Raw genomic sequence first — 56,453 nt, 5'->3', positions numbered from 1 at the left:
GCTCTCGTGCTCGGCGACTTCGACCTGACGAGGGCCGGTGAACTGGACGACGCGTTCCACGGAGGGCTCCGATGGTGCTGAGAGGGGTGTTGCTCGCTGACTTACGTCGAAGATATCTCAGAGTTATGTCTTGTCAACAAGCAAAAGTGATGCTGAGATGCACCTTGAAAGTGCATAAGTGGCGTGAGGAAACAGCATGGTGATGAAGACCCGACGGTCGAGGGCGACCGTGTTCGGGCTCGCCGCGACCCTTGCCGCAGGCCTGCTAGCAGGCTGCTCAGGCGTCTCAGGTGCCGATCAGGAAGCCGACAACCGGATCACGGTGTGGTCGCAGGAGAACCTGCCGCCGCGGATGGCCGCGACGCAGAAGGTGGTCAGCCGGTTCGAGAAGGAGACGGGCGTAAAGGTCGATCTCGTCGGCGTGGACGAGGCCCAGCTGCCGCAGCTGATCATGTCCGCAGCCGCCGCCGGAAAGCTTCCGGATGTGATCGGCGCCGTGCCGATGGGCCAGGTCTGGCAGATGTACGGCAACGGACTGCTCAACACCGAAGTTGCGGACAAGATCGTCAAGGACCTGCACCCGGATACGTTCAACAGCAACGCGCTGTCGCTCACCGAGGACCACGGCACCCGCCTCGGCGTCCCCTCCGACGCCTGGCTCCAGCTCGTCGTCTACCGCAAGGACCTGTTCGCCAAGGCCGGACTCAAGGCGCCCGACAGCTACGCAAGCGCGCTGAAAGCAGCAGCCGCCCTCGACCGCAACGGCCGGTACGGCGTCTCCCTCGCCACCGATCCGTCGGACGTCTTCACCCAGCAGAGCTTCGAGGACCTGGCGCTGGCGAACGACTGCCAGCTCGTGGACGGACAGGGCGAACCGGCCCTCGACTCACCGGCGTGCCGAGCGGCCTTCACCGCCTACGACGACCTGGCACGCAAACATGGAGCGCCAGGAACCCAGAGCGTCGACACCACCCGCGCCACCTATTTCTCCGGCCAGTCCACCATGATGGTCTGGTCCTCCTTCCTCCTGGACGAGCTGGCAGGCCTGCGCTCCGACGCACTCCCGAGCTGCCCGGAATGCAAGAAGGACCCGAAGTTCCTCGCCCGCAACACCGGCGTCGTCACATCCCTGCAGGGCCCCGACGGTGAGGCACCCGCCCAGTTCGGTGAGATCACCTCATGGGCCGTCACCAAGACCGCCGAGACCGGACCCTCCGAGAAGTTCATCGAATACATGATGGGCAAGGGGTACACGGACTGGTTCGGCATGGCCCCCGAAGGCAAGATCCCGGTTCGCACCGGCACCCCCGACGCACCCGGCTCCTTCCAGCGCGCGTGGCGCTCCAGTGTCATGGGCGTCGACCGCCACGAATCCATGCAGAAGGCCTACCCGTCGGCGCTCCTCGACCAGCTCGTCACCGGTGTGAGCGACATGAAGCGATGGGGCCTCACCCAGGGGCAGGGCACCCTTGTCGGCGCCACCAACGGCGAACTGCCCGTTGCCAAAGCCATCGGTGCGATGACCGGCGGACAGCTCTCGCCCGCCGAGGCCGCCAAGGAGGCCAACGACGAAGTGGCCGCCCTCCAGAAATCCCTCCAGTAGCCGCAAGGCCGCTCCGTCATCGAGGTAGTCGACCCATGAGCACAATCCAGAGCGCCGCGAAGAAGCGCCGCTACCGGCCACAGACCTCCAGCAGGCGGGAGAACCGCGCGGGCCTCGCCTTCGTCACCCCCACCTTCCTGGTCGTCCTGGTCGTCGTGATCCTGCCGATCCTGTGGACCGTCCTGCTCGCCTTCCAGAACTCCAAGCTCGTCAACATTCAGGAGAACGGTCTCTTCGGCCGCTGGACCCTGGACAACTTCGAGCAGGTCTTCGGCTCGCCCGGCTTCTGGAGCAGCCTCGGCACCACACTGCTCTACACGATCGGAGCCACCGCAGGCTCCGTGATCCTCGGCCTCGTCGCGGCCCTCGCACTGCGGCGGCCGTTCCGCGGCCGCGGCGCCCTGCGAGCCGCGATGCTCCTCCCGTACGTCGCGCCGGTCGTCGCCGTCTCCTTCGTCTGGGAGGTCGCGCTCAGCCCGCAGTACGGAATCGTCAACGAATGGGGCCGTCGGCTCTTCGGCTGGGACGACCCGATCGCCTTCCTCTCCACCCGGTCGTACGAAGTCGGCCTGCTCGGCGTCCACTTCGACATCCCGCTGGCGCTGCTCACCGTCATCGCCTTCGAGACCTGGCGGTACTTCCCCTTCGCCTTCCTCTTCATGCTCGCCCGCCTCCAAGCGGTCCCCAGCAGTCTGGAGGAGGCCGCCGAGGTCGACGGAGCCACCATCTCGCAGCGTTTCCGGCACATTCTGCTGCCGCAGCTGATGCCCGTCATCGCCCTGCTGTCCGTCCTGCGCTTCATCATGACGTTCAACAAGTTCGATGACATCTATCTCCTCACCGGTGGCGGTTCTGGTACAGATGTCGTCGCTGTCCGCGTCTACGACTTCCTCACCTCCCGCTACGACGTCGGAGCCGCGTCGGCCCAGGCCCTCGTCCTCGCCGTCGTGCTCATGGCCCTGCTCGGCATCTACTTCAAGTTCTTCGGCAAGAAGGTTCAGGAGGAGTCGGCATGAGCAGCGCCCCGCCCACGACCCCCGTGGCACCCACCCGGCCCACCCTGGCCGCCCGCCCCACCGCGCCGCCGCAGCGCCGCCGGACCCTGAGTCGCGCCCAGTTCGAGGAGCGGTTCTTCGGGATACTGCGCTGGGTCGTGATCGCGTTCCTGGCTGCGATCACGATCGTGCCCTTCTACTACATGCTGATGCTGTCGGTGAAGCCCATCGACGCACTGCTGCTGAATCCCGGCAACCTCTGGGTCACGGCCAAGGACTTCACCCTCGCCACATACGAGAGTGTTCTCAAACCCACCTCCGAGGGTGGTCAGGGCTTCCTCGACATGCTGCTCAACTCGGCACTCGTCGCCATTGCCACGGTGCTGCTCACCCTGGCAGCCGCGGTGCCCGGCGCCTACGCCGTCAGCCGCCTGAAATTCTTCGGCAGCCGGCATGTCAGCGCGCTCTTCCTGGCCGTCTACCTCTTCCCGGCCACTCTGCTCGCCGTCCCGCTCTTCGTGATGTTCGCGAAGATGGGTCTCTCGGGCAGCCTCGTCGGCCTGGCCATCGTCTACATCGCGCAGACCGTGCCGGTGTCGATCTACATGCTGAAAAACTACTTCGCGACCATCCCCTTCACCATCGAGGAGGCCGCCGCGATCGACGGCGCCTCCCGGCTGCAGACCGTGCGCAGGATCATCCTGCCCCTCGCGCTGCCGACGCTGATGGCCACCGGACTTTACGTCTTCATGATCGCCTGGAACGAATTCCTCTTCGCCCTCCTCTTCCTGGCAGCCGACCCGGGCAAGTGGACGGTCTCGCTCGGACTTCAGCAGCTGGCCAACGGCATCGAGGTGTCGAAGACCGTTCTGATGGCCGGGTCCGTGATCCTCACCATCCCCGTGGTACTGCTGTTCTTCGCAGCTGAACGCCTTCTCACCGAGGGGCTGACCAGCGGCGCGGACAAGGGCTGACACCCGATCAGGAGCGACGAGGTCGCCGGCGCGGCTGCACAAGCGGCTTCCCGGCACGGACGAACAGGACGAGGACAGCAGGAATGGCAGGAAACCAGGCGAGTGCGGGACACCTGCTGCAGCTCATCCGCAGCGGCGAGGCCACCACACGCGGGGAGTTGCAGCAAGCGACGGGACTGTCCCGGTCGACCGTCGGGCACCGCCTCGATCAGCTCTTCGGAGCCGGCTGGCTGCGCGGTGCCGCCGGCGCCTCCACCGGTGGACGCCCCTCCGCACGGCTGGAGTTCGACCCGACCCATGCCGTGGTGCTCGTAGCCGACCTGGAGACCCGGCACGGTCGCGCCGCCGTGCTCGACCTCGCCGGGACGATCCTTGCCGAACGCACCGGTGACCTGGTGATCGCAGACGGCCCCGATGTGGTCCTGGACCGGCTCGCGCGCTGGTTCGGCCCGCTCCTCGACGAGGCGTGCGTCGGGCCTGACCGGGTCTGCGGGGTCGGCCTCTCCGTACCGGGGCCGGTCGACTGGGAGTCGGCGCAGATCGTTCAGCCGCCGATAATGCCCGGCTGGGACCGGTTCCCGGTACGGGAACGGGTGCGCGACGCCTTCGCGGAACACGTCGGCCGACCGTCCACCCCAGGACCCCTGCCAGTCTTCGTCGACAACGACGCCAACCTGATGGCACTGGCCGAGCAGCGCGAGAACCACCCCGACTGCGGAGCTTTCCTCCTGGTCAAGGCATCGACCGGAATCGGCGCCGGAGTCGTTGTCGGCGGTGAGGTCTACCGCGGAATCGACGGGGGAGCGGGCGACATCGGCCACATCCGGCTCCACGACCGTCCCGACGCACTCTGCATGTGCGGCTCCTACGGCTGCCTGGCAGCTGTCGCCAGCGGCCGTTCCATCGCCGAACAACTGACAGCGGCCGGGTTTCCCACCACCTCGGGTTCCGATGTGCGCGACCATCTCGCCGCTGGACAGCCCGATGCCGTGCGGCTCGCCCGGGAGGCCGGGCAGCGCATCGGCGAGGTCCTTGTCACGGTGGTGACACTGCTCAACCCCGGCGTCCTGATGCTCGGCGGAGACCTCGCGGGCACCCCCTTTCTCACCGGCGTACGGGAACTCCTCTACCAGCGGGCGCTGCCTCGAACCACCGCCCATCTCTCCGTGACCATCTCCACCCTCGGCGACCGCGCGGCTCTGGTCGGGGCTGCGGCCATGGTCATCGACCACCTCTACGCCCCCGACAGGGCAGACGCCCGGCTCGCTGCACTCGCCCGCGGCGACAGTGTCCGCTGACCCCTGTCCGCACACCTATGGAGAGTCCATGTCCCGAATAACGGGCCTGCCCCAAGGCCCCTGGACCTACCCTCCGGTCCGCGTCGGCCTCGTCGGCGCAGGACCGTGGGCGCGCGCGATGCACGCCCGGATGCTGGCCGCCGGCCCGGAAACCACTTTGACCGCCGTATGGGCACGGCGCCCGGAAGCGGCAGCCGAGGTGGCGAATGCCTACGGGGCCCACGCCGCCGGTTCCTTCGAGGAGCTGCTCGATCAATGCGAGGCGATCGCCTTCGCCGTGCCGCCCACCGTTCAGGCCGGCCTCGCCGTTCAGGCGGCAGCCGCCGGACGGGCACTACTCCTGGAAAAACCACTGGGAGCGGACCTCGCCGCCGCACGCGCCGTTGCCGACGCGGTGGCCGAGCACGGCGTCATTTCGCAACTCGTCCTCACCAAGCGGTACCACCCGACCACCCGGGAGTTCCTTGCCGAGGCTGCAACCCGTGAGGTCATCGGCGCTCGGTCCTGCTATCTGCACGGCGCCTTCCTCGGCGGGGAGTTCGCGACATCCTGGCGGCTGGAGCACGGCGCGCTGCTCGACCTCGGCCCGCACCTGCTTGACCTGCTGGACAGCGCTGTCGCGCCGATCGTCTCCGTACGCGGCACGGGCGACCCGCGCCGTTGGATCGAGCTGACCTGCGAACACAGCAACGGCGCTGTCAGCCAGGCCTCACTGTCCGGTAGCGTCAACCTGCCCCGTGCCAGGACGCGCGTCGAGCTCTTCGGCCCGTCCGATGAACTCGTCTACGACACGGCAGGCATCGACCACGAGGAATGTTGGCCCGTTCTCAGAAGCGAGTTCGCCACTGCCGTACGCACCGGTATCGGCACCGGGATCGACGCGGCCCGCGGCCTTCAACTGCAGGAGCTGATGCAGCAGGTCATCGTCGATCGTTGAGCCTGTCTTCGGAAGTGCGGGTATCAGCAGCGGGACGGCAACCTCCGCCCGGCCCCGAAGCGGGTTCGGACCTACCACCTGCGTGAGATGAAGGAGCGCGGGGTAGGCGGGCGATGCCGGCGGCGTACGGTCCGGGCGGAACGTAGGCAGGCGAGCGGCGGGAAGACGTTCGCCCACACACGTTCCGCCGCGAGTCAGCGCGGCTCCGAAACAGGCCATGCGCGCGGGTACGGCACGCGCAACGACTCGGCCGCCACAGGGGTGTGGTCGGCGGCGGCGTGGAGGCGTCCGTCGCGGAGGACGACGGCGCGGCTGGCGAGCATGGTGGTGACCAGGTCGGTGGCGAGCGCCTCGGGCGTCAGGTCCAGGAGCCGGGCGGCGTCGATCAGCCAGGCTCGAGCGTGGAGGTAGGGCTCGACCTCGTCGGCCGGGAGGCCCCCGCGGATCATCAGGGCGAATGCGAAGATCCGCCGAGCGCCGTACCAGACCGTCCCGTCCGGGTCGTCCACGAGCCGTTGCGCACGGCGCAGGGCTGCGGCGAATGCGGCACCCGGGTCGGCGGGGATCGGGCCGTGGGAGGGGAGGATCACGCGTGGGGCGAGGTCGGCCATCCGTTTGAGGGAGGTGAGCGCGGCGGTGGCCGCGTCGAGTCCGTCGAGGGCGAGGTTCACCCAGCCGACGTCGTAGTCCGACAGCGCGTCCCCGACCACGAGCAGCCGCTTCTCCGGCTCCCACAGCGCCAGATGCCCAGGCGTGTGCCCGGGGGTCCGGACGACCTCCCACTCGGCGTCACCGAGCCGGAGGACCTGTCCGTCGTCGAGCGATACGTCGACCGTGTACGGGGCGACCGGCTGATCCAGGTACTCGGCCGCGCAGCAGCCCGGGTCCCGGCGCTCGATGGCCTCGGCCTCCGGTGCCCCGGCCGCGACGGCGGCGCCATGCGCCTGGAGGAGGGCGTTGCCGCCGACGTGGTCGGAGTGCCAGTGCGTGTTCACCACCAGGCCGACCTCCCCGGCGCGTGCGCGGGCCCAGGCGGCCGTCTCCTCGGCATGACCCACGAACCCGGTGTCGACCAGGGCCGGTTGCCGCCCCTGGAGCAACAGTGTGTTGGCGTCCGGGAACGGCCGTTGCCACCACGTCGCCCAGGACGGCAACGACGGATGCGGGCTCACCGCTCGGGCCGCTTCACGCGGATCAGCGTCTGCTGCCCGTTCGCGACCAGCTTCCGCTCGCCGCAGTCCGGGACGCCGAACACCTCCAACTGGCAGACGGTCAGCGTGCGTCCGGCCTTCAGGACCGTCCCGACGGCCTCGATGTGGTCACCGACCGCGGGCGCCAGGAGATTGATCTTGTACTCGACGGTGAGTACCTCGGTGTCCTCGGGGAACAGTGTGTAGGCCGCATAGCCGCCGGCGGTGTCCGCGATGGCGCTGGTGGCACCGGCATGGAAATAGCCGTGCTGCTGGGTCACTTCGGGCCGACTTGGTAGCACGATGTGCACGCGTCCCGGTCCGATGTGGGTTATCCGTGCACCGAGGTGAGCCATCAGCCCCTGGCGGTCGAAGCTGTCCTGGATACGCTTCTGCACCTCGGGGCTCGCCTGTTCCTGCTGTGTCCGGTCTTCCACGTGCTCTCCTTCGACGGATGTCGCGGTCTGTGAACGGGTCGGTGCGGGTTCCTCAACCGGCCAGGCGTTCCACCAGCAGGAAACCACCGATGGCGATCATCATGGCACCGGAGACACGGGTGACCGCCCGGGCCGCCGACGGCCGGGTCTTCAGGACACTCCGGGCGAGCATGCCGACGGCGAGGTACACGAGGGCACAAGCGGTCATGTGGAGCGCGCCGAGCAGGCCCGTCTGCGCGGCGACGGGCCAGTCGACCGCGGGGTCGATGAACTGGGGGAACAGCGAGAAGTACAGCAACAGAGCCTTGGGGTTCAGGCCGCTGATCCCGGCGCCCTTGAGGATGATCTGCCCGCGCGACGAGGCCATGGCCTCCGTGGACGTCCCCACGATCGGCGGCCGGCGCAGGACACCCCGGCCCAGCCACATCAGGTACGCGGCCCCAGCGATGGTCAGCGTGGTGAGGACGGTCGCCGAGCTCGCCACGATCACCACCAGGCCGGCGAGGGCGAGCAGCGTGTATCCCGCATATCCGGCTATCAGCCCGGCGACCGCCGGGACGAGCGACCGGTCGCTCAGCCCTGCCGAGATCGCGTAGGCCCAGTCCGCGCCCGGGGTGAACACCAGTAGCAGATCCACGGCCAGGAATGCCGCCACCGTCGTCGTGTCCATCGCTTGCTCCCTCTCACATTCCTTGCCCTGAGAGGGAAGATTAGGTGTGATGTTGCCGAAAGTGTTTCTGCTTCTACTCCATGATCGCATCAAATGAGGGAGAATCTTGCTCATGGATGCCCTGGACCGGAAGATTCTTACCGAGCTGCAGCTGGACGGTCGTCTGACAGTGACCGAGCTGGCCGCCCGCGTGCGATTGAGCGTCTCGCCCTGCCACCGCCGCGTGCGTGACCTCGAACGCGAGGGCGCCATCCGTGGCTACCGTGCCGTAGTCGACCCCGCCGCCGTCGGCCTGAACTTCGAGGCCCTTGTCTTCGCCACGCTGCGCTGGGAGGACCGCGACACCGTCACCGCCTTCGAGGAAGCGGTGACCGCGATCCCGAACGTCATCCAGGCCCAGCGCCTCTTCGGCGAACCCGACTACCTCGTGCGCGTCGCCACCACCGACCTGGCCGCGTACCAGCAGCTCTACGACCAGCAGTTGGCCAGGCTGCCGGGCGTCCAGCGTCTTACCTCCACCCTCGTCATGAAGCACGTCATCGACGACCGACCGCTGCCCGAATAACCATGGGAGACACTCCAGGCACCTGGTACGCGCAGAGCGGCGCTCCGGACCACTCGGGTGGCTTGCCCGTCGCCCTGATCGCGAAGGACCTCGCGGGCGCCGCGCTCCGGTCCTCGGCACCCTTCAACGGCCGCGGCTGCCGATCGTTCAGGTGTGGGAACAACCCAGCACAGTTGACAGCGAGTTGGTCGCGAATCTCGTACGGGTGAGCACACCACGCCAGTGGAGTTCGGGATCGGAGGGAATGCGTTGATTGGCCGCAAGCCCGTCAGGTATGCCCTCAACGCCCTGTCGACATGACATCGCCTGAGAGGGGGCGCAGGCTGGAAGAGGCGGTCGGGAGGGCGCCGTGGCGGCCGATCAGATGCAGAGTTCCGGGCATATGGCTGCCTTTGCCGGAGGTTGTGCCGCTCCGCAGCAGTGTCGATTCGAGGAGTGACCTATGACTGCCAGACGCTTGCTTGCGTGGCTCGGTCCAGCGCTCGTCGTCGTCGCTCTGGCCTTCTCGCCCGCTGTCGTCGCAGCCGAAGCCTCAGCCGCACCGGCATCTGCGGCGGTGAAGACAGTCCATGTTCCCGACCAGGGTGGCTACCAGGACGGCTACCGAACTGGTTACCGAGCCGGCTTCAGGGACGGGTACAGAGATGCCAGGGACGACTGCCGGGCCGGCCTGGGCCAACAAGGCTACGGACAGTACCTGAGGACCACTCCCAGTCTCTACAACCAGGGCTACGCGGTTGGTTATGGCAGCGGTTACAGCAGTGGCTTCGGTCGGGCCGAGATCCGGTACTGCTGAGGGCCGTCCGGTAAGCCCCGGTGGGCGCGACCGTTTTCTGCGCGAGGGAGCCGCGGCCCCTGCCTTGCCCGCACTTGCACTGTGCCGGTGTCCGTTCGAAGACGGTGGGGCCGGATACTCCGATCTGTCCGTGGTGGTTCGGGGTGACGAGGAGGGCGATCCCGGTGACGGTGAGGACCGCTGCGGCCTGCGGGGCGGTGCCGTCGGCGGTGAGCCGCTGCGCCACAGGGGGTCCGGACGAGCTCTATGCAACCCTCAGGCCCTCTTCCGGATGGCAGATCCGGCATGCCTCGATGTCGGGTTCGTTCAACGCGATGATCGCCTCTTCGCGGCTGATGAACCCGAGCTGGGGTGACAGGGTGCAGCCCCCGCGATGCAGTGTCGCCGTGCCCCCGGAGTGCTTCGGCTGGATCTTCCACGACTGCTCCGCCTGTGCCCGCTCGTAGCCACGCCGCTCCTGCCGTTCCTTGATCTCCAGCTCACGGATCCGGTTCCGGGTCCGGCGCAGCTGCCACTCCAGCCAGTCGGCCAGAGCCCGGTTCTTGTCCAGGTCGGATATCCCGCCTGATTCGGACACCGCTAGGCCTCGGCCGGCTGTTCGTGGACGTGCTTCAGTGCCATACGGGCATCGACAACGCCACTCTCCACGCTGCTCCAGAACGGGTGGGTGGACACGATGACGCCGAGTTCGAGGACGCGGGCCTCGAGACGGGCGATCTCCGCGGCCTGCTCGTCGGTGTAGCCCGGGCTGTCTGTCTTTCCGGATCGGAAGCTGGTGTAGGGCTGCTTCTCGCTCTCCCAGCCGGGCATCGGCTCAGCCGACCACGGCAGGGTCCGGGCGTACTGCTCGTACCGAGCACGGGTTTCGTGCAGCGCAAGCTGGGCGTCGCGCAGGTCCTGGGGGAAGTCGTACGTGGGCACAAGCGAATGGTACGCGTGTTCGATTTTTGGATGCGAGCGGCACGACGAACTGCTCCGGCGAAGCCCTCGGACGGAGCAGCGAGCACCCTGGCGTCGAACCCCAGTCCCTTGGAGCGCTGGAGTGCGGCGCCGTGGGCGACCGGGCTCTCGCCGGGCTCGACGTCGCAGAAGCTCTGGGCTCCTCGCGTACGGGAGCTACGGGGCGGCGGAGGGGAGGCGAAGACGCCCGTCGTGAACTTCGACGACGTCGTCGACCGCGGTCAGGTGGGTGCGGTCGTGAGTGACCAGGACGGTCGCGGTGGCCTGCTGGTGAGTGAGGCGGGTGATCAGGCCGATGACGACGGCGCCACGTTCGTGATCGAGGGAACTGGTGGGTTCGTCGACCAGGAGAACGGTGGGGTCGTTCATCAGGGCACGGGCGATGTTGATGCGCTGGCGCTGGCCGCCGGAGAGCTGGTGGGGGCGCCGGCCGGCCTGGTCGGCCAGGCCGACGGCGTCGAGCAGTTCCATGGCCCGGTCGTGGGCGCTTCGTGGGTTGCGGCCGTCGACGTGTGCCATGACCTGGAGCTGTTCGGCGGCGGTGAGGGAGGACAGCAGGTTGGGCTGCTGAAAGACGATGCCGATCTTGTGGCGGCGCAGGTCGGCGAGGTCACCGCGGTTCAGGCCGGTGGTGGGCGTGCCGTCGATGGTGACGGTACCGGTATCGGGGGTGATGAGGGTGGCGGCGACGGCGAGAAGGCTGGACTTGCCGGAGCCGGAGGGGCCGACGACGGCGGTCAGGCTGCCCTTGGGCACCTGAAGGGTGACCTGGTCCAATGCGGTCAGACGGGAGGCGCCGTCGGGGTAGGTGAGGGTGATGTCGGTCAGGCTGAGGCTCATCGGGCGCCCCCCAGGGCGGTCAGCGGGTCGACGGAGGTGATGCGGCGGATGGACAGGCCGGCCCCGAGTGCGCCGAGCGCGATGGTCACGGCGGCGGGGACGAGGACGGTCGTGGGCGTGAGGAGGAACGGCACCGCACTGCCGGCGACGAGGGCGCCGAGGCCGGCGGCGATGCCGGTGCCGATCAGGGTGCCGCCGGCCAGCAGGACGAGGGCCTGGCCGAGCGCGTCCTTGAGCAGGTTGGCGGTGGAAGCTCCCAGAGCCTTGAGGATGGCGACGTCGCCGCTGCGCTGGATGGTCCACACGGTGAAGAAGGCGCCGATGACCAGGGCGGAGATCGCGAACAGGAAGCCGCGCATCAGTTGCAGGGAGCCGTTTTCGGAGGTGTAGGAGCCGATCGCGGACAACGAGTCTTCCTTGGAGACCGTCTTGGTGCCCGCCGCCCGGTCGACGGACTTGAAGTCGGTTTCGGAGGTGGCGTCCAGAGCGATGACGGTGGCGGTGGGCCCGCCCGCGTCGCCCATGGGAGGTGCGGTCTTCCGCCAGGTGTCGAGGCTGGTCCAGATGACGGGGGTGTGGCTGAAGGAGGCGTCACCGCTCACCGCGGCGACGGTCAGTTTCTGCCCGGCCAGGGTGATGGTGCCGCCCGCCGCGACGCCCAGGTCGTCAGCTGCGGCGGTCGACAGGACCACCGCGTGACCGTCGATCTTGCTGCCGTCGGGGGCGAGCGTGGAGCCGGGTTTCACGCCGAAGGCGGAGACGCCTGTGCTCTTCTTCCCGGCGGTTGCCTTGGTGGCGGTGATGCCCAGCGGTTCGGCGCTGCTCACGCCGGGCGTCTTGGACCACTGTTGCCACTGCTTCTCCGTGACGGCGGAGCTCGAGTACGACGGTTCCTCGCCCTCGCCCGGCGCGCCGAAGGCGATCTTGTCAGCGGGCAGGGAGGTGATCGCGGAGATGTTCTGCCTGCCCAGTCCGGCGGTCAGTCCGGACAGCAGCCCGACCAGCAGGGTGATCAGCACGATGACGGTACCCATCAGGGCGAAGCGCCCTTTGGCGAATCTCAGGTCTCTCCAGGCGACGAACACGGCTTGGACCTGCTCTTTCATGGGCGGAATCGGTATGTCCCCACCGTCGCTGCCAACCCTCCCCTGACGCGTCTGGCCAAGGACAGCACTTGGCGCATCGAAAGGCGGCAGACCGGTTGTAACTTTCGATGGAAGCCGTGCAGAGGGTTTCTCCTTAGGGTGGAAGGACTGTGAACACCACCGCCCCCGCCTCGATCCCCACCACCAGAGCCCTGGCCTGGTGCCTGCATCTGCTGGTCATCGGCTTGCTCGCCCTGGCCGCCGGCCGAGCCGTGACCGATGACGATCCGCACGCCGGATGGGTCGTCGCCGCAGCCGCGGCATGCGGCCTCGTCTACGCCGCCGGCCCACTCCTGCCACGCGTCAGCCGCTCGCGGCCGGCCGCCGCACTGTGGCTGGCCGCTGTGGGTACCGTCTGGCTGGTGCTGCTGGCCCTGTCCGCCGACGGGGTGTGGGTGGCATTCCCCCTGTACTTTCTCCAGCTCCACCTGCTGGCCCGCCGCGCCGCACTGGCCGCCGTGGCGGCCACCGGACTGGCCGCCGTCGCCGGCTTCGCCGCGCATCAGGGCACCTTCAGTGCTGCGATGGCGATCGGCCCGGCCCTCGGCGCCGCCGTGGCAGTGGCGGTGGTGTGGGGGTATCAGGCCCTGTACCTGGAGAGCGAACAACGGCGGCACCTGATCGAGGAGCTCACCGCCACCCGCGCCGATCTGGCTGCCGCCCAGCACACCGCCGGCGTGCTGTCCGAGCGCGAACGTCTGGCCCGCGAGATCCACGACACCCTGGCCCAGGGCCTCTCCAGCATCCAGCTGCTGCTGCGCGCCGCCGAGCGCGCCCTGCCCGGCACTCCCGAAAGCGCCGCCCGCTACGTCGAGCAGGCCCGCCAGGCCGCCGTCGACAACCTCGCCGAGGCCCGCCGCTTCGTCGCCGCCCTCGCCCCGCCCGCCCTGGAAGGCACCACCTTGGCCGGCGCTCTGGAACGCCTGTGCGCCATCACCAGCGCCCGCCACCGGATCACCGCCCGCTTCCACCTCACCGGCGACCCGCTACCGCTGCCGACCGCGCACGAGGTCGCACTGCTGCGCATCACGCAGTCGGCCCTCGGGAACACCGTCCGGCACGCGAAGGCCACCGCAGCAGAGGTCACCCTCAGCTACCTCGGCGACCACGTCGCCGTGGACATCGTCGACGACGGGTGCGGCTTCGATCCCTGCCACCTGCCCGTCCCCGACCCGGAGGCCGGCGGGTTCGGGCTGGCCGCCATGCGAGCCCGTGTCCACGCCGTGGGGGGCACTCTCATCATCGAGTCGACTCCAGGCCACGGCACCGCCCTGGCCGCCCAGCTCCCCTTGACTCCCTCCGCCGAGAACGATCCTGAGGCCCGCCCGTGACCGACACCCCCATCCGCCTGCTCCTGGCCGACGACCACCCCGTCGTGCGGGCGGGGCTGCGCGCCGTGCTGGAGACCGAAGCCGGCATCGAAGTGGTGGCCGAAGCCGCGACCGCCGAGGACGCCGTCGCCCGTGTCGCCGAGGGCGACATCGATGTCGTCCTCATGGACCTTCAGTTCGGCAAGGGAATGAACGGCGCAGAGGCCACCGCCGCCATCACCGCACGCCCTCGAGCCCCCCGCGTGTTGATCGTCACCACCTACGACACCGACGCCGACACTCTCCGCGCCATCGAAGCCGGCGCCACCGGCTACCTCCTCAAGGACGCCCCACCCGAGGATCTGGCCGCCGCCGTACGCACCGCTGCGGCAGGCCGCACCACACTCGCACCCACCGTCGCGGACCGGTTGATGAACCGGCTGCGTACTCCCGGCACCACGCTGACCCGGCGCGAGACCGAAGTTCTCGCACTGGTCGCCGAGGGCCTGTCCAACCAGGCCATCGGTAACCGGCTCCACCTCACCGAAGGAACGGTCAAGTCCCACCTGGCCCGCATCTACGTCAAACTCGGCGTCGACTCCCGAACCGCTGCCGTCGCCACGGCCACCGAACTCGGCCTCATCCGGCGATAACGACCCAAGGCAGTTCGCCCGGCGCACGGGTGCGCCCATCCGGCCCCACCTCCCTGAGCGCCGACTCATTCGGTTGTGTGCTCAGCGCCCTTCACGTCGTTCGTAGGGTTTCCGAGCTGTTGCGGGTGGTTCGGCATCGCCGAACCACCGCTGCGTGGCGGTCCGCAGGGCGTCCAGGTCGGCCGCGTCAGGACGGGGTGAGTCCGACGCCCATGCCACATAGCAGTCCGGGCGAAGCAGCAGGGCAGTGGCCGCAGGGGCGGGGGACCGGTCTTCCGCGATGACGACGTCCACCTGGTCGTGCCACTGTGCGAGCTCCCCGGCAACCGATGCGTCCTCGGTCATGTCGAGCAGCAGTGGCCGTGCGGTTCCGGTGAGGCCTGCCAGCCGGACCGTCCCGGCCGGGGTGTGCAGCTCCATGTCCGGCGCGAACGCCGGGGCCGCCACCCAGGCACCGGCAGCGGGTCACCGGCCCACGAGGTTTCCGTCCGAGACCACGCTGTCCCGTGCCGCCCCGTGGGTGGTCGCGACCGCAGATGTGGCTCGCGACAACTCGTTGCCCACCAGGGCAATATCCGCGGAGCGGAACCCACTGACCGTGAGGTAGACATCGGTGCCTTGCGGGGCCCGCGAGCGACTGAGGAAGGCGTCCCGGGTGTTCCGCAGTTCCAACAGGGAGGTACCGGTACCGGGCCCGGTACCGTCCAGCGTGTCGACCGAAAGACCCACCACGTCGTCCGCGACCAGCAGCGGGCGCGGATCGGGCACCGTGGAGCGGATCTCGGTGCCGGAGATCCGTATCCCGCGGGCGTGACGGACGTAGAGGCCGTAGGCGGGCAGACGGCCGAACATCCGGGCTTCCGGATACTCGGCGATCTCCTCGGGGATGTTCCGCTCCACCCACTCGCGCCGGCCGCCCTCGTCCGTGTCGATGCGGATCCCCGAGAGGACGACGTCCTCGACGGGCTGCTCGGCGAGTCCGGTGATCGAGGAGGTGAGGATCGCTCCCGTGGCATCGATCCCCGAGATACGGACCCTGCGCAGCCGGCCCGGGACCGGGTCCGGCTGTCCCCATCCCCGGTTGCCCAGCCGAATGAAGACGGGGGTGCGGGTGTTGCGCATCCGAATGCCGGAGACACTGACACCGTCGACCCAGCCTCCGTCGACCATCTCGATGGCGATGCCCGAGATGACGCGCTCGTTGAGCGGCACATCTCGGTTGTAGATCACCGAGTTGGTGAATGTGATGTCCTCGAAACCGCCCCGGGTCGCGGTGCCTAGCTTGAATGCGTTGCAACAGCAGGACAGTACGCAGTTGGTGACGACGACGTTCCGGGTGACCCGGAGGTCACCGTAGGGGTTCTCGCTCTTCAGACAGATCGCGTCGTCACCGGTCTCGATGTCGCAGTCGGCGATGAACACGTTCTGGCAGGCGGTCGGGTCGATGCCGTCGGTGTTGATGCCGTCGATCGGATTGCGGATGACGATGCCGCGGATCATCACGGTGTCACAGGCGATCGGACGCAGCGTCCAGCCCGGGGAGTTGCGCAGGGTGACGCCCTCGATGCGCACGTTCCGGCATTCGGCGAGCTCGACCATGGGCGAGGGGCGGTCGTTGTTGCCGACCGGCTTCCAGTTGTGGGTGACGACATCGGCCCAGAACCGATCCGGTGGAGTGGGCGGCCGTCCGGACGGTTCCCAGAAGGCGGGGCCCTGGCCGTCGATGGTGCCGGCACCGGTGATGGCGATGTCGGTGGCGCCCCGGGCGAATACCAGGTGCCGCTGACCCGCGTCGCAGTCTGCGGGCGGTCCTTCGTGCGGCGGGTAGTCCGCCAGGTCCGTGCTGCCGAGGAGGACCGCCCCGGCCTCCAGGTGAAGGGTGACCCGGCTCCTGAGTTCGATGCCGCCGGACAGATACGTGCCGGGCGGCAGATGGGCGACGCCGCCGCCCGCGGCGTGCGCCGCGTCGATCGCAGCCTGGATCGCCGCGGTGTCCTTGGTACGGCCGTCGGCCACCGCCCCGAAGCGGTCCACGGAGAACACCCGTGGTCCCCCCGCCCGCCGGCGTTCCCGGACGGGTGTGTGCGCCGTGGCGGCGGCTCGCTGTGACACGGTCACGCTGCCACCACCCGTGCCACCACGGCCCCGAACGGCTCCAGCACGACCTGCTCCGTGAGGTCCCGGCCGTCGAGCACGTCCTCCAGGCGCCGGCCGGCGCCACCGGGCTCCGGGTGTGCGGTGACCGGGTCGCCGGACACGTTGACCAACCATGCGTACCGCTGTCCCGAGGCGTGCACCAGGCCGTCGACATGCACCCGGGGATCGTCCACGGTGAGGAAGGGGCGCACCCCTGCCTGCGCCGCCAGGGCGCGATAGAGACGGTGCACCTCGTCGTCGCGGTGTGCGTCCGGCGTCGCGGACCCGAAGAACTCCACGGGGTACGTGGCGAGATACACCACGCCCCTTCCGTGGTCGCGCCGCACCAGCGCAGGGCGGCCCCGGCCGTCGCGGGCGACCACCACGCAGTCGGCCGGATCCTCGTCCAGGGGCAGCATGGCCCGGGCATCAGCCGGCCCGGAGACCGGGAACCGCAGGGTGTCACCGGCCTTGAGGTCGCCCAGCGGCTCGGCGAACTCCCAGGTGACGACGGGGTCGACCGGTTCGTTCAGACCGTACCGGAGTGTGTGCGAAGCGCCGATCAGCCGCTCGAGGGGAGGCCACCAGGCGCCGCGGTGGGAGCCGCCCGCGCCGGCGAACCAGGACAGGTAGACGTGGCTGCCCTCGCGTGCCCAGTCCAGCAGCAGATCGAAAGTCGGTGCGGTCAGTAGCTTGTTGGAGGGGATGAGCACCAGCCCGGTGCGACGCGGCGCGTCCAGTTCGCGGCTCAGGGCCGGGGTGAGTCCGGCGGCCTTCGCCGCGAGGTAGGCGTGGTGGCTCACCGTCGCGATGGCGGTCCGTTCCGCGACCGGCACCCGGGGGTGCTCCTCCAGGTGCGACGGGATCATGATCGAGGTCTCGGTGTCCGGCCGGGCGCAGTTGTCGAAGTCGACCGCGTCGAGGAGGCGCCGGAAGGTGCCGATCTCGGCCAGGGCGGGCTTCGGCGTGCCGTCGGAGCGGGTGATGCCGAAGCCCAGCTCGAAGGGGCGGTGCCGGTAGGGATCGACCGACTCCAGGGCGAAGTCGGTGTTGTTCCAGGCGAGCCAGCCGGTGGCCCCGGCGAGCAGGGTGTGGTGCAGCACCTGCCGGTAGTAGTGGGCGGCGTTCCGCTCCGAGGACAGCGCCGCGGAGACACCGAACTCCTCCATCACCACCGGCTTGCCGAAGTGGCTCAACTCGCAGGCCCAGGCCGCCGCGGTGTGCACCCGCACCTGGTCGTCGCCCATCGGATAGGTGTGCGGGCCGACGAAGTCGACCAGGTCGTCCTGGCGCCGGATCCGGAAGCCGTTGTCCTTGCCGGTGGTCTCCATGGTCCAGGCACCGTCGCCCAGCGACACGGGCAACTGGGAGCCGCCCGCCCGTACGGCCTGGGTGCATATCAGGCCCCAGGCCCGCACCTCGTCGGGAGTGGCCGGTCCCGCGAAGATCGGGAACTCGTTGCTGATCAGCCAGCCGGCGACCGCGGGGTCCGTGCCGATCCGCCGGACGATCTCCCGGATGAAGAACGCCTGCTGGCCCAGCATGAAGCCGTTCGTGTAGAGGTTGCGGCCCTCCCGCCACGGCACGTCCCAGTCCTCTCCGGACATGTGCCCGACCAGAAAGGTGGGAATGGTGGGCAGACCCACCTCCGCGCTGGTCCGCAGGAATTGCCGGTACCGCTCGACGAAGTCCTCGTCGATCCGGTCGGGTGCCGGGTGGAAGTCCGGCCAGAACAGGAACGAGCGGGTGACGTTGGTCCCGTGCTCGCGCAGGGTGCGCAGTTCCTCGCGGACGACCTCGTCGTCATAGTCCCGCCACATGAAGAGACTGCCGTGCCGTGACCAGTAGTTCGCTCCGAGCCAGAGTCCGGAGTCGAGCCTGGGAGCCGGCCGTGGCACAGCGGTGCTGCCGGTCTCGGGGGTGGGGCGGGAACTGGGGTCGGTCATCTGCTCTCCGTTTCGTTCACTGGGTGACCGGCCCGGGCCGTGGCGGAGGCGGCCGCTACGGCCCGGGCCGGGTGGACGGGGCCGGGGGTCAGGCGGGCGGCGCCTGGAGGTGGACCGCCTCGATGCCGCGGTTCACCTCCCGCATGATGTCGAGCATGTCGTAGTACGGCTGGTCCTGTTGGTTGGTCAGACCGACGTTGAACGCCTCGGTGGCCCCTGGCTTGCGGGTCACCGCCTGGTCGTAGGCGGAGAACCAGGCGAAGCCGACGAAGGCATGGCTCCCGGCCTGCGCCTCGACGAAGGCCCGGTACTTCTCCCCCCGATCCTGCTGGCTGGTCGCCGTGGTCGCCGCGTTGGCGGCGGTCATCCCCCTCTCGGGGAACATGAAGGAGAACTCCAGGGTCAGGATCGGCTTGCCGTATCCCTCGTACTGCCGCAGGTAGTCGACGCTGGTCGAGTACCAGTCGAAGGAGATGGCATCGAGGTAGTCGCGCCCGCCGACGTTCCACTCCGGACTGGTGCGCCAGGTGGGGACCAGGGAGCCGCCGAGGAACAGATGGTGCGGGTCCTGCTTGTGGATCGCCTTGCGTACCTTCCTGAAGTACGTCTTCGAGGCCAGCGTGATGAACGCCGTGACGTCCGCGGCGGGTACCCGGGCGATGTTGATCGGTGTGTCCCGCAGGGCGTGGAAGGACTTCGCGTCGGTACCGAGAACGACGTTGACCCGGTCCACGTCGTCGCCGTAGGCGTCGGCCAGGTAGCGGACGAAGGCGGTCTTCGCCGCGAGAGTGGAGTCGCGCTTGACCACCTCGGCGACCACGTCACGGCTCCAGCCGCGCTCGTTCTCGAAGAAGTACCCGATGAGCCACGGGTCCTTGCGGTTCCGGTGCAGTTCGAAGGTGCGGTCCAGCTTGGCCGAGAAGTCGGGGTCGAACGGGTCGATTCCCCACAGCACCCGGATCACGTCGGGGGGTGTCGGTGCCTGGGCGAGGTACGGCATGACGACTTCCGTGTCGAGCGTCCACTTGCCCTGGGCGTTGAACCCCCAGTCGATCATGCGCTTGGCAACCGTCTCGCGCCACTTCGGCCGGTAGTCGTCGCCGTACTTCCGCGCGAGGTTGGCCCTGAGGAAGCTCACGACGTGTCCCTTGTCGTCCTCGGTGTAGCAGGACGCGAACCGCACCGGGTCCGGCAGTTCCTCGAAGAGGTCGATGAGCGTGCCGTCCGGATTCTTCCACCAGGTGCCGTAGCCCCATTCCTGGGGGGAGAAGGCGTCGACGGCCTTGAGGACGAACAGGTGGCCGTCCGGGGTGACGAACCACCAGCGGCCGTCGATCTGCTCCAACCGGAAGTAGCCGGTGGCCTTGTGCCGTCCGAGCTCTCTCAGGCCGCCGTACCGGTCGTACCGGATCCGGTCCGGAGCGACATGGGCCAGCCGGGCGGCCTCCTCCGCGTACTCACTGCGCAACTGCTCGTCGGAGACGACCTTCCCGGGCCAGTCCTGGTGGAGGTATTGCCCGTAGCGGTCGACCAGCCAGGTGTCGACCGCGGGTTGAGCCGACGCCTCCGCATACGCGGGCGAGGCGAACGGGGACAGGGCGAGCGCAGCGGGAACGCCGCGTATCAGGGTGCGTCGCGAGATCATCGATCGGGCTCCTTTGCTCAGTCCGGGCACACGGACTGGGTGCCGGTGATGGGGAGGGGCGCGTCATCGTGTCGCTGTTCCAGCTGCTGGTGGGTCTGCGCCATGACGTCGGTCATGGCGGTGTAGGGCTGGTCCTGCTGGTTGACCAGGCCGAAGTCGAAGTTCTCGCCGTCGGACGCGCGACCGGTGATGGCCTGGTCGTAGTAGCTGAACCAGCCGGACCCCACGAAGACCGGGCTCTCGGCCTGCCCCCAGCTGAACTGCTGGTGCATGGTTCCGCGGTCGGCGATGTCGTCGGCGCGGACGGAGCCGTTGATGCTGCGCAGGCCCCGGCCGTGGACGTTGAACGAGTGCTCCAGGTTCAGCACCGGCGTGTCGTACGGTTCGTACGTGTCCAGGTAGCCCGCGTTGTTGCTGTAGACGTCGAGCGAGATCGCGTCCACGTACGCGCGCCCGCAGACCTCCCATGCCAGGCTGGAACGCCAGCCCGGCACCAGGGCGGAGCCGAGGAACAGGTGGTGGTCGTCGTACTTGCCGATGGCCGCCTGGACGGTCGAATAGTAGGCCTTCGAAGCCTCGCCGATGAACTCGGTGCGCAGGGCGCTGCCACTGGGCACATTGTCGGAGAGTTTCCGGGTCTCCAGGTCCTGCTGTGTGGCGCCCGGGGTCCCCAGCTTGTTGTTGGTCTCCGTCAGGCCGTAGGTGTCGATCATGTAGGCGACGAAGGCTGCCTTGGCCGGATACTGGGTGGGAGTGCCGTTCAGCATCGTGGTCATGACGTTGTCGTCCCATCCCCGTTCGTTGTCGAAGAAGTAGCCGATCAGCCAGGGACTGTTGACGTTCGCTCGGACGATGCTGCTTGTCGGGCTCAGCTGCTTGTCGAGCTCCGTGGCGAAAGCCGGGTCGAACGGGTCGATGGCGTACGAGGCGATGCGCTTCACATTGGCCGGCGCCGTGATCTGGCCGATCCACGGCATCTGCAGCCCCCCGTCCCGGGACCACTTGGACTGCGCGTTGAAGCCCCACTTGATCAGGCGCTTCTTGGTGATGTCCCGCCATGGCGTCTCCCAGCCCGTGATGCCGTACTTGCGCATCAGGTTCGCCTTGACGAAGCTCATCTCCGTGCGGTCACTGCTGTAGGCAGCGGCGTAGGTTGCCTCGTCGGGCAGGGCCGAGAACTTCCCGAGCGGGTCGCCGTCGGTATCCTTCACGACCGTGGCGTAGCCCCAGTCGGTGGCAGAGGTGGAGTCGACTCCCTTGAGGATGAACTTGTAGTCGTCGGGCGTGACGAACCACCACTTGCCCTGCGCGTCCTTCTCCAGGCGGAAGAAGCCGGTGTGGGTGGTACTTCTGCCCAGCGCCTTCACGCCGCCGTACTGGTCGTACGTGGTCGTGTCCAGCGTGACGCCGGCCAGCGCAGCGGCCTCGTCCGTGGCGTCCTGCTGCAGCTGCTGATCGGAGGTCAGCTTGCCCGGCCAGCTCCCGTAGAGATACTGGCCGTAGACGTCGACCAGCCGGGTGGGGACGGACACCTCCGCATCCATCTCCTCCTGGGTGTACGGGTCCGGAGTCGGGTCGACGGTGCCGCTACCGAGCGTGAAGGTGACCTCGGAGAGGGGGAAGTGCAGGAACTGGTTGACGCGCGTCAGCTTGATGCGCACGAACCGGGCCTGTGTGTTGTTCATCGCGACGGTGCGCTGGTAGTCCAGCCGGCTGCGGTTCCAGGCCTCGCTGTGCGCGACGCGGTAGGCGGTGCCCGCCTCGGGTCGATAGGTGACCTCGATCTCGTCGAAGCCCCAGAAGGTGTTCGTCGCCGTACTCGTGATCGAGATGCTGCTGAGCGGGCGGTCGTACAGCAGGTCGAAGACGAGGGTCACGCTCTTGGGCGCACTCGAGGAACCCTGCCATCCGACGCAGTCGGCGGTGTTGCCGTTGAAGAGCTTGCTGTCCTGGAAGGCGACCAGACGGTTGCCGACCGCGTCCGGGCACCCCGACGTGGGCGCGCTGCTGGCGTAGTAGTTCCCATCGGTGACTGTTTCGGCCCGGGCGCGCTCAGCGCCGAGCAGTTGCACGGACAGGAGTGTCAGCAGCACCGCCAGCACCATGCGCAGCAGCCGGTGCCGCCGTAAGGTCATGTGTACGGTCATGGGGTCATCCCTTCAGACCGGTGAAACCGATTCCGCGGACGATGTGGCGCTGGAACACCAGGTAGAGCAGCAGCGGAGGGATGATCGTGATGAGCATCCCCGCGATGACCTGGTTCTGTTGAGTCGTCTCGGCCAGTCGCGGCAGTGCGACCGACAACGGCTGTGCGTCGGGGGCGGAGATGACGATCATGGGCCAGAGGAATTCCTTCCAGGCGCTCATGACCGCCAGCAGGGACACCACCGCGACGATCGGGCCGGACATCGGCATGACGATCTGCCAGAACAGTCGCCACGGTCCGGCTCCGTCGACCTGCGCCGCCTCGTGGAGTTCACGGGGCAGACTGTCGAAGAACTGCTTCATGATCAGTACGTTGAAGGCGTGCGCTCCGGCCGGCAGCCACACCGCCCAGGGCGTGTTGGCGATCGACACACCCGTGAGCGGCAGGTGGAGCACCACCAGGTAGAGCGCGACCAGCGACGTGGTGCCGGGTATGAAGAGCGTGGCGAGCACGGCGTAGTAGACGACACGGCCGTACCGGGGGCGCAGCACCGACAGGGCGTATGCGCCGCAGGTCGCCACGAGCAGCTGGAAGAACCAGGAACCGCCCACCAGGACCGCCGTGTTGAGCAGATAACGGCCGAGCCTCAGATTCTCCCAGGCGGTGGGGAGGTTGCCCCACTGCAGAACGGAGGGCCAGAGCCGTAGTGGGTCCTTGAGGATCTCCTGGGTGGGGGACAGGGCGCCCTTGACCGTCCACAGGATCGGTCCGAGGCCGGCGATCGCGACCGCCACCAGAATGACGGGCTGGGAGATCCTCAGGGTCCAGCGTACGGAGGGGCGCCGCCGGTCGGCCGGTGAGATCACGCCGCGGGATCCGTCGTCGTCGCTCATGATGTGCTCCACTTGCGGGTCAGGCGCAGGTAGACGGCGGACAGCACGGCCAGCGCCAGCGCGAGCAGCACGCTGAGCGCGGCGGCGGTCCCGTAGTCACCGTTGAGGAACGCGTACCGGTAGATCAGCAGCAGGATGCTCACGGTCGAGTCCTCCGGTCCGCCGTCGGTGAGGATGAAGGGCTCGGTGAAGACCTGGAACGTGCCGATGATCTGGAGCAGCAGCATGATCAGGATGACGCCGCGCAGCTGCGGCAGCGTCACGTGCCAGATGCGCCGCCGGATCGATGCGCCGTCCAGCTCGGCGGCCTCGTACAGATCGGCCGGCACGCTGGACAGCGCAGCCATGTAGATCAGAGTGGTGCTGCCCGCGTGCGCCCACGTGGCTGACAGCACCAGGCTCGGCATCGCGGAGGCCGTCGACTGCAGCCAGGGGTACGGGCCGAGGCCGATGGAGCCGAGGACCTGGTTGAAGAGCCCGAAATCCGGGTCGTAGAACCAGCGCCAGAGCATCAACGCGACCACCGGCGGGACGACCACGGGCAGATAGACCAGCACCCGGAAGATCCCGCCCAGCCGTCTCAGCTCCGTGACCAGCATCGCCAGCATGATGGGTACCGGAAACCCGATGACCAGGGACAGGAGGACGAACCAGGCGGTGTTGCGGAGCGTGGTCCACAACAGGGGGTCGGAGAACAGGAAGTGAAAGTTGTCCAGCCCGACCCAGGTGGGCTCGTTGACCAGATCGGTCTCCTGGAAGCCGAGGATGACGCTCTGGCCGATCGGCCACCATGCGAAGCAGCCGAAGAGCAACAGCAGCGGCAGCAGGAAGAGCAGCGAGGCGAGGCCGAAGCCCCGGCGGCCCGGCCTGCGCAACGAGGCAAGGCCTAAATGGCGGCGGCCCGGCCGGGTGGTGCCCGGCTGTTTCGCCTCCGGGGGCGCAGGGGCGCCACGGGCCGGCTGGACGATGGTCATCGCTGGGCTCGCTCCAGTGCGGGGACGGCCTTCTTCTCCGCCTTGTCCAACTCGGCCTGGGGGTCTGCGCTCTTGCGGGTGAGTACGGCCGCAACTGCGGTGTCCAGCGCGGCGTACACGTCCTGGGCGGCCACCGCGGGCTCGACGACGAACTCCTGCTGCTTCACCCCGTTGATGAAGGGCTCGAAGTTCTCGAGCGGGACGGTGGCGTGCTCGTTTCTGGCCTCGTCGACGGGTCCGCTGACGGCGGGCTGGTAGAGGGGAACGGTCGGCGTGCCCACCGGGATCCCGTCGGCGGCCTCCGCCTTCGCCCGCGTGCCCGCCTCCGCCGGGTCGTGCTTCGCCCTGAGGTAGTAGTAGTCGATCCACTTCACCGCTGCTTCGCGCTGGGCGGGACTGGCCTTGGGATTGATCACGGCCATCTTGCCGCCCAGCATGGTGGCCGACCGGCTCGCCGAAGGCAGCGCGGCGACACCGTAGATCTTCGGGTCGCCGTTGTACTTGGTGATGTGGTCGACATAGGTGCTCGGTGTGGCCATCATCATGCCGATACGGCCCGCCGAGAACGACTTCTGGATCTCGCCCGCGTCCCGAAGCTGCTGGGTGCCCATGGAATTGTCCTGCCAGCGGAGCGCCTTGAGCCAGTCCAGCGCCTGTTGCACCGGTGTGTCGTTGAAGGCCGCGACCTGCTTTCCGCCCTCTTCCTTCTCGATCCGGCCACCGTACGTGTACGCCATGGCGGTCAGCGTCCAGCCGCCCGTGTTGTTCGTCGTCGGCTGCGCGTAACCGGGCAGGCCGGTCTTCTCCGAGATCGCCTTCGCGTCCTGCCGGACCTCGTCCCAGGTCTTCGGCGGGTCGTCCGGGTCGAGTCCGGCCTTTTTGAACAGTTCCCGGTTGTAGACCAGGGAGAGGGCGAACTCGCTGGTGGGCAGGCCGTAGTTGTGACCCTTGGCGTCCGTGCCCGGTGCCAGCGCGCGCTTGTCGAACTGGTCGGAGCTCGGCAACGATTTCACCTGGTCGGTGATGTCCGCGATCTGATGGCGGTTGATCAGTCCCTGGGGTTCGGTGAGCGGCACGATGAACGCCGTCTCGAGCTGGCCGCCGGCCAGCCGGGCGGCGAAGGTCTTCGCATCCCACACCGCTTCACTCGGCTTGACAACGATGTCCGGGTTCGCACGCTCGAAGGCAGCCACCTGGTCGGTGAACTGCTTGCGCAATGTCCCCTGGGTGGTCGGGGGCATGTCCGTCACCGTGATGGTCACTTTGCCGTCGGCGGCATCACTGCTGGAGTCCGAGGACGAGCAGGCCCCCGCGGTGATCGCGAGCATCCCCGCGGTACAGCAGGCGGCAAGTCTGGACCATGGTGTTCTCATCTTGTTGACTCCTTGTCCTCGGCGCGCGGAATTTCGGCAAAGGGATGCCCGCGGCGCGGATGCGTAGCGGGTGTGGTGAAGGAGTAATGAGGCGGTCGCGACCGCGAGTACGTCGGGCACGACTCCTTGCCCGTCTGCCTGACGACCGACCGGGCGTTACCAGTGGTGCGGCTCCAACTCACACCGAAGTAAATCGGTTGAGCTGGGACAGTAGTAAGCGGGTTGCTGAGGGTCAAGACCTCCATCACCAGGAGTTCGCAGCGCCGTTGATGGGGTGTTATGACCAGTGATGGGCGCAATTAGGTTATGAGGCAACCAACTTGACTGGACATCAATTCTCGTCATGTTCGGAAACCGGTATACCTGCTGGGGTCACTTGCGTCCGTCGGGCGTTAGCCTGAGATGCGTGACCGAAGAGCAGCAGGAGCTACGCCGGCGGCCGACGATCTCCGATGTCGCCACCCTTGCCGGGGTGTCCAAGGGCGCCGTGTCCCGGACTTTCAACGGGGGCAAGGGCATCAGCACCGCCACCATGGCAAGAATCCGGGCGGCCGCCGCCGAGCTCAACTGGACGCCGAGCACTGCGGCCCGCGCCGTCGGTGGTGGCCCCGCGCACGCCGTGGGGATGGTGTTGCGGCGGCCCACGGAACTCCTCGAACTCGACCCGTTCTTCCCCGCATTCCTGGCCGGTGCGGAGAACGCACTCACGTCGGTGGGGTACGCGGCGGTGCTGCGGTTCGTCGACGACTCCCACACCGAGCGCGAGTGCTACGAACAGATGGTCGGGGAGCGTCGGGTCGACGGATTCCTGCTGACCGACCTGCGCCACCGCGACCCCCGCTTCGAGTGGCTCAGCCGGCTGGGCACCCGCGCCGTGGTCGCCGGATCGCCGGGCCGTACCTGCCCGTTCCCCTGGGTCAGCACCGGCGGCGCCGAACAGGTCCGCGAGCTGACCCGCCACCTGATAGCCCAGGGCCACCGCAACATCGCCCATGTCTCGGGACTCCCGAGCCTGCGCCACGCCCGCAGCCGTCGTCAGCTGTGGGAGGACACCCTGGTCGAAGCGGGTCTCCAGCCCGGCCCCGTGGTCACGGGCGACTTCACCACCGAAGGTGGCGCGCAGGCCACCCGCGAACTGCTCGACCGGTCACCGCGTCCCACAGCGATCTTCTACGCCAACGACCTCATGGCGATCGCCGGGCTGTCCGTACTCGCGGAAAACGGAGTGAAGGTCCCCGACGAGGTGGCCGTGGCCGGGTTCGACGACATCAGCCTGGCGAGCTACGTCACCCCGGCTCTGACCACGGTCCGGTGCGACTACCGCCGGATGGGGCAGATCGCCGCCCACACGCTGCTGGCGCAACTGCGGAACGAGGACGTGGCACCCCAGATCACCATCGGCGGCGAACTGCGGCTGCGGCGCTCCACCGGCGCGTGACCGCTCCGGTTCGAGGTCCGTGCCAATCCGCCCGCCCATCCGGCTCGGCAGAGGAGCAACACCTCATGCACACAGGAACCACGGGCTCGGACCGATCCGTCGAGGAGGGACCACGATGACCAGTGACGGCCACTCCGTTCCAGCGTGGCCGGCCCGGCCTCCCACCGCCGACGTGCCCTTGGCCCTAGCCGCCACGGGCCGAGTCACCGGTACTCCGGACAGCACGTACGACGCCGGGGACGCCGTAGGACCTCTGCCGTCCCCCGACGAGGAGATCGGCCGGCTCTCACGCCCGAAGAACACTCCGCCGGCGGGCGGGACGAACCAGGGCGACACCGCCGATGAGCCCGCAGCCCCGGCCGCTCCCGCATTGTGTGCTCCTGCTCCCGATCGTGCCGGGCCCGGGCACCAGATCCCTGCCGGGCGGCACACCACCGACCTTGGGGGAATCTGGGAATTCACGACCGACCCCGAGGCGGCCGCGTGGGACAGGCTGCCCGTACCAGGCAGTTGGGACGTGCACGACAGGTACGCCGACCACCAGGGCGACGCCTGGTACCGAAGGACCTTCGACACACCCCGACTCGGCGCCGCGCAGGTCGCACGGCTCCACTTCGAAGCCGTCTGCTACACCGCGACGGTCTGGCTGGGCGACATCCGGCTCGGTACCCACATCGGCGGATACACGCCCTTCGAGTACGACGTCACCGAGCTGTTGACGACCGACGGCAGCGCCAACATCCTCACCGTCAGGGCCAACAACGACGAGGCTGTCGGCGCCGGCTGGCTGTGGGGAGGAATCTCCCGCCCTGTCACCCTCACCGTCGACCCAGCAGTGCGCATCGAACGGCAGCAGGTCACCGCCAACCCCCGGTCGGCGGACGGCACCGCCGAGGTGACCACGGAGGTCACCGTGTCCAATGCCCTCGATCACGACCGGCCCGTACGCCTCGACGGAACGCTCACCTGTACGGAGGGGCGGGCCCTGCACTGCGGAGCGCTGCGCGCCGAGCCACCCGCCGGCCGGGACGTCACCGTGCCAGCTCGCTCCACGAAGACCGTACGCCTGACAACCGTCCTGCCCGCGGGTTCGTACGAACTGTGGTCACTGGACCACCCGACGCTCTACCGTTCCACCGTCACCCTCAGCGAGGGCGACGAGCTTTCCTATGCCCTCTCCGACCGCTTCGGCATCCGCAGGATCGACATATTGCCGGACGGCCTGATGCTCAATGGCGAACGCGTCCGCACCGTGGGCTTCAACCGCGTCCCCGGCGACCGCGTGCACGGCGGCACCGAGCCGCTGTCGGTCATCCGCGCCGAGATCGGCCACATGAAGCGGGCCGGGGCGGACATGACCCGCATCCACCACGTTCCCCAGTCGCCCGATCTCCTCGACCACCTCGACGAGGTCGGGATGCTCAACATCGCCGAGATCTCCGTCTGGGGGCAGGAAGTCTGCCTCGACCCCGAGCGCTGGATACCCGAACTGAGGGAGATGGTGCACCGGGACGCCAACCACCCCTCCATATGCGCATGGTCCGTGGCGAACGAGATCAAGGGCACCGAGGAAGTGGGCCGGAACTTCGTCAGGGCGTTGATCGACCACACCCGCGCCGAGCTCGACGACTCGCGCCCCCTGACGTATGTCAGCAACACTTTCAGCGAGATCGAGGGCCCGCAGGACGAGGCCCTCCAGTACACCGACTTCATCGCGATCAACATGTACCGGGACTACGCGGAGCGGCTGCGGCAGCTGCGCATTCATTACCCGGACAAGCCGGTCTTCGTCAGCGAGTTCAGCAGCGACGGTTACACCTTCACCCCCGCCCGGGAGAGCCTCGAGTACGCCTCACGCCACGACGACGGAATCCCGGCGGAGCTGTCCCTCCTGCCGTGGGTGATCGGTGCCTCCCGATGGACCTTCGACGACTACCGCAGCCGCTTCCAGGGGACCTCCGTCAACCAGCTGCGCGGGTGGGGCGTGCAGACCGAATGGGGTGGGCTCAAGCGCAGCTACGACCAGATGCGCGTCGCCTTCGCCCCGGTCGGAGGACTGTTGCTGACGTCAACGGACAGCGGCACCCGGATCACGGTCGTCCCGCGGAGCGCGGGCGAGCTGCCCAGCCGCGTTCTGCGCGACCACCGGCTGCACTGGCGTGCGGTGGCCGCCTGCGGCGCCACCGTCGCCGAACGTCGTGTCCCACTGCCGGACATTGCCCCGGACGGCGTGGCCTTCAGCCGGGACGTCGCATGGCGGACGGAGGGAGGACTGGGCAAGGAGGCCATCACCGAGCGCGTGGGGCTGGTCGATCCGCAGGGGTACGAAGTCGCCGTCGCCGAACACTTTCTGGCCGCGCCGGCCACCCCCTGCGTCGCTCAGACCGTTGCGGCTGACCGTGCCCTGCGGGTGGTTTTCGACCATGTGGCGGGAGCCGACTCCTACCGTGCCGAGGCGGCTGAGGAAGCCACCGGCACGGTGACTCGCTCCCGCACCGTCCACAAGGACGGCCACGCCGACATCACGGGTCTGCTGGACGGAACCTCGTACCGGGTGCGCGTCGTCGCCGTTTGCGCGGCGGGCGAGACCGCCTCCGCATGGAGGACCGGGATCACCCTCCGGGCGGACGCCGGACCGCTGCCGCCCGATGCGCAGGCACTGAAGCCGGTGCCGGGGGGTGCCGTTCTCCACTGGCGCGGCGCGGGCGCGGACCGAGCCTGCGTCATCGAGGCAGCCGATGCCCGCGGCGGTGAACGGATCCGCTCCTGGACCACCCCGCTGCGCGGCTTCAGCCGAATCGAGGGTCTGGGCTCCGGGCGCCAGGTGCGGGTCCGTATCCGTGCCCTGCGCGCCGACGGTGTGGCCAGCGCCTGGTCGGAGTGGATGGAGACAAGGACCCTGTAGGAACAGGCTCGCTGTGGCCGTACCGGAGAGCCATCCCGGCCGGCACGCGTGTGCCCGACCTGCCTGCGCCCGCGGCCGGCGGCAGACAACGGATCATGCATAGGCGCGCAGCGCCACAATGCGCGCCTCTGATGCGCCGTTCGTCGCCTCCACCACCACCCGCAGCGCGGTCGTCCGGAACGGGGCGAACCGGTGTATCCGGTGCCGGCGGCGGTTGCCGGTCTCCCGGGCGACCGGCGTCCACCCGCCGCCGTCCGCCAGTACCTCGATGCGGTAGTCACGGACCAGCTCCGGCATGATCTCGAACTCCGTTCGATGCCTGTGGAGATTGTTGAGGTACTCGTCCACGTCGTCGTCGAGCACGAGGTGCACCGCGCCGATCTCCACCGGGGCGTCCCAGTCGAGCCGCAGCCACGCCTCGCCCCGCTCGCCCGCGTGCCACATCTGCGGTCCACCGAAGGGCCGCTGGTAGCCGCCGACGGTCTTGTCCGGGTCATACGCCCGGGTCGGTCCGGCGCGGAAGCAGAAGCTGCGCCGGCGCAGGCCCCGGGCGACCCACTCGGCGACTGCCTGGCCGTTCTCCTCCGGGATGTCGTGGTCGACTCCCGACTCACCGGCGAGCTTACGGGCCAGGCAGAGCACCCCCGTACGCCGCTGGTCGACGAGGTGCAGATAGGCGTGCGGATCGGCCCGTACGATCACGACGGCGTTGCGCGGCTCGTCCGGTTGCCAGGGCAGATGGGCGGACACCCACTGCTCCTTGCCTTCAGGGGCGGGCACCGTGCTGGAGATCAGACGGCGGGCGGGTACGGCGTTCTCGCCGCGCAGCGTGTCCCAGAGCTCGATGGTCAGCTCGGTGGCGTTGTGTACGTCGACCAGCAGTGCCACGTCGTCCAGGCGCGGATCGACGGGAAGCACGAAGGCGAGATCACGGTCCAGCGGCAACGGCGTGGTGGTGGCATCGGGCACCGGCTCCACGGCGAGCCGGGTGAGCGTGCTGGAGGCGCAGGCGCGTGCCGCGCGGGCAAGGTCGTCCGGGTCGGTGTTGGGCACGCCCATCAATGAGGCGTCCTGTCGGAGCAGGGTCTGCTGAAGAAGCGTCAACTGTCCGTCGTGCAGCTCGCGGGGTGTCACGCCGAGTGCCGCACAGAGAGCCGCGCCCGTTCCTGCGGCCTCGCCGAGGGTGGCGCAGGTGGCCATGACCCGGGTGGATCCGAACGCGATGTGGGTGGCGGAGATGTTGCGCCCGGCGAAGAGCAGGTTGTCGACGTTCCGTGAATAGATGCTGCGGAAGGGGATGTGGTACACGCCGTCGGAGTAGCGCTGACGGGCACCTGGTTCCTGGGCATACATGCCCTCGACCGGATGCAGGTCCACCGACCAGCCGCCGAACGCGATCCTGTCGTCGAAAGGACTCTGGGCCATCACCTCGGTCTGGGTCAGCACGTGGTCGCCGAGGAAGCGCCGGTACTCACGCTTGCCGGGGATGGCTCCGACCCACTCCAGAGTGAGATTGCCGGCGTCGAATCTGCCGCTGTTCTTGATGTGGTCCCAGATCCCGTGGATGACGGACCACAGCTCGTCGCGGATGCGCTCGTTGTCGTCCACCGTGTCGAGTCGGCCGCCCCATTCCACCCACCAGTAGTCGCAGCCGTTGTCACCGGTACGGATCAACCGGTGCTCGGGAATGGGCGTGTCCAGGATGTTCTTCGCGAAGGACGGAGGCACATACTTCACCGGGCGTCCGGCGTCCTTCGTATAGAACAGGATGGTGCTGCCGAGCAGTTGTCGGTCGGGCTCCGGCGGCGCCCACTCCTCGCCGTGCTCCGCGCGGGACTCGCGTCCGATGCGATGGTCCGCTCCCGCGAGATAGCCGATCAGGCCGTCGCCGGTACAGTCGACGAAGACCGGTGAAGTGAACGTGGTCAGCCTCTCGGCGCCCATGGTCCAACCGGTGACCGACTCGATCCGGCTTCCGTGTTCCGCGGTGATGTCACGGACATCAGTGTTGAGGAAGAGTCGTAGATTCGACTCGGCGAGCACGGCATCCAGGACGACCTGGTCCCAGTAATAGGGATTGCCCTCCGGGTTCCGGTATTGATTCTCCAGGTACAGCTCGCCCATGATGCCGGTCTCGCGGGCCCAGCGGTGTACCCCGTGGGCAGTCGCCCCGCACACCCACACCCGTACCTCGCTACTCGAATTGCCCCCCAGCACCGGTCGGTTGTGTATCAGCGCCACGGTACGGCCCAGCCGGGCGGCAGCGATCGCGGCGCACACTCCGGCCAGGCCGCCGCCGACGACGGTGACGTCGCTGTGAACGCTTTCCTTACGCATCAGGCGCTGGTTCCCTTCTGTCCGGAAAACTCGCATGCTTGTGCAGCCGGGCCAGTGCGTCACGGCCGAGTTCGACGCCCAGCCTCGGCCCTTTTGGGGACCTGCACGGATCAGTCCGCGAACGAGTGGGCCCCGGGCCGGACGAGGGCCTTGGACCTCCATGGCCAGTGCGTGTCGATGGTGGGTGCCGCCGCATCCACCTGGGCGGGGACGGGTACGCGTGTGAGAAGTGGTTCACGTTCATGAATCGAGAACACACTTAAGAACATCTCAAAAATGTAGGACCCATTGCGACTTGAGGTCAAGAGAGCCGCGATGGTCGAGCGGCGAGCTGTCCGACTCCTGCAGGCGGACGGTGTCGTAGGGGTAGGAATTCCCTGCGGTCCAGGATGAGTTGCTCGAGCCATGCAGTCGTGTCGGCGACGAGATCGATCGCCGGTGCGGTCCTCGGCGGTTTCGTCGTCGACCGCCACGTCGGGGCACGGTGCAGCCTGATGACGGGGTGCGGCCTTGGTTCCCCGGCCGTCCTGGTGGCGACCTTGAGGTCTGAAGCTCAGAGCGCGTTGATCGCAGATGGGGCTCGCTCCGCGCGGGCCAGGGCGCGCAGCAGCGCCACTTGACCGTGTCGGCGCGCGGCGAGTGTGACCAGCAACGTGAGCACGGGATCAAATGCGGTGGTCGAGAGTTCCGGCGTAGCGATTCCCACGCTGACGGCCAGGTCGTCCATGTGTACGGCGAGTTCCATCGTGCGCGTCACGAGGAAGTCGTCGAGACTCAGAGCCCACCCCGTCTGGGGCATGAACACGACCGAGCCACCCCGAACCATCGGAAGGGCAGCCTGCTGTTCGGCCAGTGCCGCGCGGGCGCGCTTCAGCAGCAGTCGGGCGCCCTCGGACGCGATGTCCTCACCCTTCGCCCGAATGCCGGTGTTCACCTCGCCGTCAAGTGGCGCATCGATCCACTCGGCACGGGCGTAGTGCTCGAGAAGCGGGATCGGCGTCACCTCCTGTGACGTGGGTTCCTGCAGGGCTGGAGTCACGCTGAAGACCTGGTAGGCGAGATGGCCGGCCAGAGCGCTGACCGTCATTCCTTCCAGCGCGCTGGTCTTCTCCCAGCAAGCTGCGACTTCCGGCGCACCGAGCAACGTCACCGCCTGGGCCGCAGCGTCAAGATACGCGTCTGTGGAACTCATCAGACCCCCCTGATCGACTGGCCCCAGTATGCAGGCCGGGCAACTGGTCGATACGGCCCACGAGAAGACTCCTTGACCGGACCCGCAACCCGGTTCGCCGAGAACTCCACCGCCCCAGCAGATGCGCGGGAGGACGACCCTCAGGGCCCTGGAACCCGCTGGTTTCGGAGTACGACCGCAGTGCCTGATTTTCGGAGTGGTAGCAGACGTTCGTCGACCCCCGGACTTTTCACGGCGAACCGATCTTGCCGGCCGAAGATCCATGGCAAGGGAAAGTCGTTGCACGTCACTGCGACCGACAGCCCCGGCGGGAGGTGCCGGTCACAGCCTTGCCCCTCGCCGGTTCCCCGAACGTCTCGCCCTTCTGCTACCACCCTGCTACCTTGTCCTTATGAGCAGCTCGAAGAAGCAGACACAGCTGCGGCTGGAGCCGGACGTGCTCGCCGCCGGCAAGGATGCCGCGGCCGCGCGTGGACTGGATTTCAATCGCTACGTGGAGCGCCTCATCGCCGAGGACACCAGTGGTGCCCGCGCGGCGGGCATGGCTGCGGCCCAGCGCCTCATCGACCGTCACGGCGACTTCCTCGCCGATCTGGAAGCCGACCTCGACGCGCAGTACGCCTCCGCCCCGAACGCCCGGGGCGCCGCTGCGTGAGCTTGTCGCTGCATGTTGACCTGTCCTGGATCCTGGAGGTCACCGAACGAGCCGGCCATCGCGATCCCGCGCCCGATGATCTCGGTGTCCCGATTGCGGCCGTCTCTCGCCACCGTGCCGAACTGCTCGAACAGCCGGTGTACGGAGGGCCCTACGCCCGAGCTGCCGCCCTGGTTCACACCCTTGGCTGTTGCCGCTGGCTGGAGCGCTCCAACCTCACCGTCGCGTGCACCGTGGCCGCGATGTACCTGAACGCCAGCGGCATACCTGTCGACCCCACGCGCGAGCAGCTAGTCGGCCTGGCCCGCGAGCTGTACGACCCCCGCTGTACCGCCGGCCGCATCGCCGAACTGCTGCGCACCTGGCGCCCGTAGCTCCGCCGCCAGCTGGTGACGCGGCGTCATGGCCCCACGTCGAAGAGCGGGATCGTGGGTGGCGGCGGGGCGAGCACGGAGCGAAGGCGGCTCAGCGCTGCACGCCATTGCCTTCCGTCACCTGGGTCGACCCAGCTCGAGACCAGCCCGGACTCGTCGCTGACGATACGGGCGAGGGCCTCGTCGGCGAGTGTCCGAAGATCGCTGGGGAAGGCCGGCATCGATGTTTCAGGGCCGTAGGGCGTATCGACGGGGTCGCCGTTCGGGCATTGCGCCGCGATCAGCGCGGCGGCCGCCACCGCCTCTTCCGCTTCCGTGAGGTAGCCAGTGGCGTCCACGGTGCGGGTGAGGACACCGCGGATCAGGGCCTCGCGTCCCTCGGGTCCGGCGTCGTCGAGAGCGTTGGCGAAGTCTGCGGCTGTGTCGTTGTCGAAGGGGCCGGTGTGCCAGGTACCCATGATGATCTCCTCGCGTTCGCCGGGATTCTCGCATCAGCCACCGACACCGGTGGGCTGCTCCTCGCCACGACAAGGGCCTCCCGTAACTGGAGATCTCTGTGGGCCTCCGCCCGGTGTGAGGGCCTCGGTGGGGCGGTGGTCCGGCTAACTTGCTGCTGATCGCGGCCTCGTTTCCAACGACGTGGCCGTCGGCGAGGGTGGCCGCACGGAGATGCGAGGACAGATGGCGCTCGGCGGTGGCCGGCCGGTGAAGCGGGTCGCGGCGGCTGCGAGGTGGGACGCGACCCTCGGAGTGGGGCAGCCGACGGACCGTTGACGTCGCCCGGCGCACCCTGATCTGCTGCCTGAACGACGTAGAGATCAACGCAGCGAACGCAGATGCCGAGCAGGGGAGCTGAGGCGATGACGCCCTCGCACGCACCGGGCGCACAGACCGCCGTGGTCGTACAGAACACCAGGAGCGGCGGTCCCGGCCGGGTCGGCGCCTGGATGCGCGAGGCGGGAATCGGCCTCGAAGTGCTGCGTCCCTACGAGGGTGAGGTCCTGCCCCAGGTGCTCGACGGCAGGCCGCTCCTCGTGCTCGGCGGCGGCTTCCTGCCGGACGACGACGAGCGCGCGCCCTGGCTCCCCGCCACCCGCCGCCTCGTCGCGCAGGCGCTGGACGACGGCACGCCCGTCCTCGGCATCTGCCTCGGTGGCCAGTTGCTCGCACAGGTCGCGGGCGGCAGCGTACGGGCGCGTCACGGGCAGCCCGAGTTCGGCAGCACAGAGATCCGGCTGCGCCCCGAGGCTGCCGACGATCCGCTGCTGTACGGGCTCGGCGCGACGGTTCCCGCAATCGAGAGGCACGTCGACGCGATCACCGAACTCCCGCCGGGTGCTTCCTGGTTGGCGTCCAGCGCGGCCTGCCCCCATCAGGCCTTCCGGGTCGGGGCGCGGGCCTGGGGTGTGCAGTTTCACCCGGAGGCGGATGCCGAGCGGATCGCCGGTTGGGATCGGGAGCGGCTGGCCAGGCAGGGCTTCGACAGGGACCGCCTGCACACCGAGGCCGTGGCCGAGGAGGGCGCGGCCGTCTCGGCGTGGTCGGTGTTCACGCGGAGGTTCGCTCAGGTCTGCGCGCGGCTGCCGTGACCGGTTGCGGGGCGGGCGCGGGTGGAGATGTGGCGGCTCGCCGCCGCCGTCCAACCGCCGCAATGACGCTGGTGAGCACGCCCGCTAGCAGCCCCCAGAACGCGGACCCGATGCCGAGCAGCGTCACACCGGAAGCCGTGGCGAGGAAGGTGACGACGGCCGCCTCCCTGGACACGGGGTCCGACAGGGCACTGGCCAGCGACGCCTCGATCGTGGCGAGCAGGCCGACCCCGGCGACGGCCAGGACGAGGGCGTGAGGCATCGCGGTGAGCAGCGAGGCGACGGTCGCGCCGAGCAGGCCGACACACAGGTAGAAGACGCCGGCCCACACGGCCGCGAGGTAGCGCCGCTGCCGGTCGGGGTGGGCCCCGTCGCCGGTGCAGATCGCCGCGGTCATCGCCGCCAGGTTGATGCCGAACGCCCCGAACGGCGCGAGCACCGCCTGTACGGCGCCCGTCCACGTCAGGACGGGCGAGACGGGCACCTCGTAGCCGGACCCGCGGAGCACGGCGACCCCCGGCAGGTTCTGTGAGGCCATGGTGACGACGAAGAGCGGCACGCCGACGCTGATCAGTACCTTCCAGTCGAACTCGGGAGTCGTGAACACCGGCTGCGCGAGCGACAGTCGGACCCGTTCCAGATGCCAGCCCCCGGTGAGGACGGAGGCGATGACTCCGCCGCCCAGCGCGATGAGGACCGCGTAGCGGGGCAACAGCCGACGCGCGAGGAGATACAGCACGAACACCGGAAACGCGACCGCGAAACTGCCGTCCATCTGGGAAAAGAGACCCGTCCCGAACTCGAGCAGCACGCCACCGAGCAGCGCCGACGCCAGCGGCACCGGGATCCGGCCCATGATCCGCGCGAACCATCCCGTCAGACCGCTCACCACGATCAGTGCCGCGCTGAACACGAACGCGCCCACGGCCTTCTCCATGGACACCCCGCTCAGGCTCGTGGCAAGGAGCGCGGCTCCCGGCGTCGACCAGGAGGTGACGACCGGGGCCTTGTACCGCAGCGACAGCCCCGCACAGGTCACGGCGATCCCGACGCCGAGTGCCAGCATCCATGACGAGACCTCCCGCGCGTCCGCCCCCGCGGCCCGCGCCGCCGTGAACACGAGGGCAGCGGCACTCGTCACGCCGACGGTGACCGCGATGAGCCCCGCCGCCACGGCCGAGGGTGGTGCGATGGCGCGTATGCGGGCGAGCGGGGACATGCGGGCATCACTTCCGGAGGGGGCGGGGGAGTAGGTTCGAAGCGTTCCGCGAGGGGAGCGTTCTGTTTGTGGAACACTAAGGACGCAGGCGGCGGCGCGTCAAAGTGCCGGTGGGCGCAGAAACGGACGGAACCGGGCGGATGGGTCTGAACGACGAGGTGGGGCGCAGGGTGAAACGGCTGCGGCAGGACGGCGGCCTCTCCCTGTCGGAGCTCTCACGCCGCTCGGGCGTAGGCAAGGGCACGCTCTCGGAACTCGAGACGGGCCGGCGCAACCCCACGCTGGAAACGCTCTACGCCCTGACCACAGCGCTCGGCCGCCCGCTCAGCGCCGTCCTCGACGACCCGGCGCCCGGCGTCGCGGCCGGCGCGGGTGGAGTCTCCGGCAGGGCCGTCACCGCGGTCCTCCTGGAGCGGTACGAGGACGAGGACGCGGCCACCGACGTCTTCCGCGTCACCATTGACGAGGGCGTGACCCAGGAGTCGGCCGCGCATGTCCCGCACACCACGGAGAGCCTGATGGTGCTTTCCGGGACGGCGGTCGTCGGCCTGCCGGACGCGCCGCAGACGGCCGGGCCCGGCGGCCACGCCCACTGGCCGGCCGACGCCCCGCACTTCTACAGCGCACCGGACGGCGAGGTTCAGGGTGTCCTCTTCGTCCGGTACCCGAAGGGGGCGTCTTCGAAGGATGCATCCCTGGACGGGGCTTGAGGTCCTGACAAGGCGTTGGACTTGGCGGTGCGTGATCAGGCGGACGGCCGGGCCGAGGACGACTGCGTGGATGTCGTCGCGTCGTTCTCCGCGGATGCGCAGGGGACGGAAGCCGTGCAGCCACGAGATCGAGCGCTCGACGACTCGGCGGAAGATGCCCAGGCCGGTGCCGTGAGGCTGGCCGCGCTCGGCGATCACGGGGCGGATGTCGCGTGCTGTCGCCGGCGACGGCACTCGTCTTGGTCGTAACCGCGGGTGGCGAACAGCGAGTTGGGCTTCCTGAGGGGACGACCGACCACGCCGCTGTCGAGCAGGAGCAGGAGGGTGACGTTGTTGCGGGTGCCGCCGGGCAGCGGCACTGCGAGCGCGCTGCCCTGGGCGTCGGTGAGGATGTGGCGCTTGCTGCGGCCGCACCCCCGCCGCGCCCCTGAACGGGTGTCAGCGTCGATGTCCGGCACCCCTGATGCGGCGATTGCGCTGCGGCCCGGGTGCGCGTGGTCTTTCGCGGACCGTGCACACCGACACGACCTGCGGGGCCCGGGGTGCTGGTGAGAGTCTGGCCCCCAGCGCGACAAGATCAGTCTGCTCACACGAGGGGTTGCCCTCCGTCGATCGCCAGGCTGACGCCTGTCATGAAGGTGTTGGTCATCGCGAAGACCACCGCCTGGGCGATGTCCTCGGCCGTGCCGATACGTCGCACGGGGTTGGTCGCGGACTTGTTCTCGAAGAACGCATCCTTCTCCTTGCCCAGTCCTTCCCACGCTCCGGTGTCGATGGTTCCTGGTGAGATCGCATTCACCCGCAGCGGGGCGAGTTCCACGGCCAGTGAACGGATCACCACGTTCACCGAGGCGTTGGTCGCCGCCACCGCGAGAAACCCGGGATCCGGCTCGAGAGCCGCGACCCCGGAGAACAGCACGAACGACCCCGTCCTCGGCATCTTCGGTGCGAAGTGCTTGGCCAGCATGATCGGGCCCACGACCTTCGTGTGGAAGGACAACAGGATCGCCTCCGGGCTCAGCTCCCCGACGGTGCCGCGGGCCCTGGCCGATACGGTGGACACCACGTGATCGACGCTGCTCACCTGGTCGGCCAGAGCCGCGATCGAGGTCTCGTCCGTGACGTCGACACTCTTCACGGAGACGGTTGTGTTCTTGTAGGCGGCCTCGAGAGCCTCCCGGTTACGACCCGCGGCGACCACATGTGCGCCTTCGGCCATGGCCGCGTCGACAATCGCTCGTGCGATGCCGCTTCCACGCCCGACAACGACGACCGTCTCGCCTTGCAAGGAACCTGCCACTCTGTGCTCCTTCGATTGCTCCGCACGACATTAGAACCCTTATATGTCATATCTGAATATTCAGGACATAGAAGTCTCGAGGGCTCAAGCGTCGATGTGCGAGTGGCCGCCAACGGGTAGGCCTGTCCGTCGGTCGGGTGGTCGTCCCACGGTGTTCGGCGGCCATCGGCATGTCCGGGCGTCGTATCTCGGGCCGCCTGGAGGTCGTTCCGGGCTTCATCGCCGATCGAGGAGTGGCAGTCCTGGATCGGTGCCGACGGCGTGATCTCCTTCGGGCCGGCCCGGGTGCTCGTACCGCATCCGGGGCTACCCCTTGTCTGTTCGTGCCCACACATGCCCGAGTCTGTTTACATCGTCGAACTATCGGCGTAACGTGACCGCGAATCCACACACTCGGGCATGGAACGGATCCAAAACAACATGTATGCACCGGAGCGGCAGCAAGCAATCCTCCGCCTCGCCCGCGAGAGCGGCCGGGTCGATGTGCTGTCCCTGGCCGAGGAGTTCCAGGTGACTGCCGAGACCGTGCGGCGTGATCTGAAGGCGCTGGATCGGGCCGGACTGCTGCGGCGCGTCCATGGCGGCGCGATCCCGGCCGGGCGGCTCGACTTCGAGCCCGATCTCGCCGAGCGCGATGCGGTGGCCATCGAGGAGAAGGAGCGCATCGCGGCCGCCGCGCTCGGTGAGCTCCCCACCGACGGCAGCGTGATCATCGACGCGGGCAGCACGGCCGTTCGTCTGGCCGCAGTCATCCCGCTCGAAGCCCACCTCACCGTGGTGACCCATGCGCTACCGGTCGCCGCCCGGCTCGCCGACCACCCCGGAATCGCGCTGCATCTCGTCGGTGGCCGTGTGCGGCACCGTACCCGCGCCGCCGTCGACGCCTGGGCGTTGAACGCCTACAGCGAGATCAACGCCGATGTCGTCTTCCTCGCCACGAACGGCTTCTCACCGAAGGGAGGACTGACCACGCCGGACCTCGCCGAGGCCGCCGTCAAGCGCGCCATGATCTCATCCGCCCGGCGGGTCGTGCTCCTGGCGGACTCCGCCAAGTTCGGTCAGGAACACTTCGCGCGCTTCGGTGATCTCGCGCAGGTCGATCTACTCATCACCGATACCGGACTCGGCTCGGACGACACCCTCGCCGTCGAGGGCCAGGGCCCGGAAGTAGTACGCGCATGATCCTCACCGTCACCCCCAATCCCAGCCTGGACCGTACGTACGAGCTGCCCGGGCTGACCCGCGGCGCCGTGCTCCGGGCCACCTACGACCGAGTCGACCCCGGCGGCAAGGGCATCAACGTCTCGCGCGCGGTTGCGGCAGCGGGCCACCGTACGATCGCTGTCGCACCGCTCGGCGGGCCCGAGGGCGCACTGCTGGCCCGGCTGCTCGGCGAGCACGGCATCGAGGCGGCCGGAGTGCCGATCGTCGGCAGCACGCGTATCAACGTCACCCTCGTCGAACCCGATGGAACGCTGACCAAGGTCAACGCGGTGGGCCCGGAGATCACTGTGGCCGAGGCAGAGGCCCTGCTGGATGCCGTACGAACCCGGTCGGCGACCACGGACTGGATCGCCTGCTGCGGCAGTCTGCCGCGCGGGCTGTCCCCGCAGTGGTACGCGGAGTTGGTGGCGCGGAGCCACCGTGCCGGGGCCCGGATCGCCCTTGACACCTCCGGCGCGGCGCTGATCGCGGCGCTGCCGGAGCACCCCGATGTGGTCAAGCCGAACGCGGAGGAGCTCGCCGAGGCGGTCGGTCGCCCACTGGAGACGCTGGGCGACGCCGTGAAGGCGGCGGAGGAGCTCCGCGAGCGCGGTGCCCGGTCCGTTCTGGCCAGCCTCGGGGCCGACGGGCAACTGCTGGTCGACGGTACGGGCACGTACTTCGGCAGCGCCCGAGTGGACGCGGTCCGCAGCAACGTCGGGGCCGGCGACGCCTCCCTCGCGGGCTTTCTCACCGCGGGTGGACGAGGCCCGGCCGCGCTCGCCGCGGCGGTCGCCCACGGCGCCGCGGCCGTGCAACTGCCCGGCAGCGTCATGCCGACCCCCGCGGAACTCGACCTGTCAGCGGTCACCACGACCACCGACATCGCCCTGGACCGCCCGCTCACGGACCCGGCCTCATGACTGCCGTGGATCCGCTTCCCAGCCCACACCGCCCCGAGTCCCCCGAGCCGCCCGCAGGACGGTCCACGAGCAAGGAGCCCCGCGTTGAGTGAACTGATCACCGCGGCACTGGTCGATCTCGATCTGTCCGCCGAGACGAAGTACGACGCCACCCGGTCGCTCGCCGAGCGGATGGTCGCCGAAGGCCGCGTCAGCGACCTCGACGGCTTCCTCGCCGACGTCGCCGCCCGTGAGGCGCAGATGCCGACCGGTCTGGACGGCGGTATCGGCATCCCGCACTGCCGCAGCGAGCACGTCACCGCGCCCACGCTCGCCTTCGGCCGCAGCGACCGGGGCATCGACTTCGGCGCGGCGGACGGTCCCGCGGATCTGATCTTCCTGATAGCGGCGCCGGCCGGGGCAGACGACGACCACCTCACCATCCTTTCTGCCCTGGCACGACGGCTGATGGACCCCGACTTCACGAGCGCACTGCGCGCCGAGCGCGCTCCGGTCGCGGCCGCGGCCCTCATCCGCGGCGAGGAGGCCACGCCGGCCGGCTCGACTTCGGACACCTCGCCTTCGGAAGGTGCGGCAGCGGACGGCCCTGCCACGGACGGCGCCGCACCGGCGGACGAACCCTTCCGGATCGTCGCCGTCACGTCATGTCCGACCGGCATCGCACACACCTACATGGCCGCCGAATCGCTGGCAGCCGCGGCCCGCGCCGAAGGCGTGGTGCTCGACGTCGAGACGCAGGGCTCGGCCGGGTTCGAAAGGCTCGACCCAGAGCTCATCGCCGCTGCCGACGCGGTCATCTGGGCGCATGACGTCGAGGTGCGCGAGAAGGCACGGTTCGACGGCAAGCCCATCGTCGACACCGGGGTCAAGGCAGGGATCAACCGACCCGCCGCCCTGATCGCCGAAGCCAAGCGGCAGGCGGCGCGCGGTGCGACCAGCACCGTCACCGGTGGCGCCGCTCAGCAGGACGACGGAGTCACGACCGGCGGTGACCACGCACACTTCGGGATCCGGTTGCGGACCTACCTGATGTCCGGCGTCAGCTACATGGTGCCGTTCGTCGCCGCGGGTGGCCTCCTCATCGCGCTGTCGTTCGCCATCGGCGGCTACGAAATCGCCAGTGCCAAGTCCGTCGCCGACCACTTCGTCTGGGGGGAAGCCGACAGCTGGGCCGCTCTGCTCAACCAGATCGGCACCGCCGCATTCGCCTTCCTGGTGCCGGTACTGGCCGGGTACATCGCGTACGGCATGGCGGACCGGCCCGCGCTCGTCCCCGGGTTCGTCGGCGGTGCCATCGCCCTCACCATCAATGCGGGCTTCCTCGGCGGCCTCGCGGCGGGTCTGCTGGCCGGTGCGGTGGTGATGGCGATCCAACGGGTGAAGGTCCATCCCACGCTGCGCGGCATCATGCCGGTGCTGGTGATTCCCCTGATCGCCTCGGTGGTCGTCGGTTTCCTGATGTTCATCGTTGTCGGCAAGCCGATCGCCTCGCTCCAACAGGCCCTGACCGACGCACTCAACGGTCTCTCCGGCTCGAACGCGATCATTCTCGGCATCGTTCTCGGCCTGATGATGTGTTTCGACATGGGCGGGCCGCTCAACAAGGTGGCCTATGCCTTCGCGGTCGGCGGGCTGGCCGACCCGACGCCCGGCAGCCTCAAGGTGATGGCCGCAGTGATGGCAGCCGGAATGGTGCCGCCGCTGGCCATGGCACTCGCAACCACCGTGCGCGGCCGGCTGTTCACCAAGACGGAGCGGGAGAACGGCAGGGCGGCCTGGGTCCTGGGCGCATCCTTCATCAGCGAGGGCGCCATCCCGTTCGCGGCGGCCGACCCCCTCCGGGTGATCCCGTCGGTGATGGCCGGCGGCGCGGTGACCGGTGCGTTGTCGATGGCCTTCGGCTGCACTCTGCGCGCCCCGCACGGTGGCATCTTCGTCGTACCACTCATCGGTGATCCGTTCCTCTACCTGCTGGCCATCGCCGCCGGTACGGCCGTCGCGACCGCGCTGGTTGTCCTCCTCAAGGGGATGCGCAGGACCGCGGAGGCGCCGACGCCGGCGATCGAAGAGCGCAAGATTCCCGTCGCCGCCTGACAGTTGGTCCCATAACTCCGTAACGCCCACCACCGAACAGGAGAGTTCACCATGCATCAGCGCACTGTCGCCGTGGGTTCCCGCAGCGGTCTGCACGCCCGCCCGGCCTCGTTGCTCGTCCAGGCGGCGACTCGGCAGCCGGTCAAGGTGACCATCAGCAGGGACGGTCAGAGCGCCGTCGACGCCCGGAGTCTGCTCTCCGTGCTCGCCCTCGCGGCCCAGTACGGCGACTCGGTGGTGCTGGCCGCGGAGGGCGACGGCGCGGAAGCCGCGGTCGAGGAGCTGGCCACACTCCTCGCCAGGGACCTTGACGCCACTCCGTGACGTCAGCGGCCACCGCCGCCCCCGCGCGCGGCAACGTCCTCGGGGGCGGCGGGCGTTGTGCCGCGCCGCCCGAGGCGGTCGTCAAGGTGATGTTTGACGGGGTCAGGAGGAAGTGACGCGAGCCGTCATCGGCCGATGGCTCCTTCCTCGCCACTCGGATCGACGGCACCTCAGCGGGCTGACCACGCATCAAGGGAAATTCAGAGGGGCCAAGGATCTCGCTGAGCCACCGGCGTGCTCTGTCAGGCGGGAGTGAGCGCTTCAGTCGGCAGTTGAGCACATCAGTTGGCACCCTGCGCCCGGGGTGGTCGCAGGCTGCTGTTTCGGTGGTCTTCTCGTTACTGAACTCTGCGGGGTGCCCCCGGGGAACCAGAGGTCAGCCACCGCGCTTCAGGCGTACGACGACGGGGGCGTCGAAGGGGTCGCCTGACTGGTTGACCTGGACGTTTCCGGCGCCCAGCCACTCGTCGGTGCCGGGTACCCGATGGATCTCAGTCAGCCACAGCGACTGGTTCGACCCCTTGCGAGCACCGGTCGACGCGGGCAGGCGGTGGCGCTTGATCTTCACGCATCGGCCGTCGTCGGTGAGGTACCAGTTGCCGTCGAGGAACAGGCCCTCGTCGTCCTGGCCCACCGGGATCCGCAGCGCGCACCCGCCGGGCGCGGGCTCCTGCTCGACCCACTTGGAGCCGTCCCAGCGCAGCCGGATGAACTCGTCCGCGGGTTCGTTCTCGACCTCGCCGTGGTTGAAGCTGTTGCTGCCGTACGCGCGCACCTCACCGCTGTCGAGCGCGAAGACCTGGCTGAGACCGGCGCTGGGCTCCGGTGGGATCGGCTCCTCGAAGCGTGCCTGTGGAGTCTCCACCGACTTCCAGGACGTGCCGTCCCAGTGCATCGAGACAGGCTGGCTGTACCGCTCGCCGTAGCCCAGCTCGGTGCCCGGCCCGGTCGAGCGGCTGCCGACCGCCCAGACGTCGTCCGGTCCCACCACCGCCAGGTCGGAGGCGCCGTACGGCAGCCGGGTCGTGGTCCAGCGGGTACCGTCCCAGTGCTCGGCTCTCTGCTCGCCGCTGAGGGCCCAGATGTCGTCCTGGCCCGCAGCCTCGAAGTCTCCGACAGGGCCCGGCGGGGGTTTCGGCACCGCGGACCAGCGGGTGCCGTCCCACCTCGCCCAGGGGGTTACGCGGGCGCCCTCTTGATAGGTATGCGGCCGCAGCCACAGGGCGTCTTCGCCGGCCTCTTCCAGCACGGGCGGGTAGTCGGTGGTGCCGAGAGCTTCTGGAAGGGGCTCGCGCTTCCACTGCGCACCGTCGTAGTGCAGCAGGTGGGCGTTGGGCTTGCCGTTGTTCTCGGTCCCGACCGCCCAGATGTCGTCCTCGGCCAGGACGGCGACATCGGTGAGGTCTCCGCTGAAGTCCGCGATGTGCTCGAACTCCCAAGTGAGGGTGCTCGCAGAAGCGTTCGGCGGGGCGTCCTTGCCGCCGGCGTCCGCCGCGTCGGCGGAGCCGGTGGTCCGGGAGTCGGCCGGCTCGGAGTCCGTACCGCACGCCGCAGCCGTGAGCACAGTGGCCAGCACGGCGACGGCCACCATGCCCCTTTGCCTGATTCCCGCAGCTCTGAGCATGAATGCACCCCCCTGTTGCTCCTCCGCGGAGCGGTTGTCAGCGAGCGGGCAGCGTACCGGGTCCGGCGGTGCGGCGCGCTGGGGCGGGGGACCGAGGAGTCACCACCATGGCCGTGGACGGAGTACCTGTTGCTCCCGCTGTCCGACAGCCTGGCCGACGACACTCACTGACCTGCTCGGGCTTGACGAATCTTCTTCCACAGAAGGATCAACATGCTCAAGCGCCAGATCTTCGGTCGCGCGGGCTTTCAACTCCTCCGCAGGCGGATTCTCCTCACCGTGCAATCGAGGCCGGTCGGTAACGGACTGCGTGCGGGGATTACGATCCGGGGCGTGGCGATCAAGTATGAGTGGCGAGGTGACTTCGACAATGCGTCTCTCGACGCGCTGCACGCCGACGGCTTCGGCACCATCCCGGTAGCTCGGACCGACTGGCGAGCGCGAGTTGAGTACCACAGCCTCGGCTGGGTCTGCGCGTGGGAGGAAGGCGTTCTGAGCGGCTTCGTCAACGTTGGCTGGGACGGCGGTGCTCACGCCTTCATCCTGGACACGGTGGTCGCCCGGGATCGCCGGTCGAGAGGGGTCGGCGCCGCGCTTGTCGCGGTCGCGGTCGAGGAAGCGCGTGCCGCGAAGTGCGAGTGGCTTCACGTCGACTTCGAGGAGCATCTGAGGTCGTTCTATTTCGATGCCTGTGGCTTCACGGAGACGTCGGCCGGGCTGATCGCCCTCTGACGCCAACGCCCAAGCCATCGGCCCGGTACGCGCGGCCCCACTCGATCTCGGTTGCCACGAGGAGTGGGTCCGTGCCATCTGCGGCATGCGATGAGGGAGGGAAGGGGGCTCCGGGAGCATTACGTGCCGGCACCCGGCGCCCCGGCCCCGGCCAGATCCCGTGAACGGGTCCGGGCACAGGGACGGACGCTGAGCGTGGAGTCACATGCCACTCACTCAGGCCAGGCAGTTGCGGGGGAAGAACGCCCAGGCGATGCCGCCCGCCAGGCGTTGGCCGTTCCATTTCGCCATCACCCACTGGCGGCTCTTGGCGACATAGCGCACGTCGACCTGCTGGCCGGGCGGCACGGTGCCGAGCGGGTGCGCGGGCACCGCCGCGCCGGAGCCGTAGGCCGCGGCGGCTCCGATGTTGCCGTAGACGGTGCAGGAGGTGATGGAGGAAGTGACCTTCAGACCGCCGCCCTTGTTCTCGCTCCACACGCCCCACGGGCTACACAGCGCATCGGTGGCCGTGTCCGTGCAGAACACGTTCTCGGAATGCCACCAGTTCAGCTGGTCAGGGCTGCCGTCGGCCTTGCTGGAACCGACGACGTTCGGCCCGCCGGCGCAGCTGCCGGACGTGAAGCCGCCGTGCTCGAAGGCGAATTTGCTGGTGCCGTACGCGTAGGCGCAGCCATCGAAGCTGCCGCCCGCATAGCCCCAGGGCCAGCGGTCGATGCCCTCGGTGTTGCCTGCGGTGGCGTCGCCGGTGTCGCGGATGTCCATATGGTCGGGGCCGGGCTTGACGCTGCCGTCGGCGAAGGCGAAATCCTGGCCGAACAGGTAGCCGACCATCGGGCCGTTGGCCTTGTAGCTCAGCAGCACCCACCCGGGGCCCATCCCGGTCTGGGCATGGCTGTCCTCGGCGGCACTCTGGATCCGGTCGACGCCGTAGCCCCAGGCCTCGGCGGGATGGGGAGTCAGTGCCAAAAGCAGCCCGGCCAGGGCGGCGGCGATCGCGGCGATGAGCGCCGGGCGATGGGCGGAGTGGGGGTGCATGCGCACTCCTCGTGTCGAAGGGGCCCACTCGGGCGGCAGGCCGACGCGAAGAGAGGTTCCCAGGGCATGGGCACGCCAACAAGACCGCGTACGGTGCCCGCGGCCTGGACCCACGCTCTGCGGAACGTACATGTAGGACGATCCATGATTGCCGGTCGAGGTACGGGAGTTCGACCGGCGATCATTTCGGACGGTGCCGATCCGGCACCGGTGGCCTACGCGTCGGCCCCGTAGGTCCCGTACTGCGGAAGCCCCGTCGCTTCGAAGGTGTGCACCGAGAGGCCGCCCGGTGTCGTCCGATGACTGACGAGCCGCAGGCCGGCCGGTGCTCCGCCGTCCGGGAACAGACGTCGGCCCTGGCCCACCACGACCGGGGCGATCACGAGCCGCAATGTGTCGATCAGCCCGGCGGCCAGCAGTGACTGGGCCAACCGGGCGCTGCCGTGGATCTGCAGTTCCCGGCCGGGCTGCCGCTTCAGCTCGGCGACCTGGGCGGGGACGTCGTCGGACAGGATCGTGGTCGGGGTCCACTCCGCCTTGGTCATGCTGTGGGAGGCCACGTACTTCGGCAAGCCGTTCAAGATGCCGGCGAAGGGATGGTCGGTCATCTTCGGCCAGTCCCGCGCGAAGTTCTGATAGGTACGGCGGCCGAAGAGAAATGCGTCCGCCTCGCCGAGCCAGCTGCCGACGAGCCGGTCGAACTCCTCGTCCAGGTGCGGCACGAACCAGCCACCCCGCGTGAACCCGTCGCTGGTGTCCTCGTCCGGGGAACCCGGCCCCTGGGAGACACCGTCGAGCGTCAGGAACTCCTGCACAACCAGCTTCATCGCGCACCACTCTCTCTTCGACTCGAGGCCGATTCAGCCGCTTCGGCGGGGAGACGCGACCGCCTCCACTCCTTGGACGCCGTGGCGCGCAGAGACTCATCGGTCCGAACGCTCATGACCGTGGCGGCCTGCGCGAGCCCGCGTGGATCCGTCAACAGACTTGCAGGTCGGATGACAGGCGAGGAGCGCACAGGGCCTGCCGTTCAGTCGGACGGGGGACTCGGGCCGGTAACCGTGTGCGTAGGAGCACCACGATCGTTGCCGCGTCCCGAGGGCTGGAGAAGTGCAGCAGCGCGGATTTCATCCGCGCCCTGCGTCTGGTCCTCTTGGCGCTGCCCTCGGCGCGGGTTCAGATGATCCGCCCGTCTGTGTCCCGTACGAGGCGGTGGAACCCGCCCTTCGGACCGGCACGCCCGCCTGCGGCGTCGGCACGCTCACGAGTTGAGGCGGAAGGAGATCTCGACTGCGAGCACCACGGCGAGGGAACGGCCGGCACGCTGCCATGTGCGTGGCCCCAGCCGAAGCCGGAGCGCCTCGGCCCGAACCAGCTCTGCCTTTTCTCGTCCCCACCACGGCCACGGCCACGGCTTCGGGGGACACCTCCGCCCGCTCGGTGCCGGTAACTGATCAAGGCGGCCGCGCCGAGCCCGACCACGCCCCGTCGGACCACGCGGGACGTCACCAGGAATGCGCCCGTCGTCAACGAGAACGCGAGCGCGGTGGCGCCGCCCGCCTCCGCGAGGCAGACGACCCCGACGATCGACGTCAACCGGAGAGGCGTCCGGTACTCCAGCCACAGATCGTCATGTGCCCTGGTGCTGGGGCTGTCCGTCGGCGGCGGAAAATCGGGTGACCTGGGCGCACCAGCTGCGTAAAGTCGGGCAATGCCCGAGCTGAAGCGACTGCATGTCGACCACACCTCGGCGGTCCTGGCCTTCGAGCTGGCGAACCGCGCCTACTTCGCCGCCTCGATCTCCGACCGCGGCGACGCCTTCTTCGACCAGTTCACCGACCGGTTCAATGCCTTGCTGGCCGAGCAGGGGGCTGGCATCTGCGCCTTCTACGTGCTCGTCGCCGAGGACGGCTCGGTACTCGGCAGGTTCAACCTGATCGATATCGAGGACCACACTGCGGAACTCGGCTACCGGGTCGCGCAGCGTGTCGCCGGCCGCGGCGTGGCGACCGCGACCGTCCGAGAGCTGTGCCGACTTGCGGCGGACCGGCACGGGCTGCGCACACTGCGGGCGGCCGCGGCCCGTCAGAACACCGCGTCCCAGAAGGTGCTGACCAAAGCCGAGTTCGTCCCCGTCGGCCCGGCCGATCCCGCCCACCTCGGTGGTAAGCCGGGCACCTGGTATCAGCGCGAGCTGGTGCTCCCGCCGTACAGCACGTTGTAGCCGGGAGGCCCACTGCAGGAGTACGGCGGCCACCATTGATCACCGGTGTGTGGAGACCGGCGATCTGGCGGCGGCCGCTGCTGGTGACGGTGTGGACCCGGCCTGCTGGCAGGAGGCGTTCGAAGCCCTGATGGGCCGGACGGCGGGCCGGTTCTCACGGGTGGAGCTCCGGCACCGGTTGGTTGGCTGACCTGGCGCTGGGGCTGCTGTCGGACCTGCCGGCCAGAACTGCCGGAGGATCGACAAGTGCGCCGGCGAGGCAACCCCGGAGGGCATGCAGCACCTGCTCGGCCGTGCCGGAAGGGATGCCGCACCGGCGCACGACGACGTGGGTGAGTACGCCCTGGGGCATCGGCGTGACCCTGCGGACCACGCTGGACGAGCGCCAGGTCGGCTACGTGCTCGCCGTCGTCCGCTCCGCGGAAGTCGCCACCGATGCGGGGAAGTTCCGTCCGATGCCCTGGCAGCGAAGATGCCCAGGAGGGCCTGGCGGAAGCCGTCGGCCGGAGCCGGAGCCAAGGGCCACCGTCTCTACGACCGGGCCGTCATCGATCTGGCCGGGCCTCGCCCCCGACCACCAGCCCTGATCCGTCGCAAGTGCGCCACCGGCGAACTCGCCTACCGTCGTCGGCAAGACGCTCCAGGGCGGCCTAGGGTTGGCCCATGAGCACGGCAGACGACGACCGCATCGCCCTCGATCTCCTCGATGCCCACCTGGAAGACCTGTGGCGGGCAGCCGGCGAACTCCAGCGGGGAAACCGGGCCGTCGTCCTCGAGTCGCCGCGCGAGCTGGACGGGGCTGCTGCGGACGGTGCGGCCACGGAACTCCTGCGGTGGGGGTACGGCGAGCTGGCCGGCATCCCGCGCTCGCCGGCCGACGTGTTCGCCCGCAGCGTCGGCAGCACCATCACGGAGCTGCGGCGGCGCCGCAGCCCCTGGAACGCGGCGGCCCTGCGCCTGCTGGAGGACCCGTACGTCTTCCTCGCCACCGGTCCGCGCCGGCACGAGGACTGGGCCGAGGACGTTCTCGCCCTGATGCACCGCGAGGTCCCGGACCCGCGCGGCTGGCTTCGGATCGACGCCGACCGCACCAACGATGCCCGCTACGTCGTGCCGACGTACCCCTTCGAGCCGCCGTCCGCCGCCGGGTTCCGGGACCGCCTGCACGAGCTGGAGCCCGCGGGCGCCGTCACCGCGCTCGCCGTCATGGCGGAGGAGTGGGGCGACGACCGGCCCGTCCGGAACCGGCCGGAGCGCGACGCCCTGCTGGCCGACGCACGGTTCCTGCTGGACCGCTACGGCCCGGACGCCCAATTCTGGACGAACGCCCGAAACGCGGCCTCGGACCCAGCCCGGGACTTCGTCCAGGCCGGCCTCAAGGGGACGAAGGTCCACGGGTTCATCACAGGCGAGTACATCAACGGCCTCGACCTGCTCGAAGAGCTGGGCCTCATCGCCGTGTCCGGCGACGAGGTCGGGGTCTTCTGGTCCTTCGGCGCGTACTGACACCGGCTCCCCGGGCACGCAGACCTGTCCATCGCCCTCGCACGTCACTCCTAGGCCGTTCTCTGCGGATCACCCGCGACGCCGGCAACCCGGCCATCGAAGACCGTGTCCGAACCCTGCGCACCGAACTCGACGTCGCTGGCCTTACCTCCATGACGCCCACCCTCGAATTCGCCGTCGCCTTCCACCGGACCGTCCTGCCGGCGGCGGCTTTCTCTCTTCTGCGTCTCTGCGAGGATGTGTCGCATGGACGTGCGAAGCAGGAACCACGTGAAGGTGTCCGGCCAGATGGACGGGCCGGTGGTGATGCTGGCGCACGGGTTCGGGTGCGACCAGAACATGTGGCGTCTGGTGGTACCCACGCTGGAGCGTGACTTCACGGTAGTGCTCTTCGATCACGTGGGCGCAGGCCGCTCGGATCTGTCGGCGTGGAGCAAGGACCGGTACTCCAGCCTGGACGGGTACGTGGAGGACATGCTGGAGATCTGCCGTGAGCTGGATCTGGGGCCGGTGACGTTCGTGGGGCATTCGGTGAGTGCGATGATGGGCGTACTGGCCGCTGCCCGGCATCCCGAGTACTTCGCGGGTCTGGTGCTGCTGGCCCCCTCGCCCTGCTTCATCGACGACCCCACGGCCGGCTACCGGGGCGGCTTCAGCGCCGAGGACATCGAGGAGCTGCTCCAGTCCCTGGACGCGAACTATCTCGGCTGGTCGGGCGCCATGGCCCCGGTCATTATGGGCAACCCCGAACGTCCCGAGCTGGGCGAGGAGCTGACCAGTAGCTTCTGCGCCACCGACCCGGACATTCAGCGGGTCTTCGCCCGTGTGACGTTCCTGTCCGACAACCGCGCCGACCTGGCCCGGGTGACGGTGCCCACCCTGGTCGCCCAGTGTTCCAGCGACGCCATCGCCCCGCCCGAGGTCGGCGCCTTCGTGCAGGAGCAGATCAAGGACAGCCGGCTCGTCACCCTGAATGCCACCGGCCACTGCCCTCAGCTCAGCGCTCCCGAGGAGACCACCGAGACGATCACCGCGTTCGTGGGAACACTGCGGTGATGTGCCAGTCCGACGGCGACCAGGACCGCGACCCGGAAGAACGCACGGACGACGACCAGACGTTCTCGGTGCTGCTGGAGGACAGCGTCGAAGACCTGTACGAGAACGCCCCGTGCGGGTACCTGTCCACGTTGCTGGACGGGCAGATCGTCAAGGTCAACGCCACTCTCCTGGACTGGCTTGGCTACGAGCGCGGCGACCTGGTGGGCCACAGGACGTTCTCCGACCTGCTCACCGTCGGCGGACGCCTCTACCACGAGACGCACTTTGCGCCGCTGCTGCGCATGCAGGGCGAGATCAGAGGCATCGCACTGGAGATGAAGGCGGCCGACGGCAGCCGCCTGCCGGTCCTGGTGACCTCCACGGTCAAGACTGGCGGCGACGGGCAGCCGCTGCTGATCCGCACCACCGTCTTCGACGCCCGCGACCGCCGCGCCTACGAACAAGAACTCCTGCGCGCCCGCCAGGAGGCCGAGCGCGAACGTGAACGCCTGCAGCAACTCACCGCCACGCTCCAGCAGACGCTGCTGCCCCCGGCCCTGGCAAACGTGCCGGGACTGGACGTCGCCGCGCACTACCACATCGCCTCGATCGACGAGGTCGGCGGCGATTTCTACGACCTGTTCCCTCTGGCGAACGGCACGTGGGGGCTGTTCCTTGGCGACGTGTGCGGCAAGGGCGCCGCCGCTGCCGCCGTCACCTCGCTGGCCCGATACACCCTGCGCGCCGCCGCGGTCTACGACCCTGCCCCGGCCGCGGTCCTGGGCAACCTCAACACCGTCCTCAACCACGAGTACAACGGGAGCGACCCCAGGTTCTGCACCGTCCTGTTCGGCCTGCTCATCCCGGATGACGACCAGGGCGGCTTCCGCATCATCCTGGCCAGCGGCGGCCACCCGCCCGCGCTGTTGCTACGCGCCGACGGCACCGCCGACTACCTGCCCACCCCCGGCGGCCAGCTCATCGGCGTCCTGCCCGACGCCCACATCACCACCACCACCTTCCGCCTCGACCCGGGCGACACCCTGCTCCTCCACACCGACGGCCTCACCGAAGCCCACACCTCCATCTGCGGCGACCGCTACGGCGACGACGCCCTCCTCGACTTCGCCCACTCCCTCGCCCCCACCACCGCGCAGGACGCCATCAGCGCCATCCGTGAACTTCTCGACACCCTCGGCACCGGGGTGGACGACGACACGGCACTCCTGGCCGTCAGCGTGCCCCACTCCGAACGTGAAGAGCGGCAGTGAGCCAGCTGGAAGTCCGTACGCGAACCACTGCCTCCGGCCCCGTCATCGAACTGGCCGGGAACTCGACCACGACAGCGCGCCCGGGATCCTCGGCCTCCTCCCCGGGCCGGCCATCGAGCCGGGCCAGCAGCTCGTCGTCGACCTCGGCGGGCTCACCTTCTGTGACTCCACCGGCATCCCTGTCCTGATCGCCGCTCGCAACGTCGCCCTTGCCGCCCACTCACCATCGCCCTGGCCGCGGTCCCCGACAGGGTCAGCAGGATTTTCAGCATCGTGGGCCTCGATCAGGTCTTCCCCGCCCACGCCACCATCCAGGCAGCCGAAGTCGGCTGGACGCCCCCAGCCGACTGACTCGCATCCCGGCAGCAGTCGAGCGGCAGACCCGCGCGATGCGCGAGCTGAGTCGGCGCGCGTTCCCAGAGCCGGAGGCGGTCCCGGACGACCAGCCGGCCCCGATCGAGGCCGCCGTCGTTCAGCGCCGTCGCAATGCCGAGGACACCCGCACCTTTGCGCTGCGGGGTGCTCGCGCCGAGCGCGCACCAAGAGATGACCAGTGCTCTGACGGCATAGGTTCACCGGATCGAGGCGGGCCAGTCGGCGGACAGCGTGTAGTGCCAGCCCGGGCGCCAGGTGGGCGGTGCTTGGAGCAGGTCTTCCAGCGGTGTTCCGGTGAGCAGATGGTCCAGTGCCCATCGGTTGGCCGAGTGGGCGATCACCAGGATTCTGCTGCCGTTCCATCCGGTGGCGAGGTCGTGGAGGAAGGCGCGGGTGGCCGTGGCGACCTGGCGGTAGCTCTGGCCTCCGGGAAACGGTTCGTCGATGTGCTGGGCTCGTTGGGCGGCGATGAGGGAGAGCGGGTGTCCGTTGAGGTCTCCGTAGTTGCACTCACGCAGTCGGATGTCTTGGTGGATCGGGGGCCGGCCGTCGGGGAACGCGGTCCGGGCTGTCTGGACAGCGCGGTGCAGGTCGGAGGTGAACACGGCCGCGAAGCCGTCGCCGGGTCGACGTTCGCCCAATTCCCGGGCCTGGCGGCAGCCCAGGTCCGAGAGTTGGCCCGGGAGCCAGCCGGTGGCGATGCCGGCTTCGTTGTCGGTGGTGGTGGAGTGTGTCTCGTAGACGATCTCGACTGACATCAGGGCTCCTGGATCTCCTCGACAAGTAAGGCTGCATGGGCGAGCGGGCGGCCACTCGACGACGCGCGTCATCGATTTGGATGCGAGTGGAACCTGACACCGTGCAGCCGGTTCGCCCGGCTACACCTCAGCGTCACGGTTGCTCGGGTGCGGCGTAGCGGTTCCTGGAGGCGCCGAGCCCGGCGGCGGTCTGCGGGACGAGCAGCACGAGCAGCAGGACGAGCGGGAGGGTCCAACTGCCGGTGGCCTGGTGCGCCGCGCCCAATGCGAGCGGTCCGACCGCCGCAAGTAGGTAGCCGTAGCACTGCGCCATGCCGGAGAGCTGCGCCGCATGCCTGCCGTCTGGTGCGCGCAGCACAATGAACAGCAACGCCAGTGAGAATGCTCCGCTTTGACCGAACCCCAGCAGCAAGACGCATAAATGCGCCGCAGAGGCGTGCGCGACCAGGAGGCCCGTGAGGACCGCCGCGAGGATGGCGAGCAGTCCTGGCCTTCCGGCCCGAACTGCAAGCGTCGGCGTGGTGAAGGCAGCCGCGATGCCGATCAGGTTGGCGAGGGACAGCAGGAGGCCTGCCTCAGCTGCAGACAGGCCCGCGTCGCCCAGGAGGGAGGGCAGGTACGCGGTTGTCGCGTAGAACCCCAGAGACTGCACGCCCATCCCTGATCTTGCGTGGGTATCCCCGGCTTCAGCCGGGGAGGGAGGCGCATCCTTGGTCCGAAGGCGTGAAGCGCCGGAGCTTTCTGCGCTTGCAGGAGTGACGGTCAGGTAGGCCGCTTCTGGCCTTCGATGTACTGACGGATGACGGTCAGCGGTGCGCCGCCGCAGGACCCGGCGAAGTAGGAGCGGGACCAGAAGACGGACCCCATCCCTGATCTTCGCAGGGAATCCCGGCCTTCAGGCCGGGCGGGAATGCGATCCTTGGCACGGAGGCGCGGAGTGCCGGAGTTCTTTGCGCCTCGGGGTGACGGTCAGGCTGGACGCTTCTGGTTCTCGATGTAGTCCTTGACGATGCTCAGCGGTGCGCCGCCACAGGACCCTACGAAGTAGGACGGTGCCCAGAACACCGAGCCCATGCCGATCCGGTTGATCCGGCCGGTGTACTCCGCCCGCAGATACCGGGAGCTGACGCCCTTCAAGCTGTTGACCAGCTTGGACAGGGCGAGCTTCGGCGGGTAGTGCACGAGCAGGTGGACGTGGTCGCCCTCGCCGTTGAACTCGCGCAGCTCTGCGCCGAAGCTCTCGCACACGTCCCGCATGATCGCCTCGCACCTGGTCAGCATCTCGCCGTTGAAGATCTCACGTCGGTACTTGGTGACAAACACCAAGTGTGCATGCAGATGGTAGACGACGTGATTCCCTCGCCGAATATCGGGGTTCGGTTCCCAACGTGGTGACATACACCAAGGGTAGTATGCTCAAGTGAACTCGACCGAAGGGGGTGGGCTGGATGATCCGTGCGTACAGGTTCCTCATGCGGCCCACTGTGGGCCAGTCGATCGCGTTGGAGGAGATGCTCCGCGATCACTGCTCGCTCTACAACGGGGCCTTACAGGAACGCCGTGACGCCTACCGGCACGTCTCGAAGACGTCGGTGAAGTACGGCATGCAGTCCGCCCAGCTCAAGGACATCCGGGCGTTCGACCCGGAGCGGCACGGCCGTTGGTCGTTCTCGTCGCAGCAGGCCACGCTACGCCGCCTGGACAAGGCGATGCAGGCGTTCTTCCGCCGGGTTCAGGCCGGCGAGACGCCCGGTTACCCGCGTTTTCGCGGGGTGAGCTGGTTCGACACGGTGGACTTCCCGAAGGACGGGGACGGCTGCCGCTGGGACAGCACCCCGCACGAGCCGACCACCCGCGTCCGCCTCCAGGGTGTCGGGCACGTCAAGGTCAACCAGCACCGTGCCGTGGTCGGCAGGGTCAAGACCGTCTCGGTTAAGCGCGAGGGCCGTAAGTGGTTCGTCGTGCTCACTGCCGAGCAGGAACAGCCCGAGCCGCTGCCCAAGGCCGGCAGCGTTGTAGGTATCGATCTGGGCATCAGCAACTTCCTCGCCGATTCAAACGGCGAGTTCGTGCCCAACCCGCGCCACGGTCGGCGCAACGCCGATGCCCTCGCCGACGCCCAGCAAGCCCTGGCCCGG

General features: G+C 68.8%; 55 protein-coding genes and 1 pseudogene (2 of these 56 only partly in view). 27 read left to right on the top strand and 29 right to left on the bottom strand.

The features are described 5' to 3' along the window. A protein-coding gene (locus OG963_RS03265; protein WP_030922734.1) for a zinc-binding alcohol dehydrogenase crosses the window boundary here: on the bottom strand, positions 1 to 60 show its beginning. 987 nt of this gene lie to the left of the window's left edge; 60 of the gene's 1,047 nt are visible here — the first part of the coding sequence; it begins with the start codon at positions 58 to 60; its stop codon lies beyond the left edge, outside the window. A gap of 136 nt (positions 61 to 196) precedes the next feature. Between OG963_RS03265 and OG963_RS03260 the strand changes: the two genes are divergently transcribed. The 5 genes from OG963_RS03260 to OG963_RS03240 all read left to right on the top strand — a co-directional run bounded on the left by OG963_RS03260 (position 197) and on the right by OG963_RS03240 (position 5,807). Beyond that, a complete protein-coding gene (locus tag OG963_RS03260) occupies positions 197 to 1,603 on the top strand; it encodes an ABC transporter substrate-binding protein (RefSeq protein WP_093771166.1) in 1,407 nt (468 codons plus the stop codon). 35 nt (positions 1,604 to 1,638) lie between these two features. Next, entirely contained in the window at positions 1,639 to 2,619 is a 981-nt protein-coding gene (locus OG963_RS03255; protein ID WP_093771168.1) for a carbohydrate ABC transporter permease, read from the top strand. 86 nt (positions 2,620 to 2,705) lie between these two features. Further along, positions 2,706 to 3,572 (top strand): carbohydrate ABC transporter permease, encoded by an 867-nt coding sequence (locus OG963_RS03250; protein ID WP_371800255.1) that lies wholly within the window; start codon positions 2,706 to 2,708, stop codon positions 3,570 to 3,572. A gap of 83 nt (positions 3,573 to 3,655) precedes the next feature. Further along, the gene (locus tag OG963_RS03245) at positions 3,656 to 4,870 is read left to right on the top strand and encodes an ROK family transcriptional regulator (protein ID WP_093771172.1); all 1,215 of its coding nucleotides are present in this window, start codon (positions 3,656 to 3,658) and stop codon (positions 4,868 to 4,870) included. Between the two features lie 28 nt (positions 4,871 to 4,898). Continuing rightward, entirely contained in the window at positions 4,899 to 5,807 is a 909-nt protein-coding gene (locus OG963_RS03240; protein ID WP_371798323.1) for a Gfo/Idh/MocA family protein, read from the top strand. A 194-nt stretch (positions 5,808 to 6,001) separates the two neighbouring features. On the opposite strand, the gene OG963_RS03235 is transcribed toward OG963_RS03240, so the two are convergent. The 3 genes from OG963_RS03235 to OG963_RS03225 are packed head-to-tail and all read right to left on the bottom strand — an operon-like array spanning position 6,002 to position 8,104. Further along, positions 6,002 to 6,979, bottom strand: a complete 978-nt coding sequence (locus OG963_RS03235; protein ID WP_093771176.1) for an MBL fold metallo-hydrolase — start codon at positions 6,977 to 6,979, stop codon at positions 6,002 to 6,004. Then, positions 6,976 to 7,434 (bottom strand): PaaI family thioesterase, encoded by a 459-nt coding sequence (locus OG963_RS03230; RefSeq protein WP_093771178.1) that lies wholly within the window; start codon positions 7,432 to 7,434, stop codon positions 6,976 to 6,978. Before OG963_RS03230 ends, OG963_RS03235 begins: the two co-directional genes overlap by 4 nt. Positions 7,435 to 7,486: 52 nt before the next feature. After that, the gene (locus OG963_RS03225; RefSeq protein ID WP_093771180.1) at positions 7,487 to 8,104 is read right to left on the bottom strand and encodes a LysE family translocator; all 618 of its coding nucleotides are present in this window, start codon (positions 8,102 to 8,104) and stop codon (positions 7,487 to 7,489) included. Positions 8,105 to 8,216: 112 nt separating this feature from the next. Here OG963_RS03225 and OG963_RS03220 point away from each other — a divergent pair, with 112 nt between their 5' ends. Together OG963_RS03220 and OG963_RS03215 are read left to right on the top strand one after the other, a co-directional pair. Then, a complete protein-coding gene (locus OG963_RS03220) occupies positions 8,217 to 8,669 on the top strand; it encodes an Lrp/AsnC family transcriptional regulator (RefSeq protein WP_319739862.1) in 453 nt (150 codons plus the stop codon). 442 nt (positions 8,670 to 9,111) lie between these two features. Then, positions 9,112 to 9,465 (top strand): hypothetical protein, encoded by a 354-nt coding sequence (locus OG963_RS03215; RefSeq protein ID WP_371798322.1) that lies wholly within the window; start codon positions 9,112 to 9,114, stop codon positions 9,463 to 9,465. A 244-nt stretch (positions 9,466 to 9,709) separates the two neighbouring features. Here OG963_RS03215 and OG963_RS03210 read toward each other — a convergent pair whose 3' ends face one another. From OG963_RS03210 to OG963_RS03195, 4 genes are all read right to left on the bottom strand, one after another. Next, positions 9,710 to 10,042 (bottom strand): DUF6233 domain-containing protein, encoded by a 333-nt coding sequence (locus tag OG963_RS03210; protein ID WP_319739864.1) that lies wholly within the window; start codon positions 10,040 to 10,042, stop codon positions 9,710 to 9,712. A gap of 2 nt (positions 10,043 to 10,044) precedes the next feature. Continuing rightward, on the bottom strand, positions 10,045 to 10,386 hold the full coding sequence (locus tag OG963_RS03205) for a hypothetical protein (protein WP_030922704.1): 342 nt from the start codon (positions 10,384 to 10,386) through the stop codon (positions 10,045 to 10,047). 195 nt (positions 10,387 to 10,581) lie between these two features. Continuing rightward, entirely contained in the window at positions 10,582 to 11,265 is a 684-nt protein-coding gene (locus tag OG963_RS03200; protein WP_093771188.1) for an ABC transporter ATP-binding protein, read from the bottom strand. Continuing rightward, positions 11,262 to 12,350, bottom strand: a complete 1,089-nt coding sequence (locus tag OG963_RS03195; protein ID WP_093772215.1) for an ABC transporter permease — start codon at positions 12,348 to 12,350, stop codon at positions 11,262 to 11,264. The genes OG963_RS03200 and OG963_RS03195 overlap by 4 nt, the downstream gene beginning before the upstream one ends. A 170-nt stretch (positions 12,351 to 12,520) precedes the next feature. On the opposite strand from OG963_RS03195, the gene OG963_RS03190 reads away from it, so the two are divergent. Both OG963_RS03190 and OG963_RS03185 read left to right on the top strand, forming a co-directional pair. Continuing rightward, positions 12,521 to 13,741 (top strand): sensor histidine kinase, encoded by a 1,221-nt coding sequence (locus OG963_RS03190; RefSeq protein ID WP_093771190.1) that lies wholly within the window; start codon positions 12,521 to 12,523, stop codon positions 13,739 to 13,741. Next, positions 13,738 to 14,373: a response regulator gene (locus OG963_RS03185; RefSeq protein WP_371798321.1), complete on the top strand. Its 636-nt coding sequence runs from the start codon at positions 13,738 to 13,740 to the stop codon at positions 14,371 to 14,373. The genes OG963_RS03190 and OG963_RS03185 overlap by 4 nt, the downstream gene beginning before the upstream one ends. 81 nt (positions 14,374 to 14,454) lie before the next feature. On the opposite strand, the gene OG963_RS03180 is transcribed toward OG963_RS03185, so the two are convergent. The 8 genes from OG963_RS03180 to OG963_RS03145 form a co-directional block, all read right to left on the bottom strand. Then, the gene (locus tag OG963_RS03180) at positions 14,455 to 14,820 is read right to left on the bottom strand and encodes a hypothetical protein (protein ID WP_362272975.1); all 366 of its coding nucleotides are present in this window, start codon (positions 14,818 to 14,820) and stop codon (positions 14,455 to 14,457) included. Positions 14,821 to 14,838: 18 nt separating this feature from the next. After that, a complete protein-coding gene (locus OG963_RS03175; RefSeq protein WP_093771196.1) occupies positions 14,839 to 16,491 on the bottom strand; it encodes a glycoside hydrolase family 28 protein in 1,653 nt (550 codons plus the stop codon). Continuing rightward, positions 16,488 to 18,455, bottom strand: a complete 1,968-nt coding sequence (locus tag OG963_RS03170; protein WP_319739865.1) for a beta-mannosidase — start codon at positions 18,453 to 18,455, stop codon at positions 16,488 to 16,490. Before OG963_RS03170 ends, OG963_RS03175 begins: the two co-directional genes overlap by 4 nt. 88 nt (positions 18,456 to 18,543) lie before the next feature. Further along, positions 18,544 to 20,100 carry a hypothetical protein gene (locus OG963_RS03165; protein ID WP_093771198.1) on the bottom strand — a complete coding sequence of 519 codons (1,557 nt, stop codon included), beginning with the start codon at positions 20,098 to 20,100 and terminating at the stop codon, positions 18,544 to 18,546. A 17-nt stretch (positions 20,101 to 20,117) separates the two neighbouring features. After that, the gene (locus OG963_RS03160) at positions 20,118 to 22,247 is read right to left on the bottom strand and encodes a hypothetical protein (protein ID WP_371798320.1); all 2,130 of its coding nucleotides are present in this window, start codon (positions 22,245 to 22,247) and stop codon (positions 20,118 to 20,120) included. A gap of 4 nt (positions 22,248 to 22,251) precedes the next feature. Beyond that, entirely contained in the window at positions 22,252 to 23,139 is an 888-nt protein-coding gene (locus OG963_RS03155; RefSeq protein ID WP_093771202.1) for a carbohydrate ABC transporter permease, read from the bottom strand. Then, positions 23,136 to 24,113 (bottom strand): carbohydrate ABC transporter permease, encoded by a 978-nt coding sequence (locus OG963_RS03150; protein ID WP_093771204.1) that lies wholly within the window; start codon positions 24,111 to 24,113, stop codon positions 23,136 to 23,138. The genes OG963_RS03155 and OG963_RS03150 overlap by 4 nt, the downstream gene beginning before the upstream one ends. Continuing rightward, complete coding sequence (locus tag OG963_RS03145) at positions 24,110 to 25,486, bottom strand: ABC transporter substrate-binding protein (RefSeq protein WP_093771206.1); 1,377 nt, start codon at positions 25,484 to 25,486, stop codon at positions 24,110 to 24,112. The genes OG963_RS03150 and OG963_RS03145 overlap by 4 nt, the downstream gene beginning before the upstream one ends. Before the next feature lie 406 nt (positions 25,487 to 25,892). Between OG963_RS03145 and OG963_RS03140 the strand changes: the two genes are divergently transcribed. Together OG963_RS03140 and OG963_RS03135 are read left to right on the top strand one after the other, a co-directional pair. Further along, complete coding sequence (locus OG963_RS03140; protein ID WP_218133073.1) at positions 25,893 to 26,924, top strand: LacI family DNA-binding transcriptional regulator; 1,032 nt, start codon at positions 25,893 to 25,895, stop codon at positions 26,922 to 26,924. 115 nt (positions 26,925 to 27,039) lie between these two features. Continuing rightward, positions 27,040 to 29,829, top strand: coding sequence for a glycoside hydrolase family 2 TIM barrel-domain containing protein (locus OG963_RS03135; protein ID WP_371798319.1), 2,790 nt, complete (start codon positions 27,040 to 27,042; stop codon positions 29,827 to 29,829). A gap of 93 nt (positions 29,830 to 29,922) precedes the next feature. On the opposite strand, the gene OG963_RS03130 is transcribed toward OG963_RS03135, so the two are convergent. Together OG963_RS03130 and OG963_RS03125 are read right to left on the bottom strand one after the other, a co-directional pair. Continuing rightward, positions 29,923 to 32,166, bottom strand: a complete 2,244-nt coding sequence (locus OG963_RS03130; protein WP_371798318.1) for an FAD-dependent oxidoreductase — start codon at positions 32,164 to 32,166, stop codon at positions 29,923 to 29,925. A gap of 553 nt (positions 32,167 to 32,719) precedes the next feature. Then, a complete protein-coding gene (locus OG963_RS03125; RefSeq protein ID WP_093771215.1) occupies positions 32,720 to 33,358 on the bottom strand; it encodes a maleylpyruvate isomerase N-terminal domain-containing protein in 639 nt (212 codons plus the stop codon). 391 nt (positions 33,359 to 33,749) lie between these two features. On the opposite strand from OG963_RS03125, the gene OG963_RS03120 reads away from it, so the two are divergent. Both OG963_RS03120 and OG963_RS03115 read left to right on the top strand, forming a co-directional pair. After that, positions 33,750 to 34,013 carry a hypothetical protein gene (locus OG963_RS03120; protein ID WP_319739873.1) on the top strand — a complete coding sequence of 88 codons (264 nt, stop codon included), beginning with the start codon at positions 33,750 to 33,752 and terminating at the stop codon, positions 34,011 to 34,013. A gap of 2 nt (positions 34,014 to 34,015) precedes the next feature. Beyond that, complete coding sequence (locus OG963_RS03115) at positions 34,016 to 34,387, top strand: fic family toxin-antitoxin system, toxin component (protein WP_371798317.1); 372 nt, start codon at positions 34,016 to 34,018, stop codon at positions 34,385 to 34,387. A 26-nt stretch (positions 34,388 to 34,413) separates the two neighbouring features. On the opposite strand, the gene OG963_RS03110 is transcribed toward OG963_RS03115, so the two are convergent. Beyond that, a complete protein-coding gene (locus tag OG963_RS03110; protein WP_093771221.1) occupies positions 34,414 to 34,845 on the bottom strand; it encodes a DUF4259 domain-containing protein in 432 nt (143 codons plus the stop codon). Positions 34,846 to 35,247: 402 nt separating this feature from the next. Here OG963_RS03110 and OG963_RS03105 point away from each other — a divergent pair, with 402 nt between their 5' ends. Continuing rightward, positions 35,248 to 35,976 (top strand): type 1 glutamine amidotransferase, encoded by a 729-nt coding sequence (locus OG963_RS03105; RefSeq protein WP_093771223.1) that lies wholly within the window; start codon positions 35,248 to 35,250, stop codon positions 35,974 to 35,976. Here OG963_RS03105 and OG963_RS03100 read toward each other — a convergent pair. After that, on the bottom strand, positions 35,936 to 37,195 hold the full coding sequence (locus OG963_RS03100; protein ID WP_371798316.1) for a benzoate/H(+) symporter BenE family transporter: 1,260 nt from the start codon (positions 37,193 to 37,195) through the stop codon (positions 35,936 to 35,938). The two genes, OG963_RS03105 and OG963_RS03100, sit on opposite strands and share 41 nt — an antisense overlap. A 140-nt stretch (positions 37,196 to 37,335) precedes the next feature. On the opposite strand from OG963_RS03100, the gene OG963_RS03095 reads away from it, so the two are divergent. Beyond that, a complete protein-coding gene (locus tag OG963_RS03095) occupies positions 37,336 to 37,905 on the top strand; it encodes a helix-turn-helix domain-containing protein (protein WP_093771227.1) in 570 nt (189 codons plus the stop codon). A gap of 194 nt (positions 37,906 to 38,099) precedes the next feature. Here OG963_RS03095 and OG963_RS03090 read toward each other — a convergent pair whose 3' ends face one another. Together OG963_RS03090 and OG963_RS03085 are read right to left on the bottom strand one after the other, a co-directional pair. Continuing rightward, entirely contained in the window at positions 38,100 to 38,363 is a 264-nt protein-coding gene (locus OG963_RS03090; RefSeq protein WP_093771229.1) for a hypothetical protein, read from the bottom strand. A 128-nt stretch (positions 38,364 to 38,491) separates the two neighbouring features. Further along, positions 38,492 to 39,205 carry an SDR family oxidoreductase gene (locus OG963_RS03085; RefSeq protein ID WP_093771231.1) on the bottom strand — a complete coding sequence of 238 codons (714 nt, stop codon included), beginning with the start codon at positions 39,203 to 39,205 and terminating at the stop codon, positions 38,492 to 38,494. Between the two features lie 420 nt (positions 39,206 to 39,625). On the opposite strand from OG963_RS03085, the gene OG963_RS03080 reads away from it, so the two are divergent. The 4 genes from OG963_RS03080 to OG963_RS03065 all read left to right on the top strand — a co-directional run bounded on the left by OG963_RS03080 (position 39,626) and on the right by OG963_RS03065 (position 43,749). Continuing rightward, complete coding sequence (locus tag OG963_RS03080; protein WP_319739916.1) at positions 39,626 to 40,387, top strand: DeoR/GlpR family DNA-binding transcription regulator; 762 nt, start codon at positions 39,626 to 39,628, stop codon at positions 40,385 to 40,387. After that, positions 40,384 to 41,331, top strand: a complete 948-nt coding sequence (gene pfkB / locus OG963_RS03075) for a 1-phosphofructokinase (protein ID WP_319739876.1) — start codon at positions 40,384 to 40,386, stop codon at positions 41,329 to 41,331. The genes OG963_RS03080 and pfkB overlap by 4 nt, the downstream gene beginning before the upstream one ends. Before the next feature lie 84 nt (positions 41,332 to 41,415). Beyond that, on the top strand, positions 41,416 to 43,425 hold the full coding sequence (locus OG963_RS03070; protein ID WP_371798315.1) for a fructose-specific PTS transporter subunit EIIC: 2,010 nt from the start codon (positions 41,416 to 41,418) through the stop codon (positions 43,423 to 43,425). 51 nt (positions 43,426 to 43,476) lie between these two features. Next, positions 43,477 to 43,749 (top strand): HPr family phosphocarrier protein, encoded by a 273-nt coding sequence (locus tag OG963_RS03065; protein ID WP_093771239.1) that lies wholly within the window; start codon positions 43,477 to 43,479, stop codon positions 43,747 to 43,749. Positions 43,750 to 44,125: 376 nt separating this feature from the next. Here OG963_RS03065 and OG963_RS03060 read toward each other — a convergent pair whose 3' ends face one another. Continuing rightward, complete coding sequence (locus OG963_RS03060) at positions 44,126 to 45,373, bottom strand: hypothetical protein (RefSeq protein ID WP_371798314.1); 1,248 nt, start codon at positions 45,371 to 45,373, stop codon at positions 44,126 to 44,128. A 333-nt stretch (positions 45,374 to 45,706) separates the two neighbouring features. Here OG963_RS03060 and OG963_RS03055 point away from each other — a divergent pair, with 333 nt between their 5' ends. Then, positions 45,707 to 46,105, top strand: coding sequence for a GNAT family N-acetyltransferase (locus OG963_RS03055; protein ID WP_176902113.1), 399 nt, complete (start codon positions 45,707 to 45,709; stop codon positions 46,103 to 46,105). Between the two features lie 216 nt (positions 46,106 to 46,321). On the opposite strand, the gene OG963_RS03050 is transcribed toward OG963_RS03055, so the two are convergent. After that, positions 46,322 to 47,143, bottom strand: coding sequence for a hypothetical protein (locus OG963_RS03050; RefSeq protein WP_093771245.1), 822 nt, complete (start codon positions 47,141 to 47,143; stop codon positions 46,322 to 46,324). 215 nt (positions 47,144 to 47,358) lie between these two features. Beyond that, positions 47,359 to 47,970 (bottom strand): dihydrofolate reductase family protein, encoded by a 612-nt coding sequence (locus OG963_RS03045; RefSeq protein ID WP_093771247.1) that lies wholly within the window; start codon positions 47,968 to 47,970, stop codon positions 47,359 to 47,361. Positions 47,971 to 48,854: 884 nt separating this feature from the next. Between OG963_RS03045 and OG963_RS03040 the strand changes: the two genes are divergently transcribed. The 6 genes from OG963_RS03040 (at position 48,855) to OG963_RS03015 (ending at position 53,182) form a co-directional block, all read left to right on the top strand. Continuing rightward, a complete protein-coding gene (locus OG963_RS03040) occupies positions 48,855 to 49,367 on the top strand; it encodes a GNAT family N-acetyltransferase (protein WP_093771249.1) in 513 nt (170 codons plus the stop codon). Between the two features lie 49 nt (positions 49,368 to 49,416). Beyond that, positions 49,417 to 49,557, top strand: a complete 141-nt coding sequence (locus OG963_RS03035; RefSeq protein WP_371798313.1) for a hypothetical protein — start codon at positions 49,417 to 49,419, stop codon at positions 49,555 to 49,557. 142 nt (positions 49,558 to 49,699) lie between these two features. Then, positions 49,700 to 49,954 carry a hypothetical protein gene (locus OG963_RS03030; protein ID WP_371798312.1) on the top strand — a complete coding sequence of 85 codons (255 nt, stop codon included), beginning with the start codon at positions 49,700 to 49,702 and terminating at the stop codon, positions 49,952 to 49,954. A gap of 76 nt (positions 49,955 to 50,030) precedes the next feature. Next, complete coding sequence (locus tag OG963_RS03025) at positions 50,031 to 50,873, top strand: hypothetical protein (protein ID WP_371798311.1); 843 nt, start codon at positions 50,031 to 50,033, stop codon at positions 50,871 to 50,873. A gap of 246 nt (positions 50,874 to 51,119) precedes the next feature. Further along, positions 51,120 to 51,929 (top strand): alpha/beta hydrolase, encoded by an 810-nt coding sequence (locus OG963_RS03020; protein ID WP_362272946.1) that lies wholly within the window; start codon positions 51,120 to 51,122, stop codon positions 51,927 to 51,929. Continuing rightward, on the top strand, positions 51,929 to 53,182 hold the full coding sequence (locus OG963_RS03015) for a SpoIIE family protein phosphatase (protein WP_371798310.1): 1,254 nt from the start codon (positions 51,929 to 51,931) through the stop codon (positions 53,180 to 53,182). Before OG963_RS03020 ends, OG963_RS03015 begins: the two co-directional genes overlap by 1 nt. 572 nt (positions 53,183 to 53,754) lie before the next feature. Here the strand turns inward: OG963_RS03015 and OG963_RS03010 are convergent. The 4 genes and pseudogenes from OG963_RS03010 to tnpA all read right to left on the bottom strand — a co-directional run bounded on the left by OG963_RS03010 (position 53,755) and on the right by tnpA (position 55,713). Beyond that, positions 53,755 to 54,315, bottom strand: coding sequence for a histidine phosphatase family protein (locus OG963_RS03010; protein ID WP_371798309.1), 561 nt, complete (start codon positions 54,313 to 54,315; stop codon positions 53,755 to 53,757). A 133-nt stretch (positions 54,316 to 54,448) separates the two neighbouring features. Continuing rightward, the gene (locus OG963_RS03005; protein ID WP_371798308.1) at positions 54,449 to 54,967 is read right to left on the bottom strand and encodes an MFS transporter; all 519 of its coding nucleotides are present in this window, start codon (positions 54,965 to 54,967) and stop codon (positions 54,449 to 54,451) included. A gap of 110 nt (positions 54,968 to 55,077) precedes the next feature. Then, a pseudogene (locus OG963_RS03000) lies at positions 55,078 to 55,185 on the bottom strand (transposase); the annotation flags it as partial. 99 nt (positions 55,186 to 55,284) lie between these two features. Then, the gene (tnpA, locus tag OG963_RS02995) at positions 55,285 to 55,713 is read right to left on the bottom strand and encodes an IS200/IS605 family transposase (RefSeq protein WP_371798307.1); all 429 of its coding nucleotides are present in this window, start codon (positions 55,711 to 55,713) and stop codon (positions 55,285 to 55,287) included. A 50-nt stretch (positions 55,714 to 55,763) separates the two neighbouring features. Between tnpA and OG963_RS02990 the strand changes: the two genes are divergently transcribed. After that, positions 55,764 to 56,453, top strand: partial view of an RNA-guided endonuclease InsQ/TnpB family protein gene (locus tag OG963_RS02990; protein ID WP_371798306.1) — the 5' portion only. 528 nt of this gene lie beyond the right edge of the window; 690 of the gene's 1,218 nt are visible here — the first part of the coding sequence; its start codon is at positions 55,764 to 55,766; the stop codon falls past the right edge of the window.

It is taken from the genome of Streptomyces sp. NBC_01707 (genome assembly GCF_041438805.1).
Taxonomy (GTDB): Bacteria; Actinomycetota; Actinomycetes; order Streptomycetales; family Streptomycetaceae; genus Streptomyces.
This window is presented reverse-complemented; position numbering and strand designations above follow the sequence as displayed.

Coding starts and splice junctions, on each gene's coding strand:
- OG963_RS03260 (WP_093771166.1), top strand. CDS start 197: ATGGTGATGAAGACCCGACGGTCGAGGGCGACCGTGTTCGGGCTCGCC.
- OG963_RS03255 (WP_093771168.1), top strand. CDS start 1,639: ATGAGCACAATCCAGAGCGCCGCGAAGAAGCGCCGCTACCGGCCACAG.
- OG963_RS03245 (WP_093771172.1), top strand. CDS start 3,656: ATGGCAGGAAACCAGGCGAGTGCGGGACACCTGCTGCAGCTCATCCGC.
- OG963_RS03240 (WP_371798323.1), top strand. CDS start 4,899: ATGTCCCGAATAACGGGCCTGCCCCAAGGCCCCTGGACCTACCCTCCG.
- OG963_RS03225 (WP_093771180.1), bottom strand. CDS start 8,104: ATGGACACGACGACGGTGGCGGCATTCCTGGCCGTGGATCTGCTACTG.
- OG963_RS03220 (WP_319739862.1), top strand. CDS start 8,217: ATGGATGCCCTGGACCGGAAGATTCTTACCGAGCTGCAGCTGGACGGT.
- OG963_RS03215 (WP_371798322.1), top strand. CDS start 9,112: ATGACTGCCAGACGCTTGCTTGCGTGGCTCGGTCCAGCGCTCGTCGTC.
- OG963_RS03200 (WP_093771188.1), bottom strand. CDS start 11,265: ATGAGCCTCAGCCTGACCGACATCACCCTCACCTACCCCGACGGCGCC.
- OG963_RS03170 (WP_319739865.1), bottom strand. CDS start 18,455: ATGACCGACCCCAGTTCCCGCCCCACCCCCGAGACCGGCAGCACCGCT.
- OG963_RS03165 (WP_093771198.1), bottom strand. CDS start 20,100: ATGATCTCGCGACGCACCCTGATACGCGGCGTTCCCGCTGCGCTCGCC.
- OG963_RS03160 (WP_371798320.1), bottom strand. CDS start 22,247: ATGACCGTACACATGACCTTACGGCGGCACCGGCTGCTGCGCATGGTG.
- OG963_RS03155 (WP_093771202.1), bottom strand. CDS start 23,139: ATGAGCGACGACGACGGATCCCGCGGCGTGATCTCACCGGCCGACCGG.
- OG963_RS03150 (WP_093771204.1), bottom strand. CDS start 24,113: ATGACCATCGTCCAGCCGGCCCGTGGCGCCCCTGCGCCCCCGGAGGCG.
- OG963_RS03145 (WP_093771206.1), bottom strand. CDS start 25,486: ATGAGAACACCATGGTCCAGACTTGCCGCCTGCTGTACCGCGGGGATG.
- OG963_RS03135 (WP_371798319.1), top strand. CDS start 27,040: ATGACCAGTGACGGCCACTCCGTTCCAGCGTGGCCGGCCCGGCCTCCC.
- OG963_RS03130 (WP_371798318.1), bottom strand. CDS start 32,166: ATGCGTAAGGAAAGCGTTCACAGCGACGTCACCGTCGTCGGCGGCGGC.
- OG963_RS03125 (WP_093771215.1), bottom strand. CDS start 33,358: ATGAGTTCCACAGACGCGTATCTTGACGCTGCGGCCCAGGCGGTGACG.
- OG963_RS03120 (WP_319739873.1), top strand. CDS start 33,750: ATGAGCAGCTCGAAGAAGCAGACACAGCTGCGGCTGGAGCCGGACGTG.
- OG963_RS03110 (WP_093771221.1), bottom strand. CDS start 34,845: ATGGGTACCTGGCACACCGGCCCCTTCGACAACGACACAGCCGCAGAC.
- OG963_RS03105 (WP_093771223.1), top strand. CDS start 35,248: ATGACGCCCTCGCACGCACCGGGCGCACAGACCGCCGTGGTCGTACAG.
- OG963_RS03100 (WP_371798316.1), bottom strand. CDS start 37,195: ATGTCCCCGCTCGCCCGCATACGCGCCATCGCACCACCCTCGGCCGTG.
- OG963_RS03095 (WP_093771227.1), top strand. CDS start 37,336: ATGGGTCTGAACGACGAGGTGGGGCGCAGGGTGAAACGGCTGCGGCAG.
- OG963_RS03080 (WP_319739916.1), top strand. CDS start 39,626: ATGTATGCACCGGAGCGGCAGCAAGCAATCCTCCGCCTCGCCCGCGAG.
- pfkB (WP_319739876.1), top strand. CDS start 40,384: ATGATCCTCACCGTCACCCCCAATCCCAGCCTGGACCGTACGTACGAG.
- OG963_RS03065 (WP_093771239.1), top strand. CDS start 43,477: ATGCATCAGCGCACTGTCGCCGTGGGTTCCCGCAGCGGTCTGCACGCC.
- OG963_RS03060 (WP_371798314.1), bottom strand. CDS start 45,373: ATGCTCAGAGCTGCGGGAATCAGGCAAAGGGGCATGGTGGCCGTCGCC.
- OG963_RS03050 (WP_093771245.1), bottom strand. CDS start 47,143: ATGCACCCCCACTCCGCCCATCGCCCGGCGCTCATCGCCGCGATCGCC.
- OG963_RS03045 (WP_093771247.1), bottom strand. CDS start 47,970: ATGAAGCTGGTTGTGCAGGAGTTCCTGACGCTCGACGGTGTCTCCCAG.
- OG963_RS03040 (WP_093771249.1), top strand. CDS start 48,855: ATGCCCGAGCTGAAGCGACTGCATGTCGACCACACCTCGGCGGTCCTG.
- OG963_RS03025 (WP_371798311.1), top strand. CDS start 50,031: ATGAGCACGGCAGACGACGACCGCATCGCCCTCGATCTCCTCGATGCC.
- OG963_RS03020 (WP_362272946.1), top strand. CDS start 51,120: ATGGACGTGCGAAGCAGGAACCACGTGAAGGTGTCCGGCCAGATGGAC.
- OG963_RS03015 (WP_371798310.1), top strand. CDS start 51,929: ATGTGCCAGTCCGACGGCGACCAGGACCGCGACCCGGAAGAACGCACG.
- OG963_RS03010 (WP_371798309.1), bottom strand. CDS start 54,315: ATGTCAGTCGAGATCGTCTACGAGACACACTCCACCACCACCGACAAC.
- tnpA (WP_371798307.1), bottom strand. CDS start 55,713: ATGTCACCACGTTGGGAACCGAACCCCGATATTCGGCGAGGGAATCAC.